At 43.5% G+C, this 52111-nt stretch carries 86 protein-coding genes (2 of these 86 cut by a window edge); 79 read left to right on the forward strand and 7 right to left on the reverse strand.

Going from position 1 to position 52111, the window contains the following annotated elements; genetic code table 11:
- From ACK8P5_RS26120 to ACK8P5_RS26510, 79 genes are all read left to right on the forward strand, one after another.
- Positions 1–86 carry the 3' end of a hypothetical protein gene (locus ACK8P5_RS26120; RefSeq protein WP_422661601.1) on the forward strand. Its footprint begins 277 nt before the window's first position, so the window shows 86 of its 363 coding nt (coding positions 278–363); its start codon lies beyond the left edge, outside the window; the stop codon is at positions 84–86.
- A gap of 50 nt (positions 87–136) precedes the next feature.
- Complete coding sequence (locus tag ACK8P5_RS26125) at positions 137–508, forward strand: hypothetical protein (RefSeq protein WP_422661602.1); 372 nt, start codon at positions 137–139, stop codon at positions 506–508.
- Positions 471–845, forward strand: coding sequence for a hypothetical protein (locus tag ACK8P5_RS26130; RefSeq protein WP_422661603.1), 375 nt, complete (start codon positions 471–473; stop codon positions 843–845). Before ACK8P5_RS26125 ends, ACK8P5_RS26130 begins: the two co-directional genes overlap by 38 nt.
- Positions 842–1573 (forward strand): hypothetical protein, encoded by a 732-nt coding sequence (locus ACK8P5_RS26135; RefSeq protein ID WP_422661604.1) that lies wholly within the window; start codon positions 842–844, stop codon positions 1571–1573. Before ACK8P5_RS26130 ends, ACK8P5_RS26135 begins: the two co-directional genes overlap by 4 nt.
- The gene (locus ACK8P5_RS26140) at positions 1557–2075 is read left to right on the forward strand and encodes a hypothetical protein (RefSeq protein ID WP_422661605.1); all 519 of its coding nucleotides are present in this window, start codon (positions 1557–1559) and stop codon (positions 2073–2075) included. Before ACK8P5_RS26135 ends, ACK8P5_RS26140 begins: the two co-directional genes overlap by 17 nt.
- On the forward strand, positions 2075–2563 hold the full coding sequence (locus ACK8P5_RS26145) for a hypothetical protein (RefSeq protein ID WP_422661606.1): 489 nt from the start codon (positions 2075–2077) through the stop codon (positions 2561–2563). The genes ACK8P5_RS26140 and ACK8P5_RS26145 overlap by 1 nt, the downstream gene beginning before the upstream one ends.
- Positions 2564–2565: 2 nt before the next feature.
- Complete coding sequence (locus tag ACK8P5_RS26150; RefSeq protein ID WP_422661607.1) at positions 2566–3060, forward strand: WYL domain-containing protein; 495 nt, start codon at positions 2566–2568, stop codon at positions 3058–3060.
- A gap of 1 nt (position 3061) precedes the next feature.
- Positions 3062–3493, forward strand: a complete 432-nt coding sequence (locus ACK8P5_RS26155; protein WP_422661608.1) for a hypothetical protein — start codon at positions 3062–3064, stop codon at positions 3491–3493.
- A 2-nt stretch (positions 3494–3495) separates the two neighbouring features.
- Positions 3496–3987 carry a hypothetical protein gene (locus ACK8P5_RS26160; protein ID WP_422661609.1) on the forward strand — a complete coding sequence of 164 codons (492 nt, stop codon included), beginning with the start codon at positions 3496–3498 and terminating at the stop codon, positions 3985–3987.
- Between the two features lie 62 nt (positions 3988–4049).
- Positions 4050–4997, forward strand: coding sequence for a hypothetical protein (locus ACK8P5_RS26165; RefSeq protein WP_422661610.1), 948 nt, complete (start codon positions 4050–4052; stop codon positions 4995–4997).
- A gap of 49 nt (positions 4998–5046) precedes the next feature.
- Positions 5047–5355 carry a hypothetical protein gene (locus ACK8P5_RS26170; protein ID WP_422661611.1) on the forward strand — a complete coding sequence of 103 codons (309 nt, stop codon included), beginning with the start codon at positions 5047–5049 and terminating at the stop codon, positions 5353–5355.
- 208 nt (positions 5356–5563) lie between these two features.
- A complete protein-coding gene (locus ACK8P5_RS26175; RefSeq protein WP_422661612.1) occupies positions 5564–6142 on the forward strand; it encodes a hypothetical protein in 579 nt (192 codons plus the stop codon).
- A 17-nt stretch (positions 6143–6159) separates the two neighbouring features.
- Positions 6160–6507: a hypothetical protein gene (locus tag ACK8P5_RS26180; protein ID WP_422661613.1), complete on the forward strand. Its 348-nt coding sequence runs from the start codon at positions 6160–6162 to the stop codon at positions 6505–6507.
- Positions 6508–6695: 188 nt separating this feature from the next.
- Positions 6696–6908 carry a hypothetical protein gene (locus ACK8P5_RS26185; RefSeq protein WP_422661614.1) on the forward strand — a complete coding sequence of 71 codons (213 nt, stop codon included), beginning with the start codon at positions 6696–6698 and terminating at the stop codon, positions 6906–6908.
- Between the two features lie 52 nt (positions 6909–6960).
- Positions 6961–7911, forward strand: a complete 951-nt coding sequence (locus ACK8P5_RS26190) for a DUF6744 family protein (RefSeq protein ID WP_422661615.1) — start codon at positions 6961–6963, stop codon at positions 7909–7911.
- Between the two features lie 169 nt (positions 7912–8080).
- Positions 8081–9160, forward strand: coding sequence for a hypothetical protein (locus ACK8P5_RS26195; RefSeq protein ID WP_422661616.1), 1080 nt, complete (start codon positions 8081–8083; stop codon positions 9158–9160).
- A gap of 147 nt (positions 9161–9307) precedes the next feature.
- Complete coding sequence (locus tag ACK8P5_RS26200; protein WP_422661617.1) at positions 9308–9835, forward strand: hypothetical protein; 528 nt, start codon at positions 9308–9310, stop codon at positions 9833–9835.
- A gap of 17 nt (positions 9836–9852) precedes the next feature.
- Positions 9853–10176 carry a co-chaperone GroES gene (locus ACK8P5_RS26205; RefSeq protein ID WP_422661618.1) on the forward strand — a complete coding sequence of 108 codons (324 nt, stop codon included), beginning with the start codon at positions 9853–9855 and terminating at the stop codon, positions 10174–10176.
- Entirely contained in the window at positions 10169–10750 is a 582-nt protein-coding gene (locus tag ACK8P5_RS26210; RefSeq protein WP_422661619.1) for a hypothetical protein, read from the forward strand. Before ACK8P5_RS26205 ends, ACK8P5_RS26210 begins: the two co-directional genes overlap by 8 nt.
- Before the next feature lie 141 nt (positions 10751–10891).
- Positions 10892–11137, forward strand: coding sequence for a hypothetical protein (locus ACK8P5_RS26215; protein ID WP_422661620.1), 246 nt, complete (start codon positions 10892–10894; stop codon positions 11135–11137).
- Positions 11121–11696 carry a hypothetical protein gene (locus ACK8P5_RS26220; RefSeq protein WP_422661621.1) on the forward strand — a complete coding sequence of 192 codons (576 nt, stop codon included), beginning with the start codon at positions 11121–11123 and terminating at the stop codon, positions 11694–11696. The genes ACK8P5_RS26215 and ACK8P5_RS26220 overlap by 17 nt, the downstream gene beginning before the upstream one ends.
- Positions 11697–11838: 142 nt before the next feature.
- Positions 11839–12159, forward strand: coding sequence for an HNH endonuclease (locus ACK8P5_RS26225; RefSeq protein WP_422661821.1), 321 nt, complete (start codon positions 11839–11841; stop codon positions 12157–12159).
- Positions 12095–15952 (forward strand): PHP domain-containing protein, encoded by a 3858-nt coding sequence (locus ACK8P5_RS26230; RefSeq protein WP_422661622.1) that lies wholly within the window; start codon positions 12095–12097, stop codon positions 15950–15952. Before ACK8P5_RS26225 ends, ACK8P5_RS26230 begins: the two co-directional genes overlap by 65 nt.
- Before the next feature lie 17 nt (positions 15953–15969).
- On the forward strand, positions 15970–16146 hold the full coding sequence (locus tag ACK8P5_RS26235) for a hypothetical protein (protein WP_422661623.1): 177 nt from the start codon (positions 15970–15972) through the stop codon (positions 16144–16146).
- A 35-nt stretch (positions 16147–16181) separates the two neighbouring features.
- On the forward strand, positions 16182–16541 hold the full coding sequence (locus ACK8P5_RS26240; protein ID WP_422661624.1) for a hypothetical protein: 360 nt from the start codon (positions 16182–16184) through the stop codon (positions 16539–16541).
- Between the two features lie 214 nt (positions 16542–16755).
- Positions 16756–17022, forward strand: coding sequence for an HU family DNA-binding protein (locus ACK8P5_RS26245; RefSeq protein WP_422661625.1), 267 nt, complete (start codon positions 16756–16758; stop codon positions 17020–17022).
- 213 nt (positions 17023–17235) lie between these two features.
- Complete coding sequence (locus ACK8P5_RS26250; protein WP_422661626.1) at positions 17236–17910, forward strand: hypothetical protein; 675 nt, start codon at positions 17236–17238, stop codon at positions 17908–17910.
- 34 nt (positions 17911–17944) lie between these two features.
- Positions 17945–18253, forward strand: coding sequence for a hypothetical protein (locus ACK8P5_RS26255; RefSeq protein ID WP_422661627.1), 309 nt, complete (start codon positions 17945–17947; stop codon positions 18251–18253).
- Positions 18254–18262: 9 nt separating this feature from the next.
- Positions 18263–19516: a hypothetical protein gene (locus ACK8P5_RS26260; RefSeq protein WP_422661628.1), complete on the forward strand. Its 1254-nt coding sequence runs from the start codon at positions 18263–18265 to the stop codon at positions 19514–19516.
- Between the two features lie 31 nt (positions 19517–19547).
- On the forward strand, positions 19548–19676 hold the full coding sequence (locus ACK8P5_RS26265) for a hypothetical protein (RefSeq protein ID WP_422661629.1): 129 nt from the start codon (positions 19548–19550) through the stop codon (positions 19674–19676).
- A 56-nt stretch (positions 19677–19732) separates the two neighbouring features.
- Complete coding sequence (locus ACK8P5_RS26270) at positions 19733–19939, forward strand: hypothetical protein (protein ID WP_422661630.1); 207 nt, start codon at positions 19733–19735, stop codon at positions 19937–19939.
- A complete protein-coding gene (locus ACK8P5_RS26275; RefSeq protein ID WP_422661631.1) occupies positions 19932–20504 on the forward strand; it encodes a hypothetical protein in 573 nt (190 codons plus the stop codon). The genes ACK8P5_RS26270 and ACK8P5_RS26275 overlap by 8 nt, the downstream gene beginning before the upstream one ends.
- Entirely contained in the window at positions 20501–20812 is a 312-nt protein-coding gene (locus ACK8P5_RS26280) for a hypothetical protein (protein WP_422661632.1), read from the forward strand. Before ACK8P5_RS26275 ends, ACK8P5_RS26280 begins: the two co-directional genes overlap by 4 nt.
- 2 nt (positions 20813–20814) lie before the next feature.
- Complete coding sequence (locus tag ACK8P5_RS26285) at positions 20815–21240, forward strand: hypothetical protein (protein ID WP_422661633.1); 426 nt, start codon at positions 20815–20817, stop codon at positions 21238–21240.
- A gap of 13 nt (positions 21241–21253) precedes the next feature.
- On the forward strand, positions 21254–21649 hold the full coding sequence (locus ACK8P5_RS26290; RefSeq protein ID WP_422661634.1) for a hypothetical protein: 396 nt from the start codon (positions 21254–21256) through the stop codon (positions 21647–21649).
- Positions 21630–22001: a hypothetical protein gene (locus ACK8P5_RS26295; RefSeq protein ID WP_422661635.1), complete on the forward strand. Its 372-nt coding sequence runs from the start codon at positions 21630–21632 to the stop codon at positions 21999–22001. Before ACK8P5_RS26290 ends, ACK8P5_RS26295 begins: the two co-directional genes overlap by 20 nt.
- A gap of 18 nt (positions 22002–22019) precedes the next feature.
- Complete coding sequence (locus ACK8P5_RS26300) at positions 22020–24008, forward strand: ATP-dependent helicase (RefSeq protein WP_422661636.1); 1989 nt, start codon at positions 22020–22022, stop codon at positions 24006–24008.
- A 17-nt stretch (positions 24009–24025) separates the two neighbouring features.
- The gene (locus tag ACK8P5_RS26305; protein WP_422661637.1) at positions 24026–24940 is read left to right on the forward strand and encodes a hypothetical protein; all 915 of its coding nucleotides are present in this window, start codon (positions 24026–24028) and stop codon (positions 24938–24940) included.
- A 7-nt stretch (positions 24941–24947) separates the two neighbouring features.
- Positions 24948–25505, forward strand: a complete 558-nt coding sequence (locus ACK8P5_RS26310; protein WP_422661638.1) for a hypothetical protein — start codon at positions 24948–24950, stop codon at positions 25503–25505.
- The gene (locus tag ACK8P5_RS26315) at positions 25502–25759 is read left to right on the forward strand and encodes a hypothetical protein (protein ID WP_422661639.1); all 258 of its coding nucleotides are present in this window, start codon (positions 25502–25504) and stop codon (positions 25757–25759) included. Before ACK8P5_RS26310 ends, ACK8P5_RS26315 begins: the two co-directional genes overlap by 4 nt.
- Before the next feature lie 11 nt (positions 25760–25770).
- Positions 25771–26376 carry a hypothetical protein gene (locus ACK8P5_RS26320; RefSeq protein ID WP_422661640.1) on the forward strand — a complete coding sequence of 202 codons (606 nt, stop codon included), beginning with the start codon at positions 25771–25773 and terminating at the stop codon, positions 26374–26376.
- Positions 26377–26452: 76 nt separating this feature from the next.
- A complete protein-coding gene (locus tag ACK8P5_RS26325) occupies positions 26453–26767 on the forward strand; it encodes a hypothetical protein (protein ID WP_422661641.1) in 315 nt (104 codons plus the stop codon).
- Entirely contained in the window at positions 26764–27243 is a 480-nt protein-coding gene (locus ACK8P5_RS26330; protein ID WP_422661642.1) for a dUTP diphosphatase, read from the forward strand. Before ACK8P5_RS26325 ends, ACK8P5_RS26330 begins: the two co-directional genes overlap by 4 nt.
- 40 nt (positions 27244–27283) lie before the next feature.
- Positions 27284–28039: a metallophosphoesterase gene (locus ACK8P5_RS26335; RefSeq protein WP_422661643.1), complete on the forward strand. Its 756-nt coding sequence runs from the start codon at positions 27284–27286 to the stop codon at positions 28037–28039.
- A gap of 17 nt (positions 28040–28056) precedes the next feature.
- The gene (locus ACK8P5_RS26340) at positions 28057–28266 is read left to right on the forward strand and encodes a hypothetical protein (RefSeq protein WP_422661644.1); all 210 of its coding nucleotides are present in this window, start codon (positions 28057–28059) and stop codon (positions 28264–28266) included.
- The gene (locus ACK8P5_RS26345; RefSeq protein WP_422661645.1) at positions 28266–28499 is read left to right on the forward strand and encodes a hypothetical protein; all 234 of its coding nucleotides are present in this window, start codon (positions 28266–28268) and stop codon (positions 28497–28499) included. The genes ACK8P5_RS26340 and ACK8P5_RS26345 overlap by 1 nt, the downstream gene beginning before the upstream one ends.
- Positions 28456–28752 (forward strand): hypothetical protein, encoded by a 297-nt coding sequence (locus ACK8P5_RS26350; RefSeq protein ID WP_422661646.1) that lies wholly within the window; start codon positions 28456–28458, stop codon positions 28750–28752. The genes ACK8P5_RS26345 and ACK8P5_RS26350 overlap by 44 nt, the downstream gene beginning before the upstream one ends.
- The gene (locus ACK8P5_RS26355; RefSeq protein ID WP_422661647.1) at positions 28736–28969 is read left to right on the forward strand and encodes a hypothetical protein; all 234 of its coding nucleotides are present in this window, start codon (positions 28736–28738) and stop codon (positions 28967–28969) included. Before ACK8P5_RS26350 ends, ACK8P5_RS26355 begins: the two co-directional genes overlap by 17 nt.
- A gap of 68 nt (positions 28970–29037) precedes the next feature.
- A complete protein-coding gene (locus ACK8P5_RS26360; protein ID WP_422661648.1) occupies positions 29038–31356 on the forward strand; it encodes an AAA family ATPase in 2319 nt (772 codons plus the stop codon).
- A 59-nt stretch (positions 31357–31415) separates the two neighbouring features.
- Positions 31416–31757 (forward strand): hypothetical protein, encoded by a 342-nt coding sequence (locus ACK8P5_RS26365; RefSeq protein ID WP_422661649.1) that lies wholly within the window; start codon positions 31416–31418, stop codon positions 31755–31757.
- Positions 31738–32406 (forward strand): hypothetical protein, encoded by a 669-nt coding sequence (locus tag ACK8P5_RS26370; RefSeq protein WP_422661650.1) that lies wholly within the window; start codon positions 31738–31740, stop codon positions 32404–32406. The genes ACK8P5_RS26365 and ACK8P5_RS26370 overlap by 20 nt, the downstream gene beginning before the upstream one ends.
- 14 nt (positions 32407–32420) lie before the next feature.
- Entirely contained in the window at positions 32421–33164 is a 744-nt protein-coding gene (locus ACK8P5_RS26375) for an ATP-binding protein (protein WP_422661651.1), read from the forward strand.
- Positions 33115–33654 carry a hypothetical protein gene (locus ACK8P5_RS26380; RefSeq protein ID WP_422661652.1) on the forward strand — a complete coding sequence of 180 codons (540 nt, stop codon included), beginning with the start codon at positions 33115–33117 and terminating at the stop codon, positions 33652–33654. Before ACK8P5_RS26375 ends, ACK8P5_RS26380 begins: the two co-directional genes overlap by 50 nt.
- A gap of 19 nt (positions 33655–33673) precedes the next feature.
- Positions 33674–34228 (forward strand): hypothetical protein, encoded by a 555-nt coding sequence (locus tag ACK8P5_RS26385; RefSeq protein WP_422661653.1) that lies wholly within the window; start codon positions 33674–33676, stop codon positions 34226–34228.
- Complete coding sequence (locus ACK8P5_RS26390; protein WP_422661654.1) at positions 34229–34549, forward strand: hypothetical protein; 321 nt, start codon at positions 34229–34231, stop codon at positions 34547–34549.
- A 279-nt stretch (positions 34550–34828) separates the two neighbouring features.
- On the forward strand, positions 34829–34990 hold the full coding sequence (locus tag ACK8P5_RS26395) for a hypothetical protein (RefSeq protein WP_422661655.1): 162 nt from the start codon (positions 34829–34831) through the stop codon (positions 34988–34990).
- Positions 34990–35382: a type II toxin-antitoxin system death-on-curing family toxin gene (locus ACK8P5_RS26400; protein ID WP_422661656.1), complete on the forward strand. Its 393-nt coding sequence runs from the start codon at positions 34990–34992 to the stop codon at positions 35380–35382. The genes ACK8P5_RS26395 and ACK8P5_RS26400 overlap by 1 nt, the downstream gene beginning before the upstream one ends.
- A gap of 443 nt (positions 35383–35825) precedes the next feature.
- The gene (locus ACK8P5_RS26405) at positions 35826–36275 is read left to right on the forward strand and encodes a hypothetical protein (RefSeq protein ID WP_422661657.1); all 450 of its coding nucleotides are present in this window, start codon (positions 35826–35828) and stop codon (positions 36273–36275) included.
- Positions 36276–36318: 43 nt separating this feature from the next.
- Entirely contained in the window at positions 36319–37602 is a 1284-nt protein-coding gene (locus ACK8P5_RS26410; RefSeq protein ID WP_422661658.1) for a toprim domain-containing protein, read from the forward strand.
- Positions 37602–37958, forward strand: coding sequence for a hypothetical protein (locus ACK8P5_RS26415; RefSeq protein WP_422661659.1), 357 nt, complete (start codon positions 37602–37604; stop codon positions 37956–37958). The genes ACK8P5_RS26410 and ACK8P5_RS26415 overlap by 1 nt, the downstream gene beginning before the upstream one ends.
- A gap of 97 nt (positions 37959–38055) precedes the next feature.
- Positions 38056–38334: a hypothetical protein gene (locus ACK8P5_RS26420; RefSeq protein WP_422661660.1), complete on the forward strand. Its 279-nt coding sequence runs from the start codon at positions 38056–38058 to the stop codon at positions 38332–38334.
- A 64-nt stretch (positions 38335–38398) separates the two neighbouring features.
- Positions 38399–38758, forward strand: coding sequence for a hypothetical protein (locus tag ACK8P5_RS26425; RefSeq protein ID WP_422661661.1), 360 nt, complete (start codon positions 38399–38401; stop codon positions 38756–38758).
- 30 nt (positions 38759–38788) lie between these two features.
- Positions 38789–39316 carry a hypothetical protein gene (locus tag ACK8P5_RS26430; protein ID WP_422661662.1) on the forward strand — a complete coding sequence of 176 codons (528 nt, stop codon included), beginning with the start codon at positions 38789–38791 and terminating at the stop codon, positions 39314–39316.
- A 24-nt stretch (positions 39317–39340) separates the two neighbouring features.
- On the forward strand, positions 39341–39880 hold the full coding sequence (locus ACK8P5_RS26435) for a hypothetical protein (RefSeq protein WP_422661663.1): 540 nt from the start codon (positions 39341–39343) through the stop codon (positions 39878–39880).
- Positions 39881–40103: 223 nt separating this feature from the next.
- The gene (locus ACK8P5_RS26440) at positions 40104–40631 is read left to right on the forward strand and encodes a hypothetical protein (protein ID WP_422661664.1); all 528 of its coding nucleotides are present in this window, start codon (positions 40104–40106) and stop codon (positions 40629–40631) included.
- Between the two features lie 21 nt (positions 40632–40652).
- Positions 40653–41195, forward strand: a complete 543-nt coding sequence (locus ACK8P5_RS26445; protein WP_422661665.1) for a hypothetical protein — start codon at positions 40653–40655, stop codon at positions 41193–41195.
- Positions 41188–41814, forward strand: a complete 627-nt coding sequence (locus tag ACK8P5_RS26450) for a hypothetical protein (RefSeq protein ID WP_422661666.1) — start codon at positions 41188–41190, stop codon at positions 41812–41814. Before ACK8P5_RS26445 ends, ACK8P5_RS26450 begins: the two co-directional genes overlap by 8 nt.
- A gap of 390 nt (positions 41815–42204) precedes the next feature.
- Positions 42205–42405 carry a hypothetical protein gene (locus tag ACK8P5_RS26455; RefSeq protein WP_422661667.1) on the forward strand — a complete coding sequence of 67 codons (201 nt, stop codon included), beginning with the start codon at positions 42205–42207 and terminating at the stop codon, positions 42403–42405.
- A gap of 118 nt (positions 42406–42523) precedes the next feature.
- Positions 42524–43195, forward strand: a complete 672-nt coding sequence (locus tag ACK8P5_RS26460) for a hypothetical protein (protein ID WP_422661668.1) — start codon at positions 42524–42526, stop codon at positions 43193–43195.
- Between the two features lie 18 nt (positions 43196–43213).
- Positions 43214–44179: a hypothetical protein gene (locus ACK8P5_RS26465; protein WP_422661669.1), complete on the forward strand. Its 966-nt coding sequence runs from the start codon at positions 43214–43216 to the stop codon at positions 44177–44179.
- A gap of 62 nt (positions 44180–44241) precedes the next feature.
- A complete protein-coding gene (locus ACK8P5_RS26470; RefSeq protein ID WP_422661670.1) occupies positions 44242–45255 on the forward strand; it encodes a phosphoadenosine phosphosulfate reductase family protein in 1014 nt (337 codons plus the stop codon).
- Entirely contained in the window at positions 45252–45875 is a 624-nt protein-coding gene (locus ACK8P5_RS26475; protein WP_422661671.1) for an N-6 DNA methylase, read from the forward strand. The genes ACK8P5_RS26470 and ACK8P5_RS26475 overlap by 4 nt, the downstream gene beginning before the upstream one ends.
- A gap of 40 nt (positions 45876–45915) precedes the next feature.
- Entirely contained in the window at positions 45916–46503 is a 588-nt protein-coding gene (locus ACK8P5_RS26480; RefSeq protein ID WP_422661672.1) for a hypothetical protein, read from the forward strand.
- Entirely contained in the window at positions 46500–46847 is a 348-nt protein-coding gene (locus ACK8P5_RS26485) for a DUF5406 family protein (protein ID WP_422661673.1), read from the forward strand. The genes ACK8P5_RS26480 and ACK8P5_RS26485 overlap by 4 nt, the downstream gene beginning before the upstream one ends.
- A 32-nt stretch (positions 46848–46879) precedes the next feature.
- The gene (locus tag ACK8P5_RS26490) at positions 46880–47077 is read left to right on the forward strand and encodes a hypothetical protein (protein ID WP_422661674.1); all 198 of its coding nucleotides are present in this window, start codon (positions 46880–46882) and stop codon (positions 47075–47077) included.
- Between the two features lie 38 nt (positions 47078–47115).
- Positions 47116–47475 (forward strand): hypothetical protein, encoded by a 360-nt coding sequence (locus tag ACK8P5_RS26495; protein ID WP_422661675.1) that lies wholly within the window; start codon positions 47116–47118, stop codon positions 47473–47475.
- Between the two features lie 37 nt (positions 47476–47512).
- Positions 47513–47869, forward strand: coding sequence for a hypothetical protein (locus ACK8P5_RS26500; RefSeq protein ID WP_422661676.1), 357 nt, complete (start codon positions 47513–47515; stop codon positions 47867–47869).
- Positions 47866–48330: a deoxycytidylate deaminase gene (locus tag ACK8P5_RS26505; protein ID WP_422661677.1), complete on the forward strand. Its 465-nt coding sequence runs from the start codon at positions 47866–47868 to the stop codon at positions 48328–48330. The genes ACK8P5_RS26500 and ACK8P5_RS26505 overlap by 4 nt, the downstream gene beginning before the upstream one ends.
- The gene (locus tag ACK8P5_RS26510; protein ID WP_422661678.1) at positions 48308–48634 is read left to right on the forward strand and encodes a hypothetical protein; all 327 of its coding nucleotides are present in this window, start codon (positions 48308–48310) and stop codon (positions 48632–48634) included. Before ACK8P5_RS26505 ends, ACK8P5_RS26510 begins: the two co-directional genes overlap by 23 nt.
- Here the strand turns inward: ACK8P5_RS26510 and ACK8P5_RS26515 are convergent.
- From ACK8P5_RS26515 to ACK8P5_RS26545, 7 genes are all read right to left on the reverse strand, one after another.
- Positions 48631–49074, reverse strand: coding sequence for a PadR family transcriptional regulator (locus ACK8P5_RS26515; protein WP_422661679.1), 444 nt, complete (start codon positions 49072–49074; stop codon positions 48631–48633). The genes ACK8P5_RS26510 and ACK8P5_RS26515 overlap by 4 nt on opposite strands.
- Positions 49075–49296: 222 nt before the next feature.
- Positions 49297–49752 carry a PadR family transcriptional regulator gene (locus ACK8P5_RS26520; protein ID WP_422661680.1) on the reverse strand — a complete coding sequence of 152 codons (456 nt, stop codon included), beginning with the start codon at positions 49750–49752 and terminating at the stop codon, positions 49297–49299.
- A 405-nt stretch (positions 49753–50157) separates the two neighbouring features.
- On the reverse strand, positions 50158–50448 hold the full coding sequence (locus ACK8P5_RS26525; RefSeq protein WP_422661681.1) for a fibronectin type III domain-containing protein: 291 nt from the start codon (positions 50446–50448) through the stop codon (positions 50158–50160).
- 4 nt (positions 50449–50452) lie between these two features.
- Positions 50453–50689 (reverse strand): hypothetical protein, encoded by a 237-nt coding sequence (locus ACK8P5_RS26530; protein ID WP_422661682.1) that lies wholly within the window; start codon positions 50687–50689, stop codon positions 50453–50455.
- A complete protein-coding gene (locus tag ACK8P5_RS26535; RefSeq protein ID WP_422661683.1) occupies positions 50690–51007 on the reverse strand; it encodes a hypothetical protein in 318 nt (105 codons plus the stop codon).
- A gap of 12 nt (positions 51008–51019) precedes the next feature.
- Positions 51020–51532 carry a hypothetical protein gene (locus ACK8P5_RS26540; RefSeq protein ID WP_422661684.1) on the reverse strand — a complete coding sequence of 171 codons (513 nt, stop codon included), beginning with the start codon at positions 51530–51532 and terminating at the stop codon, positions 51020–51022.
- Between the two features lie 34 nt (positions 51533–51566).
- Positions 51567–52111, reverse strand: the 3' portion of a protein-coding gene (locus ACK8P5_RS26545; RefSeq protein WP_422661685.1) for a hypothetical protein. It continues 301 nt past the right edge of the window; only the last 545 of its 846 coding nucleotides appear in the window; the start codon falls outside the window, past its right edge; the stop codon is at positions 51567–51569.

Raw genomic sequence — 52111 nt, forward strand, 5'->3', positions numbered from 1 at the left:
AGGTACCTTCTGCAAAGAAATTCGGAGACAAGAAGATGAAGAAGACGTTGTTTAAATTTATGTTTCGGCAAAACACAGCGGCGTAACCCCGGTGTCCCGGGGTTTATCGTTTAATAATTTCTGCAGGGGGACAGATATGCCTAAACCACTAACAGACGCACTATTGTACTTGATCACAATCGAGGCCAGCACAGATGAATGTAGGGTCGTTGTTCAAGAAAAAGAAGCAAAATATTCAGGCTTGAACTATTTCTGCGAGAGAAAGAAAATCGCTGGAAAAGAAATAGGGGCAATTACTCCTGTCGCTAGTAGTACAGAGAGTATAAATATATATGCATGGGCCGACAATCCTGACGCCATTGACGACACCGTGTGTGAACTTCGTAATTTCGCTACAAGTTATTTTCAGCAAATTTATGATCAAACCAGGCTGGCCTTACAGCATATTTCGATTAGGGAGGACTATGAGTATGAACCTATCCGCAAAGTCTCTGGTAGAGCTGTCTGAGATCGTATTAGATATCACTCCGCTGGAGACGAAGATGACGATTAGTAGGGTTAACGCCCACGAAAGACCGAAGACATATGTGAGCGATACGCCCACAATGCTTGGACTCACCAGGTTCCTTAAAGCCAAGATTGGCGAGATTGGTTTCGATACCCTGTATCAGCATCAAAATGACACGATATATCATGTCCGTCGTAAACTCGTTTGCTTTACGAAGGATGAAGATGTCATGCAGAGAAAGCTAATCGAAGAAGGCTCGCGTATTGTTGAACATATCCTGCAACAAGTTCGCATGTTGAATGATAGCTTCACGAAATTCGAGGCTGACAAACGATGACAAAGCAGTGGGTCGAACTAGCGCAGCCATTTAACTATTTTGGCGATCATGTAATGCCTGCAGGATCGGTTGGATATATACGTGAAGTGAATAGCGGTATCGAAGTGGCATTCCCACAGAGTCATACATCCGTTCCTATAAGCATTTTAAAGCCAGCAAAGCTTCTCACGGTGGAAGAAGCGATTAAGATAATTCAGGCCCATATGGGGCACCACTGTCGTAACGGGAGAGATCTCCAATTTAATATACGCTTTAATCATTTTGACGCACCAGAAATTATCGAAAAACACTGGCTACGTTCAGGCTACGAATGGGATCAAAAATATTGGGATGCGTATGATGAGATTATCGAGAATGAACTAAAGGGTTACATCGGGGAGGACTACGAAGGTGGTCTTAGTAAGCTCGTCCCATGGTTTGAGGATTGGCGTCAGGCTGGAAGATCCGGGGGGTGGCTGATTATCAAGTGTGACTACAACTTCGTTGAAATTATCGATGAAGACATTCCGACTTATAGAGACGAGGGGCACTTAAAGGATCTCGAATATGCCGAGGATAAGATAATCGACCTAGCCATGTGGATTCAGTATATCGAGGCGGATATTAAGGTAGCTCAAGCAGGTTTGCAAAACTGGATAAAGCAAGAAGAGTGTTGGGAGACTCAGATCGAAGAGATTAATGCTAGATTAATTGAAGATGAGGGTGACGAAGATGAAGAAGCAGCATAACCCATTTACTCAAAAAATTGAGACTATCGCAATCTCAGAAGACCAAGCTAAGAAGCTTGTGATGGTCTCAATACTCGATGCGGACGACGACGCAGTTGAAGAACTTGGCCGAACTTTAACAGAAGGTGGGTTCACTGAGAATTATCAATTCCTGATATCCGGTAGTCCGATTCAAACGATAGACCCCATCTCTCTCATCGAACAATTCTCTCATATTTACAACGTTCAACAGGACGGCGACCCCAACAATACGGGTTTGACTAGAACGGAACTGTTTCGCATGTTGTTTCATCACGTGACGCAGATAACAAACTCCATGATTCATTACATGAAAACAAATGAGGATAATGTAAGGTTGCTCGCCACGATGATCAGTAGCTTAAGCGTTGAAAGAGGCAGTTCGCCAATCTTACTCGCGGATCAAGAAACAAACATTGAAAAAATAAAGCATCATCATAATTCTCTTAAGGCCGAAGGGCCCAAAGAAGGAGTGAAATTTTAATGCCATTTACATGGTTGGATCCAGAAATTCTATTAACATATCGTGGTATAAATGTTTACCACACTTATAAAAACGACAATATAAACGATCGTAGTTACCTCTGGTATTCATTGAACGACGATGGGTCGGAAGCATTTGACGTGCGAGACTTAACAACTCCTTCAAATATCGCAACTGAGCGACACGATTTTATCATCATGCGAGCTATTGACGAGGGGGAGCTTAATCAATTTATAGCTGACTCCGAGCAAGCCGGTGATCTTCGACCGTTCGATTGGCCTGAGAACTGGGACAATCTAAGTCATCACATACTTGTTGAGTTTATTACTCAGTATCACAAATACGTGGACGAAGAAAGTAAGGAAGGCCGACGTAGCTCGAAGTGGAAGCCAATATCCTTGTACGACTTCTTTGACGGCCCGTTCCGAATGTATGCATATGAAAGAGAGTGGCTTGAGTCCGAAATAGATGAAGAGGTGAATGATTAAGCATGAGAATTATAGCTGATAACAAAGAAGAATATAAACTGATGGCGAAACTGCAGAAGATGATTAACGGCATGTATCAGCAGGAGGAAAATCACGCGATCAAGAACGTATATAACGTTATTCGTAAAGCCAATATTGAAAAGTCTTATGTTCAGCCTGGTAAGTCCGTGGAAGAAGCTGAATCGGATATCGAAATGTATACCGAGGATAAAGAACTGATCATGGCTTATATCGTAACGGCAGCTGTCAATCGTAAGAAGCTCATAATTGACTACGTTGGCAAAGACGGTAAACAGTCTCAGCGTACGATAGAGCCATTTTCGATCAAAAACGGGATGATTGTGAGCTGGTGTCATGAAGCAGGCAGCTGGCGTCATTTTAAGCCGGCTAACATCCAGCGGATTGCGACAACAACTCAAGATTTCGAACGTGATGAAATTGTAGAGATCGTGCCAACTGACGCGAAGAAATATGCGTTCCTGGCATCAGTGTCCTGATGTGATGAGAACATATAAAGTCGTAAGATCCGGATTGGGCGGGATGTTAAATCCACCAGGACATGCAGAGCATAATTTTAGTGTGAGCGACGGATATGGAAGTCGTATGGCATTAACTTCCGCATTAAATGATGATCGGATTCCGGATGAGTTCAAGGATCAGGTCAGATTACTCTTATTGATGCATGAAGGTACGTTCACCGAGGAATGGGAGCATACTTGCTATAACTATTTCCGGAATTGTTATAGCCCAGACGGCGTCAATCGGGATGTATCATGTTGTTTGATTGATCGATCTAATAAAGCGCCTGCAGACCATCACTTGGCAGTAATGCACATTAGATTGTTCTTTCCTACCTATATACCAAACTATAACTTGATTAAAAATAATGGCGATAAAGGAAGCTGGAGCAGCACTGCCGCGGAGGTGTAGAATTGGCCACAAAACTTGTAAAACAAATTGATGAAGACGTTAAGCTTTACATGGATAATAAAACGGGTATTGCTTGGATAGCGGGCCATAAAACAAGTGAAATATACGCTCCGCACCCTTGTATCTTAAGCCGGACCGACTTGTATAACAGTTGGGACGGCTGCGGGACAGAGCGTATAAAAATAGGCATAAATGACTTAACGTATGACGTAGCGGTAACCTTTAAATCAAACCACCCATATGATCAAATTGCTAAAGAACACTGTTTATGTATCGGCTGCCGTAAGCAAGACTCAATAATGAAACTCTTAAAAATCAATGAACTGCAGCCAGGTAAGATGTACGATATGATTAACAATCCAATGGCTAACTACCTACTGTACTTTGTCGATGACCAGGGAAATTTGTGGCGAAGAGATACGGTCGTCAAGGTAGAAGGGATGGAAAGATTAGAGTACAACGAAGCAATAAAAGCTGATTTTTACGAAGTTTAAGTACTGAGGAAAAAGAGATAAATGGTTGGTGGAGTATTGCAGATTAAAAACAGGAGGCCCATATGGCTAGAGACTATAAATTCGAATTTCGTCTTGATAATGGCCAGGATGGGCTTCTGCTTTCAAGCTATTTGCAGAAGTTCATACGGACTGGGGACCACGACCGCGCATATCGAGTAGCGCAAATGTTCTGGCCACGTTATAGAACCTATATAGCGAAACGATTAAGACAGTGTCTCCCGGAAGAAATAGGGCTCGCTAATCTACCAATCTACAGACCAGTAATGTTTCACTGTAAGCGGATTGGCGATCCTTCGACCGGTGGGACCTTGGACGATGTAAAGAAGGCTATTTGGTTGCTGTCTACTTCTGAGAAGAATAAATGGACGGATCTAGCGTGGATTTGGCACAAGTTCAACCCCATGACGAAAGATTATCCAGTAAAACCTCTGGCACAGCTCGAGGATCTCCAAGACTGGCTGGCTTATTTCCTTTCCGAATTCGGTAATGTCAGACAATGTGCTGAGGTTATAGAGTCCTTTGCAGAACCTGCAGCTTACGATATCCTGAAAATTGCAGCGGAAGCTTTAAGGTTGAATTCAAATTCAAAACAATGCAGGGGGCTTGGGACTTGGATATTCTTAGCTGCTCAGATATGTCATAAGCAGATTAGTCATGTTCACCATGCTCCGTCACCGCATACTACAGATGTTCTGATTAATGAGGATGTTAGAGTACAAGGCGTACCTAGCTACTTCAATGATATGCATACTTCTATTGGTAAAAAGAAGGGGCGCGACCAGATTCATTGGTTTAAGAATTGTATGAAGGTGAACAAGTATAAACCGTTAGCCGGAGACTTTCATTACGATCCATTGAAGACGGGCTTTAATCAATTAGGTCTTATTGATCCGGACGGCATTAAGCTAGAATATCTTCAAATGAGTCTCGACGATCTAAGTCCGATATATAAGACGTGCATTCCGGATACGCATATTAAAAGGATTTAAGACATTCCGGAACGAAAATATAGGATAGCATAGGAGGGATGGGAGAAAGATGGACAAGATAAAAAAGGTAAAAAAGAAACCGAGTTATGAAAGACTGTCTGGTGAGGAGTTGGAAAAAAGATTTAACCTCAAGACACTCACCTGGTACGTTGTTGAAGTCTCTTTCTTTCCAGGGAATAGCGTGCATCGTGTTGTGTGTAAGTATAAACATTCCGGTAGCGTAGAGCTTTTTGGAAGTTACGAAAATATAGAATACAAGCATATTAGCGACCTACATTATTTTAAAGTTATAAAACCATTAGATTTGATGAACGAGAGAAGCGATTATTATCTCGTGGACGAATCAAATACAAAATAAAAGGTGGTTCAGATATGCGCGCTTTATCTGCAGACGAGATCTCCGGGATCGAAGATGAACTTGCGATCGCCGATTTCATTATTAGGAGGATCGGGAGAAATAAGTTTGAAATCGGCAACCACGGGTCTATCGTGGTTACAGGCACGGCCATACAGTGTCACAAGTTTTTTACTGAAATCTACGGCCTTTGATTGGAGGAGATAGTGTAATGAAAAAAGAGAAGTATATTATTACGGATCGCGTTTGCGTAGAGTGTGGAGGACTGAGTCTGCAGGCGGATACAAGAAATCCTGGCGTGCTGATATGCCTTACCTGTACAGCCTCTTATTCGGATAGTTACGCTGTACCTGAATGGTTCTTCCACAATGTGATCTGCGATGAAGACTGGGACGAGGTTAGACTCATCGTTATTAGTGATGCAGATAACGATGCGGTCGCCAGCCTTATGTCAACAGATATTCCATCGCCTAAGTACGATATTGATGGCACACCATATTCCTTCATCGAGAAATTCGAAGGTGGCGCATATTGTATTACTGTGAAGGTTATAAACGGAACTCCTCCGAGGGTCCTAGCCGAACTGCATGATAGTGTTGCTTCTAATAATCCTCGCCTAATTCTCGAAGATGATGAGGGTATACTCAACGGTAATTATGATTTTATATTCCTAGAGGATACGGAGATCGGCAAGGCCGAGAAAAAACTGAGATTGTTGATCATGAGTCACAGTGAAGTGCGTAATCTTCCAAACCGAGTACCTCAAGCCGACGAGGAATTGGCGCACTAAGAACAAGGAGGACTTTCATGCCTAAAGAACAATCGCGGGCTAAGGGAGAGTACGGTCTATCCGGCTTTCTCGCCCCGGATGGGGTGTTCTATCCGTGCAGTTACCTAGAGCATTCAGCTTTAGCCAAGAAACTAATCAAAGAATATGATGTTAATTTATACGACGGTGATTATAATAAATTATTTATCAAATTCGGATGCGATCCGTGGACCGGACCAATGGGTACTGGAATGTGCCATGTGTTTATGTTTGAAGAGCCTACACCAGACCAATTGGAGTGGTTGAATAATAGTATAGACCGAGCTACGGATAAACAGAGGAGGATTATCGAAGAACATCTTGATTCTTATGAATTATTACCGTAAATTAGAAAGGGTTGTGTCAAATGTGTCAATCTCACCATTGTTCGGAAGTTAAAGACTGTTGTGAGGGTGGGGAATGTCGATGTCTAGACTGCGGTTGCCCGAATAGTCTTACTTGGGTCTGCAACAAGTGTCAAAAGAAAAGAGATGGTCAGTCGGTTACGACCAAGAGCGAACGAGGTGCAAATAGCATGAAGAAGCAAGGCAATTGTTTTCGACAAAATGTTGATCAGCATGATCTTGTTGTAGCGGAAACTAGTGAATTCGATTTAACAGAGGACCGAGTTTATTTAGTACTCTACGTCAATTGGTCTTTCTTAACGATTCTTAACGATTTAGGAAAAGAAGAGCAGTATGCAGATGAGCATTTCCGTTTTTATAACGGTGAGAGAGTTGAGCGATAAAATATGAGGGACTGACGTCCCCTGCGCTGAAATTTTAAGGAGGTTATTTAAGATGACAAGCACGGTGGCAGTGGCGAGAAGTCTTGCGGATGTTAAGTCCGAGGAGCTATTGGGATTCTTGGAATTCCATACAGTGTCAGAATTGAGAATACACAAGGATGAGCTGGAAACTTTATTCGTTAATAACAATATGAATACGAAGAAGTTTCTGCCGGGTAAAATCAAGCCGCACGACGCTTATCGTAGGGCGACAAAGAAAGCAGAGTCTACGATCGATATCGACTATTTAGGCGAGAAAAAGAAAGCCAGGTTGTTGGTTCGAGAGGTCAGATCCGATCAGAACATTGTTATCCGTCATTTGGTGCGTGAAATCGTCGACAGTAAAAATGAACAATTAGCGTACAACCCTGTCGGGAAATTTATTTTGAACCGAAAATCGGATACAATGGATATTAGTTGGGATGCATCGTACCTCGACGAGTATCCATACGATCAGCACGTCAAGCAGATCAAGACGCTATTTATTGAGTGGACGGAGTATCATACTCGTGATACGATCAATAATATCGTACGACGCATCATCAGCGCGATGAACCATGTAGCTATCATGCCTAATGGTAAAGCTACGTTCATTCCAAAGACACAGCGTTTTGCGCTCGACTCATTAATCGGACTGTTTGAAGACCTTAAGAGTTTTCATTTAAACAATGGGGAGTCGGTCATCGAGATCATTCCCATCATTGACACGGTTGAACAGCGTGAGATGGTCCAAAAACGTATTGAGGCTGAAATTTCTAATGACGCGAATGAGCTCCTTGCAGATTTCTCAGATCTTCTTGGTGAGGCCTCGTTGACACCGCGTCTGGTGAAGTCGTATGCGACGAAGGTAACGGACCTGCAGATCAAACTTGAAGAGTACGAAGATCTTATCCATAGAAAAATGGGTACTATTCAGAACCAGCTGTCGGATGCGCTCAGCAAGATCAAAACGACAAGAGTTTAATTGGTTCTTAGATGAGGGAGGTGACAGTCTTGAGGATATTCCGATGGCTGTCCCGTTTCTTTGTTCGCAATTCTCGCGGCGAAGAAGGAAGCGTCGAGTATATGGATGCTTATGCAAAAGGTTTTAATATTAAAAAATAGATAACTTACCCCAGGGAGGAAAAATTATTATGTTATTGAAATCAAAATCCGGTGTAACCACTTTTTCTGCTGATGTTGTAACCTCATATTCCGATGTAGAGATTCACTCGATCGAGGGAAAGATCTATGCTGTTAAAAAAGGAAAGACGATTGGTCCAGTTTTCGGCAACTTTGTATCTGATGAATCTGGCGAGATTAAAGTTAGCGATCTTGTTCCTTCTGTAGATTACGCAGCACTTCTTGCAAAGAATCCTGCAGAGATGGATAAAGAAGAGCTTATCCTGTTGGCGGAGCACTTGAAGAACCTTGCTGCAGGTAAACTTGGAACAGACGCTCCGGCTGTAAAAGAAGAAACTAAATCCACGAAAGCTGATAAAGTAGCACAAGCTCCAGTTAGTGCAGCTAAAGCTGAATATACGATTGAACAACTTGAAGCCATGGGCGCAAAAGATCTTTGGAAGAACGTAATCCAGGCTATTGTGGACGAGCTTCCAGGCATTACAAGCCGCTCTAAGAAGCATGAAATGATTGAAGCTTACGCATTGTATGCAGGTCTTGGTGCGGAATCCGAAGAGGAAGATGAAGAGGACGACATCGTCGATAACGATTCATCCCAAACCCCTGATCCTGAAACGGATGAGGAAGAGGACGATGAGGAAGAAGATGACGAGGACGAGGACGAGGACGAAGATGAGGACTCGGAGGAAGATGAAGACGAGGATTCAGAAGAGGACGAAGATGAGGACGATTCCGATGAGGAAGACGAGGATGAAGACGACTCTGATGAGGACGAGGATTCAGAAGAAGACGAAGAGGAAGACGATGATTCCGAAGAAGATGAGGAAGAGGAAGATGACTCCGAAGATGATGAGGACGAAGACTCCGACGAGGACGAAGAAGAAGACGATGAGGACGAGGATTCAGAAGATGAAGATGATGAGGAAGAAGACGATGAGCTGACTCCTGAGTATCTCGATAATCTTAATGATAAAAATGAGCTTCAAGCTATCATCAAGCAATATGGCGTAAAGATTCCTAAAGGTCAGAAGTTGAATGTCCAGACCGTCAAAAAGATAATCAAGAAGCACATCTTTGGTGAAGACAAGTAGTGATGTATAATATGGAAGGTCGAGATCATCTCGACCTTCCATTATTCGTAGAAAAATAGAAACAATTACGCCGATTAACCGGCTTTATATATATGGTTAGCCCCGAGGTTCTCGGGGCGACCAAATAATTATTCTGGAGGACTTCTTATGTTGTTTCGAGATCAGATCGAGGCTGTCATTAATGACAATGCCGGAGAAAGACTACAGTTTGTAGCAGCCACGTATATGCCAATCAATGATCAGCACGACATTATGCACTTCTATGGCATTAAGAAGGAAAATGGAAATATCTCGGCTAGAGTAGAATACCTAGGTATGAGCGTTGACCGACTAGGCATAGAAAACGATAAAGTTGCCTTCGAAAAAGAACTCAGTCCGGGAGACTTTGAACGCCTCATCAATGATATGGCGATGAAAGTAGCCATGGAGCGCAAAGGCAACCGCTTAATTGAGTTAACCTACAAAGCAAAAGGGATCACACACCCAGATGCTGACCGACTGACGCCAGAGAGTAAGCACAAGATGTTTAAGTTATTCCTGATCATTGCTACAGGTAATAAGTCATCGGAGGCAGGATATGACGCCATCTACGACACCCTGAATCACGTCAATAACGGGAATGCAGATAGCGTCTATGAAGATATGCTGAATCGCTACTTAAAACAAATAAACTAATCTTGGAGGGTCATTAGATGGCAGAACGTACTTTTCTAGAAGGTTTTGAAGGCTTGCAGCCAATGGGCGCACGTCTTGGGATTCGACCAGATGCTACAGAAGAATCCACTAATTCCGGCATCATCCTTACCGGATCTCAGGAGCCAAAATTTGAGGGGACTGTGGTCGTAACGGGCCCAGGAGCTAGACTCGAGAACGGGTCACAAATGCCAATGGATACAAAGGCCGGTGATCGCGTTGTATATTCCCGTTTAGCTGGTGTACCAGTCGAATACAACGGTGAACAGATCCTCATCATTAACGAGCGCGATATCATCGCGGTGGTGGGTAGTGTTGAATAAAAGAAGAATTCTCGATCTAGCTATTAATGCTGATGGCCGAATCATTACAACGGCAGAGGATATCGCTCGTTACGGCGAGAAACCTAACATCGTCAATATCGATTGGCGAATAGGGATCGAGTATCATTGGCCAGCTCTTGGCTTAAAGATTACAGCTACTCCAATCCATAAGGATGAAAACTATGGAGCACTTGTCTGGCGTCAAGGCGGATTTTGGAGTACTGATGGAAATCCAGATGCAAACGATCAAATTGACGGTATGACTTATCTGACTACGAATCATAGTGAGGAAGAGCTGTTATTTATTTTTGGCCACGCACGCTTAGATCCGCCTGAGTCTTACGATGAGTTTGTTAACAGGGTACATCAGATGGCCAATTCTATATCTCTTGATGCGGCTGTCGCCGAAGATGAAGAGGATGATGCGATTGAATTACAGCGCATCCACGAAAGCTCCGTATTAAGTGATGATAGTAAAAAAGCGAAGTCTATCGCCATTGCTAAACAAACGACATCCCCAGAAATCTTGGATCTCGTCATTGCTTACTATGGACCCCTACCGAGGGAGAATTGATTATAAAACCATTTTTAGTCAAACCCGTGAAAATTCACGGGTTTTTACTTTATTTACTGGCGCTAATACGGGGTTGATGGTAAACTAAAAGACGTTCATCGTCAGGGTGTGTCTTTTGTGACAATGTATAAACTGAGGATGATGCAAATGTGGCAAAAAGTTCTAATGCAGTTGTTGGAAATCGTCCTGCTTGAAATATCGCAGAAGGATATTCGCAGTGCATTAAGACAGAGGAGGTTCGAATATGAGCAAGAAGGAAAAGAAAACATCCAGTCCTATCGAGAACGTAGAGAAAAAACCATCCGGCGATTCAAAGGTGAAAAAGAAAAAGAAGGCGAAGAAGCCAGAAGCCGCGAAGAAGTTACCAGGGATGGCGGAATTACCTAAAGTAAGTGATAAGCTTCCCGACGAGATTGCCAGCCGAAAGATCATGGCGACATCATCGTTAACCGAAAAATCGTGGCGCATTAGTGCCCGTGATATCGACGGTACAAGCATTTGTCACTACGTTAATGATATTCATGACCAGAATCCAATCATTATGACCTCCATCTACTGGCTGCGGTTGAAAAACAATCCTTACGTGATTGTCCGAGTAACCGAGGAAGATTATAATTGGGTATTAGATACGATGAAGATCCCTGCAGCGAATCATTTGGCAAACATCGTTGACTGCTCAATTAATCCGACTTTGTCCTACGGATTCCGTCTCCACGAATTGAACGGTCATCGTCTGCCGACGCTGGATCTCATTAAGCGATATGAAGACGAAATTCTTAAGGGAAATCCAACTATGTTGCATAACTCAAAGATGGTCATCAAAATCGCCGAAAAAGAAAACCCAACAAAGACGGAGGATTTGGCAGATGACACAAACGAAGAGGTATTCTTCTTCGACGACAACGAAGAAGTCGAACTCGATGAAGGAGAAGAGTGGGTCTCGTAATATCCGAGTATTAAATAAGAATGGAAGCTTTGTGGCGTATATAGAGAAAGATAAAGCTGATTTTTCTGTTAGAAGAAAGAAAAGCCGGTGGGTAACCCCAAATACGATTCAGGTTCTATTTGAAAAACGGGACTTCCAGAAGATGAAGGAACAAAAGTGGGCGGAGCAAAACTATACATGTTATATATGTGCCGAAGAGATGTATGTGGGTCATCCCAATCTCTCAATCGATCACATTATACCGGAATGTAGGGGTGGCGTCGTCCTTCCCAAAAATATAAGCACCTGCTGTAAAGATTGTAATGTAGAGAAGGGATCCCGTACGTTTGACGAGTATTTGCGAGATTTAATCGCTTTTGTTCTGTATGTCAGAATCAGACATCGGGAGGTATGCACTTTTGAAGGACAAACAAAAGACAAAGAAGAAAAAGGTCACCAAACGAAGAATTGTACATATTCATAATCACTCTATCTTCTCTATCGGCGACGCTATGTGTAAACCCGATGAGTTGGCCAAACGTGCCGTAGAGCTTGGAATAGATACAATCGTTTTAACAGACCACGGAAATATATCAGGCGTTATTCAGATGTACGAAGCGTGCAAGAAACAAGGCGTTAAATTTATACCGGCTTGCGAAATGTACGAAGCGAAGGATCGTACGGAGCTAGCACAGGCGGCGTGCCGAGACTGGAATAAAGCCGCACACGTCACTATGCTGCCCGTAAATAATCAGGGTTGGGAAGATATGCAGCAGATGATCGCTGACGCGAATAAATATGTGTATTTTGCCCCAAAACCTATACCGCGTACCGACTTAGACTTTATAGAGTCTAACGGGCTAGGAAAGAATATTATAGCCACAAGCGGCTGCCTAGGTAGCGTTACATCACGAATGATTATGGCAGGCGACATTGATGGCGCTAAAGCGGAAATCCTTCGCCGGCAGAAGATATTCTACGCTTACTATTTAGAGATCCAGGACAACGGATCTGTAGAGCAACAGATGGTTAATATGGAGCTAATGAATATCTCAAAAGAGCTCGATATACCGCTTGTATATGCAAAAGACGTCCACTACATTCGTGCAGAGGATGCTACCGCGCATCATACCCTTGTTGCAATGGACCGAAAGCAGTCTATTTACGAGTGCGCCCCTTATAGCGGTACTAACACGTATCATTTTGCATCTGCAGACGAGGTGTACGCCTGGGCTGACGAAAACAACATCCCACATGAAGCGATCGAGAACACGTGGAAGATTGCAGATATGTGTGATGTAAAGCTCGAACTGGGAAAGCCATTAATGCCAGAATATCAGTTCTGTGAAAATGGATATAATCCGGCCTCATATCTCCGTAAGTTGATCAATGAAAGTCTGATTAAATACACAGAGAAGATGGCCATTAAGAAAAAGAAGATCAACTTGAAAGAGTATATTTATCGTCATGAATACGAGCAGCTTGTCGTTAATGACAAAGGCTTTCCATCATACTTTCTATCCCTTTGGGACATCATCCTGTGGGCTTCAAAGCGTGCGGAATGGGTGGCACTGCCAAAGAACAGGGAATGGCTTGATATCGAGATAAAGAACAAAGATGGATCTATAGACAAGCCAAATGCTAAATATGAGTACTACCCCGAGTTTCTAGTAGGTCCGGGTCGAGGATCTGCAGCCGGATCCATGATCTCATTCTTACTTGGTATCACGAAGCTTGATCCAATTGAATACGGGTTTATGTTTGAGCGTTTCCTTAATCCCTACCGTGATTCACCTCCCGATATTGACGTCGACTTTCCAGGAGACGACCATGATCTATTGCTGGACTTTATAGCACAAAGGAATGGTCGAGATCGTACGGCACAAATCCTAACGTTCACTAAACTCAAGATTCGCTCAGCGACGGATAAGATTTGTAAAGCCATTGAGGTACGCGATCCGGATAATCCCAAGAAGGTGTTGTCCTACGGCTATGCTGTTGCGGATGAGGTAAAAGAGATACTCGAATTAACTGGTGATCAAGGTAAGATGCCAGATCAGTCAGACTGTACGTATGCTTTGATGATGGATATCTCTGTTAATCCACATAAGTACGAGGGGTACGATAATGATCTTCCGAAGTTTATTGAGGCGTCTAAGAAGTTTCGAAAGCTTATGGAAAAGTATCCAGAGCTCAATGAGCGTCTACCCAAGATTGAGGGTTGTATAGAAACTTCCGGAGTCCATCCTGGTGGCGTCATCATATCGAATCGTCCACTCAGCTTAGATTGCCCGACGATTATGCCGACCGAGAAATCTAAAGCTGTTCTTCCGATTACGATGTGGGATTTTCCGGACTGTGAAAAAGTCGGATTGCTCAAGATGGATATGCTACGAACAGCTACGCTTCGAGTGATATCCATGACTATTAACTTAATCAGAGAGACGACTGGTAAGAAAATCGATATTTACGATATTGGTAGAGAGGATCCTGCTACATTTGAAACCATAGCCAAAGGTTTCACTCATGGTCTGTTCCAGATCAACTCTAAAGGGATTACTCAGTATACTCGTCAAGTTGCTCCAAAGAATCAGGCAGAGGTTATCGATATCCTCGCACTCTTCCGTCCAGGACCACTAGACGCCGTTCTAGAGAATGGAAATACGATTGCTCAACAATATGTCCTTAACGGCAAGCGAGAGGCTAAAGAGTACCTGAAAGAGGTGCACCCATCGCTACGAAAGGTGTTTGGAGTATCACGTGGCCAAATGACGTACCAGGAACAAGTCATGCATGCTGTGCAGATTGTTGCAGGGTACAACCTCGGTCACGCGGATAGCTTTCGAAGAGTAATCGGTAAGAAGAAGATATCCGAGGTTAAGAAACTGTACGATGAATTTATGTATGGTCACCAGTATGTTATCGAGAAGTATGAAAAGTTGACCAAAGAGTACGACGACATGCCGAAGTTCAAGGATAAGGACGGCAATGAAGTTGTACGTATTAAGTCCGAGTTTGATGGCACAGATCTTGATCTAACCCGTGGCGACATTAATTCGAAGCTAGCTGAAACAAAAGCAGCTCGCGATGTCTTCGAAGTTCCAGGAGCAGTCAACAAGGGCTATAAAAAGAAATACGCAAGGTCGCTCTTTAAGCAGATGGCCAAATTTGCAGGCTATGCCTTCAACAAACCGCACTCCGGATGTTATGCGGATGAGACCTTCCAGACAGCTTGGCTTAAGACACATTATCCTGTTCAATTCTTAACGGCATTGCTGACGATCAGAGCAGAGGGTGCAGATTCTAAGAATAAGACGCTTGATAATCTGAAAGAAGCTAAGAGATTAGGCATTCGAATTCTGCAGCCGAATATAAACGAATCTCTCGCAGGTTTTTATCCGGAGGCAGACGGCGTCCGTTTCGGACTGCAGTCGATTGCAGGTATAGGAGAAGGGGTTATCACACCAATACTAAAAGAGCGCGATGAAAATGGGCCTTTCAAATCGTTTGAAGACTTTGTCGATCGCACATCCTTTAAAGGGAGTAAGGTCAATCGCGGTGTCTACCGTATTCTGATCCGAGCTGGATGCTTCGATTGTTTCAATCCGAACAGACATGAGCTTCTGAACCATTACAATTTCGATATCAGAAAAGACAAAGAATGGGTAGGTAGCGAAGAGGAGCTAAATAAGGACTCCAAGAAGAGTAATCACTCTTACCGTTACGACACCGCGTCCTTCACTGATAAGCGAGCGCTCGAAATGGAGAGAGAGCTAATTGGTATCTATGTATCCGGATCTCCGTACGATGATCTACCATTCACGTCATTGGTTGAGATGAGCGTGTCGACGAGACGCGATAAGAAGATGTATGAAGTCGGGGGTAGGATTGCTGGCATCAAGGCGATCACGACCAGAGGCGGCAAGAAAATGGCCTTCATTACAATGGAGACACAACTTGAACCGATGGATGTTACGGTCTTCCCAGAACAGTACGAAGATTTCAAACACCACCTGTATCGAGATAATATCGTCGTTATCCGGGGCTATAAAGAAAAGGATTATCGTAATGAGGAGAACGAGAACTTCATTTGCGATAAGGTCCTAATCAAACAAGCCAAAAAGCTCAAGAAAGAACTTGGTGTTAAAGAAGGAAAGATCGAAGAAGAGGATCTGCAGACGCAACCAAAGAAGCCGGTTGAGGATCGCCCGAAACCTAAAGCCGATCCTGTAGCGGACTTATTCGAAAAACCGAAGAAGAAGCGAAAGGCGGGCTAGCGAAGGAGGGGACCAAATTGATAAGCGTACAGCTACCAACATATTATTCTGCTGAGATGAGATTTATCGAAGAAGATGGTCGATATTTTATGGAGATCGCCGAATGGAGTATAAGCCGTACAGAAATCAGTAAGTCGTTTTACTTGGCAGCTACAGCTGAATTCAAGGATACAGTGCCGGAGTTTAAAAGTTAACAATCTCATCTGATGATCTAGCGTAACGAAGGAGGATGGACGAGTTGATGATCGTTGTAAATGTTGTACAGAAGCAAAACCCATTACAAGTTTATATCGATAATTACCTTTTGCCAGACGGTAGGAGAGTCGAGGTTCAAGAGGATACGACGAAGCAAATCGATCTAGAACCTATACGACCGTTTATTGGACAAGTATTCGAGATGCATGTTAATGGTGGCTTTCTTCAATATTGCAGATTAACTGGTTTAAAAGACAGCAATGGGGTAGCGATGATCACCTATGATGAGGTCGGTATGGAAGAAGAAGATATCGAACTAGAGAAAGCGGAAGAAGAGTACTGGCATCGATCTAATCGAGCCGCGGAGGCGATTGACATTGATGAAGATAAATAACCATGGTTGGGGAGCAGGCGACGAATGATCTGTCGCCCTTCTTAAACCCCAAACGTGTCAATCGTGACAGTGCTACAAAATACATGGTTAAAATTTTCAAATCGCGTGAAGTCAATACTTGATTCTGATTTAGACAATGTTATAATTGACACAGTAATCAAGATTGCTATCAAATTTAAGATAATTATAATTAAAATGAAAGAAGGTAATCACTATGAGTAAAACTATTATCGTAAAAAATCTACAAGAAACAGGTCTATCAGAAAAGCAGGCGTCTGCAGCTCTGGAAACAGTATTAAAAACAATTAAGACTGAGACTGCTGAAAAGGGTAAATTCCCGATCAAAGGTTTCGGTACTTTTGAAAAACGTGTACGCGCAGCTCGTAAAGGACGCAATCCCCAAACTGGTGAAGAGATCGACATTGCTGAAAGTAACAACGTCGGCTTCAAGGCTGGTAAGGAATTTAAAGAAGAACTTTAATATCCGCTTAAACTCCGCTCTCGGTCGTTGTCACGACCGGGAGTGATTTATTCTGTATATTTGCTCTATCAGTTGGTAAGATAGAGTCTGTACGAATAAGGAGGTTCTGTCGTTACGACAGAGGTGGCAGAAAGAGAAAAGAGAACAGGGACACGATCCCAACGCGCGGCCCCGCGAAATATGGGTACATAAAATTTATTGGAGGTAACACTCATGTTTAGTGCTACAATCGCAGGAACTATTAAACGTATCATTCATGACAACGGCAAAGACAAAGAAAAAGCTATGCTCAAGATCGTCGTTGAGTGCCGCAAGGCGTTCGTAAGAGATGGTGAAATGCCAAATACTTATCCAGTTGTAACGGTATGGGGGCATGACGCTGCATATCTACGTGATTACGCTGGTGCTGGACACTGGGTAACTGTATTTAATGCAGAGCATGAATCTTATCGGGGCGAGGATGGGGATGAAGAAGAGCGTATCTCCTATCGTGCTGGTCGTATCGAGATCCTTCCTAAGAAAATGGCAGAGGCTGTTGCTGAAACTATTGAGGATGAAGATGACGACGATCGTAAGAAGAAAAAGAAGAAATCTAAGTCCAGCGACAGCAAGAAGAAGTCCAGCGGTAAGTCTCGTTCGGAGCGTCGCGGTAAAGTTCGTGACGATGAGGACGAAGATGAGGATGAAGATGAGGACGAGGAAGAAGAACGCAAGTCCAAGAAGAAGAAATCTAAATCCAAGCCAGAGAAATCCAGCAAGAAGTCTTCTGCTAAGGATAAGAAGAAAAAGTCTCGCGATGAAGACGAGGATGAAGATTACGACGACGATGAGTATTATGACGATGAAGATGAAGAAGATGACTATTTTGATGAAGAGGACGAGGATTAAAACCCCGTCCCTTCATCAAATGGAGGTATGCTAGATGGACGACAATAAACAGCTTGGAGCCAAGGTGATGTTCGACCAATCTATTGTTTATCTCTACAACTCCTATCGCGAACAGGGCCTCTCGCACGATGAGGCCCAACGCAGGGTTGTATCAGATATGGATGAGGTTAGAACAAAACATCAGGGAACCGGTGTTTTATCCTCCGCTGTCGCTACGGATGAGGCGGTACGCTTGATCGGATCTGTCATTTCTGACATTGACAAGATGTACAGAACGCCGCCGTTGGCGATCAGACAAGTCACATCTAAATTAAAACAAGCGGTTAACGCCCTATTGAAGTAGGAGGTCAGCATGGACAAGAAAGCCGTATTGAAGAAAATTATGGATGCACAAAATAAGAAGGCGGGTTCAGTCGTCGTTGGATTTGGCAACGAGGTCGCGAATCCGCTTGAATTTTTGCCCACACCCTCCGAAGAGTTTAATGCGATCGTCGGTGGAGGGATTCCACGCCGTAGAATCAGTGAGATTTTTGGTCCGCAATCGTCCGGTAAGACTTCCTTGATGGAAGAGATGATCGGTGAAGATATGCAGGCTGATCCAGACGCGTTCTGGCTTTGGGGGGAGACGGAAGATACCTTCGACCTCGAATACGCCCAAAAGGTACACGGCATTGATCCTGAAAGGTTGATCCTAATCGAGCAATCGGAGGACGGCGGTGAAGCGCTGATCGACTTAATGGAGCCTTATCTTCGCTCTGGCGTGATTAAAGGTTTTGTGGTTAACTCTGTTGCTGGTCTAGCACCGAAAAAGGAACTAGAAACTGACATGGCCAAAGACAATATCGCGCTCCAAGCCAGAATGATGAGTAAGCTAATGCGTAAGTGGACAGCTATCATCAACAAGAAAGGTTTGTATGCCGTATTTATCAATCAGGTGCGGACGAACGTTGGTCAGATGTTTGGAGACCCTAACGTTACAACTGGTGGTCGGGCACTATCATTCTTCTCATCTCTTCGCGTCGGCTTGAGTAAGCTCCAGTTAAACGAACAGGACCCCATTACTGTAGATGATGGGATGAAAGTCGGTGTACGTGTCGCTAAAAACCGTTGCGTATACGACAACCCATACAAGAAGGGTGAATACTTGGTTATCTACGGTATAGGCGTAGATAAGCTTAGCGAGATTATCGACAAGTCACCAGAGGCAAACATCGGCGTAAGGAAATCCGGCAGCTGGTTTTATATTGAGGATGCAAGTGGTGATGTAATTAGCGCACCAAAGGCTGTCGTCGATGGAGAAGAGGTAACTGACGTACCACTTAAGTTCCAAGGAAAAACGAAATTCCGTGATTTCTTAAATCAGAACGAGTGGCTTGCAAACGATCTTCGCGATAAATTGCGTGACGCCGTTAAGACTGGTGAAATCGTCGCTAAGAGCCAGGATGAAGACGAGATGAAGGAAATCGAGAAGCTTGAGAAATTGCAGGCGAAGATCGACGCTCAAGAGAAAGCCCGCCTTGAGAAAGCGCAGCAGAAGAAGAAGGAAAAGAAGGATAAAAAAGACGTTACTCCGGAGAAAACGAAGAAAAAGAAGGAGACGGCGTAAGTCAGACTTCAAATAGATTGGAGGCAGAAGAATGAGGGAAGCAAATTGCCTATCATGCGGGGAGTCCTTTTCAACAGAGGACGATCGGCTGATCTGTGTACTTAATAAAGATGACCACATTGTGGTTGATGAAGATCATTCCTGTGATGATTTTAACTAATGGGGCCCAGAAGCCCCTTTTTCCACCATTGCGTGATTCGGTAGGAGGATAGATACGTGAATAGTCATATAAAGCAAGTCAGGATTTATTATAAAAATGGCAGGAGAATGTCTGATATAAACGATCTTCCTGCTGCAGAAGTGAAGCGTCTACTCCAGATGATTAGAAAGAAGGGAGAGCAATTTATCGAAATAAATTCTCCCCAGAAAACACTTCTCGTTGCGAAGTCGGACATTTCCCATGTGGAGGTAGATCATGAGTAACCAAGTAAAGCTAGTAGACTTAGAACTCCAGCTTCTAAAACTGTGGTCCGATTCCGGGATTGAAGAGGTATATAAGTACAAAAATAGGATAAAAAAGGCAGCCAGAGAAGGATTAGCAAGCTATGATCTTTTCTGCGACATGACCTGTGGTGAAATGTTCACAGATGTAGAGGACACTGCAAACGGCGATGATCTCTATGCCGAGGACTGCAAAGTTAGTGTTGAGTCACTAATACAGAGTAGGAAAGTACTCACTATTAAGCCCGCAGAAGCATACGCCTGTCCTAAGTGTGGAAATAAGAATTGTTTCAATAAACCGCTAGATGAAACTCAAGTGGACTGGTTAAAATGTTCATTTTGCGACAGTAGACATCCTACGGAGGAATGGAAGGGTATATCCACCATCAAGCCAGGAGACAAAGTCAACTATACCGGCTTTCATGACGAAAAAGAGATGTGGGAATGGCTAAGATCAAATCAATGTGCAAGGTGCGGCATTGTTACAATCCCAGATGATGAGATATGGTGCGACAAGTGCCGACCCAAGTCGGAGGTAATGAAATGAATAGGGATGCTCAAGATCTTGAGACAATTAAAAGATATGATGATTCATTTTGGTTACGATATCTAGCAGAAAACACCGTATTCGACACCGATAATATAAAAGCGCAGAAAGACTGGCTAATTGAGCAGGTCGAGGCAGAGAGAGCACGTGCAGATAGAGCAGAGAGGCGAGAAGGGGAGCTAAAGGATACTGTGGAGAAGTGTTTAAATATACACTGGGAAGTAACTCTAGGCGATACCGAGTCATCCATGGCGATCTGTGACGAGCTGACGAACGTTTTAGTCTCTGTATATTCCAAGGAGGGTTAAACATGAACTCTAGATCTTTTAAAAGTATTAGTGGACGTGACTTAACAATCAGAAGCCGCAGATCTGCTGTGATTTTCGAGAAAAGCCCGGAGGATTTAAGTAGTAGGTTTTCTATGCAATTTTCATTTGAACCAGAGGTTTTCGCAGAGCTCATAGAATATATAGAGGACGTGGCATCCAAGTCTTGGCCTAATCTGCAGCCGGTAGAAGCTCGCAATCTATCGTCAGATTATCACGAATATTACGACAGAGAGTTCGGTAATAACGGATACTTAAGTATCCGAGGTAACGCATTGAATTTTGACAGACCTTCACTGCAAAGCGATAGGCTGTACCAGTTCGATAAAAGAAAGATGGCGTCATTTGTTTACGATTTATTGAAGCTGCAGATCAAAGCCCGCAATAAGGAGCTTATGATGCAAGCTTAAGGAGGTTAAGGTAGTGGCATACCTAGTATCGGCACCAATGACACTCGTATCGGCGAGTGTCAAAATTAATTTAGAGAATGGAAGAGTTGAGCATAGAGTTTATCATAGTATGACCTATGCTCGAGGCGTTTTGGACAGTGAAGGTATACGACAAGCGGCTCAGCGCCTTGCGGACTCGCAAGTCGAAAAAGATTACACCGATAAGGCAGAGTTTTATGAAATACTTGAATACGGAGTAATCGCGCCGGATTTGGTAGAGCTCCCTATGGGAACTTGTGAATCTGGACATAAAGCTATTGCGGCGAATATCCACATGACGATGAGTCCAGAGGGTTGGAAACTCAAAGAAGGTAATCCATACAAAGATATTGTGGAGGTAAGAAACGACGATGAACATAGATTTTCATAATACACGTTATGGCCGTACGTTTTTTGAACATCAGCTACCGGAATTAATAAGAGGTATCAATCGGCTTGCTGATCAGATTGAGCGTTATAACGAATTTGGTGCTGTCGCGGAGGATCCTTCCACGGATGAACCCCAGATCAAAGAACTGAAATCAATGGCGAATGATGGGGATTATTGGGTAGGACAAGAGGTAATCGTTTCAAACAATAAATGCGGAAACCACAATTCGCATGTTGGAGTTATCTGTGAATTGTATGTTGATTACGCGAAAGTCCTATGCACGGCCAAGAGTGTACATGAGAGATTTTGTGGGGTCGTAGAAGTACCGTATTGTGATTTAAGACAAACCTAAGAAGGTGAGGGTGGTCCATTGGCGACAGCAACTCCAATTGTAATTAATAATAAGAAGCTCAAACGCAGAATTAGGGGGCTAAATAAGCCCCAAAAGCAGGCCGTACTAAAGACGCTAAAGAAGCCTGCCCTAGTTATTGCCGGGGCCGGCAGTGGAAAAACAAGCGTGCTTACGACGCGTGTAGCCTTCCTAATGGATCAGGGTGTGAAGCCATGGAATATCCTCACCGTTACATTTACTAATAAGGCTGCCAAGGAAATGAAAGAGAGGATCGGTCAAGCGGTCGGTGAAAAGAAAGCCGCGAGAGTTAATATCGGTACCTTTCATAGTCTTGCTGTAAGGTGGCTCCATCAGTATTATTCGGAAGCCGGATTGGATCAAAATTGGGTTATCTTCGATGATGACGATACCAATAAGGTAATGAAGACCGTCCTAAAAGATCTAAACTTCGAAGCAAGTGCATCAATGATCAGGCTCTATAAGGGGATCATATCCACGCAGAAGAATGCGATGATCACACCAAATAGATTCAGAGACGAGTGCATTGCTACGTCAGACGATCAGCGAACATATAAAGTATACCGAGAATACTGGAGACGGATGCAGCGTCAGAATGCTCTAGATTTCGATGACCTATTAATGAAGATGGTTCGTATGCTGGAACGAGATCCGGAAGTAAGAAGAAAGTTCCAAAAGAAATATCATTACGTCATGGTCGACGAGTATCAAGATACGAATGAATGCCAGTACCGCATGATTAAATTGATCGTGGGTAGAAAGAATAACCTATTCGTTGTGGGTGATGACTATCAGTCTATCTACGGATGGCGAGGAGCTAATATCGAAAAGATCCTAGGCTTCCAAAAAGACTACCCGGACTGCAAGATTATTAAGTTGGAACAAAATTACCGATCAACCAAAACGATAGTTGAATGCGGTAATGCGATCATGAAAGCGAATCCGAATCAGATGCATAAAACGTGCTTCTCGGATCATCAGCAAGGCGAGCTTGTTCGTAAGTTTAGTGGAATTGACGATGAGAGCGAAGCTTCATTCGTCGCAGAAGAAATTAGAAATCTGGTCGATTCCGGACAATACAACTACGGGGATATTGCTATCTTGTATCGTACGAATGTACTGTCAAGACTGCTAGAAGATCGATTCATGACGCACCAAATAAGCTACAAGATGGTTTCCGGATTTAGCTTCTATCAGAGAGCAGAGATTAAAGATGTCCTTTCCTGGATCCAGCTTGCGGTTAATCCCGACAATGATATATCGTGTGAACGTGTCCTGAATACTGTTTCAGGTATAGGAAAGACGACAATTCAAGCGATGATCAAAGAAAAAAGGATCTCCAAGAAAAAAGAGATCCCACTCTATACTGTCCTCGAGACGTACAAAGCAAAAATGACCAAAACGCAAGCAGCAATCGTTTCAGTCACTGATATTATATCCAGACTCCACCATATTTATTCCGTAGGTACATCGGTTACTGAAACACCAGTTTCTGATATGCTAGATTTGGTTCTTAAGAATACGGGATATATAGATCGACTACTGGAGGAAGCGACAGACGAATCTACGGAAAGAGTCGCCAATGTCAGAGAGCTGGTCAAGATCGCAAAGGGGTATGAAGAGGTAGCTGCAGAACCGAACCTGCAGGAATTCCTGGATCAGATCGCGTTAGCCAGTCAGACTGACGGTATCGATGATGGTAATGCCGTAAACTTGATGACGTTACACTCTGCAAAAGGACTTGAGTACCCTGTAGTATTTGTTATTGGCGTCGAAGAAGGCATGCTCCCTCATTCCAACTCTCTAGGTAGAGACGAAGAGCTTGTTTACGAGGAGCGCAGACTCATGTATGTTGGAATCACGAGAGCTAAAGAATTGCTCTATCTGACACATGCGTTTCGTCGGATGCGTTGGGATCGCCGATACGAGAATATGGACGAATCTAGATTCTTTGAGGAGCTCCCAGGTCATCTCATTACAGCCGTATAGGGGAGAGAAGTTATATCATGAATGAAAAAGATAAGAAAAAATTGCTTGAACTCGGTTTAGCAAATCGTATTCATTACAAAGCGGATTTCATAATTGCTCCGCCAAACCCTGATAATCCGAAAGAAAATCTGCAGGGTGTTAAAGTGGGGGAATTAACCATACTCGATAAACTAATCTCGCCAAATGATTTCGATGAGCAATCAATAAAAAACGCTCTCCCCGAATTTAATGAAGATGTTGAGGATGAAGACGACTTCCATTTAGATAGTGATGGGTCACATGAATGGAAAACATTTAGTCTTCCAGATCATACGGTGGGTAAAGTATATAACCCAGATACGAAGGAGGAGGAAGACGAATACGAAGAAGTTAAGATTCCGGTCGTGGGCAAGAGTGGAAGGCTGCTCACGAATCATGATGGATCTATTATTTATCAAAGGGCACTTAAGCCGAAATTCGGGAATTCAAAGGTCCCGTTTCCCTCTAGGATTGTATCAAGCAATACAAATCCAGAGATCCGAATTCATGTTAGTGCCTGCACAAATAGAGTGGCGGCCGAGCAAATTCTTACTAAGCATTTCGATGATTTTTATGTAAAGCATCATGATAGGTGGACTGAATCTGGTGTAACTTGGTGGAGAAATCAGTCGCCCGGCGAATCTGATCTACTGCAAGCATTTATAAACTTTCCTCTTGTTAAGGACGAAAGGCAAAACTTCGCACATTTTGTTGACGATTTTTACATCATGCAAGATTTCTGTGAAGAACTGTCATTACTATTCGAAAAAGGCGGAGTCTTTGCGCCGATTCTATTGTCTAACGGTAGTGATGCGCCCAAGATGTTCATTCAGAAGGGGCAACAAAACGACATTTTAAAAGCGTTCGATAATTATAGCAAAGTTCTTTGTTACCTTAATGAGGATGAGGAGTAGGTTGGAGATGACGAAGATCGATTGGAGTAAATATTCTATTACAGCTGTTGTGGAGGCCATCCAGGAAGTTGACATGAGTGATGATGATCTCTATCTCGAAGGTATACAATCTACCGAGCGAATTATGCAGATCCGAATCAATGTAGCTAGCGATGGATCGCAAGTGGCCATTTTCAATACGAATCATCTTGACGAGAAAGAGATCACCAGGAAGGCAACGGATATCATTCAAGATTACGAGAAGGGTCAAGTCTGTGGGGTTACCGACGACGCTTCGAAGGTCGCCTGGGAATACAATATGTATGTAAATATTGACGGTACGGTTTACGAAGAGCCTATTACAATGCTGCTAATTAAGGAAGGTAGTGTGTTCTACGAGACACTTTGCGCTGGTTGGCAGGTCGTTCCACGCCCGCTGACGCAGGCTGAGGCGGAATTTCACGCCCAAGTAATCGTCGACGATTATAATGCGACGGTACGAAAGCCGGAGCAAACCCCAAGGACGCTAGTCGAAGTCCGACCTATAGTGTCATTAAATAAAGAGAAAATGGAGGTAGACGAATGAGACCACAAACTATAACATCTACGTTCTATTATCGTCTTGAAAAAGAGTTAGGCGCAGGGGTCGACCTCGAGACGGGAGACCCCTGCGAGGCTTACTGTCAGGCGAGCATCGATCACGAGAAAACCATTGATTATGAAGAGATTCACACAGGTCTAATGCGGCGCCAAGTTGCTCTATTCGATGAAGATACGATTAAATACGTTACTCCGATTACGAAAGACGAGTATGAAGCAGCAATGCGTAAAGACGACTAGGGGGCAGTATCATGGCAGCTAAATCAAGAGAGCTCACACCAGAGTTCAGAAAGAAATATGTTCAGAAAATTGGCGGAAATCGAGGGAAGGACGCTGTATTATATAACGGGTTGCTCGCCCTTGCTCACGAGGAATCCGAATACGGACATATTGAAGTGAAAATCACTCAGTATCCCAGTCCCGAGAATAAATTTACGGCATTTGCCAGGGCGGAGATCTTCAATAAAGACGGCCGCCGCGTGGGGATGGAGGAAGCAGACGCCAACGCATCAAACTGCGGTAAGATGACTGCAGCAAGTTTTCCGCGTATGGCCTGTACCCGAGCCAAAGCGAGAGCGTTTCGTGATTATTTGAACGTAGATATGGTTTGCTCCGAGGAAATCGCAGTCTACGAGGTTGAAAAAGCAGATCCAAAAGTCATAGGTAAGATAAAGCGGCACGGTAAGGATGCAAAGATTAAGAAAGAGAAGATGTACAAGCTGCTTTATGAGCAGACGGGTTGCGAATCCTTCAACGATCTATCCACACAGAGTGCGAAAGAGTTCTTAGAATATCTCAAGGAGAATCGACCTGTCTCAAATGACAATGATATTTTTGATATGGAGGATGCCGGATAGGCTAAACCCATTCACACTGCTCTAATCCTGTGATAAACTAAGAGCAGTGTGACAATTCTGACAGGGGGTAATCCTTATGGCGACAGCCATTGCTTCACCCGATAACTTATTGCTCATCGCCAGGCTAATCAAAAATGGTGAACTAAAGACATTGCGCATCGGAGAGAGAAAGTCTGGTAGCCGCAAGGGAGAAACGTGGATCGATTACACGAAGAAGGATAACCAAGGTGACAATCCAAGCCTAGCAACCCGTCTTCAAAGACAGCGTGTGTCCGAGACATTAGAAAAAGCAGCATCGCACATTGCCAATAATAACGATGTCACAATTGAGATCAACAAAGTCTCCGCGACAAAAGACCAGTATAAAATTAAAATGGAGGCTTCCGTATGATGAGAACAGACACGCAGCCACTCACAAGAACCTATTTCTTTCGGCCGGATGTCGATAAGCCAGCCTACAAGAATAATCGTCCGGGAGTCGATGCCGGATATGATTTATACTCCCTAGAAGATAAATGGCTTATGCCGTTTCAAACACACGTCCTTAAGACAAACTCCCATATACATATTCCTAAGGGCTTGTTGGGTCGTGTGACGAGTCGTAGTGGGCACAGCAAGAAAGGGTGGCTTACCCATCCAGGGACGATAGATCACGGTTATACAGGGAATATTGGCGTTATTATGACGAATCTTTCTCTATTCCCACGACGTATTAAAGCTGGAACGAGGATCGCCCAAATCATCTTCATGCCATTTGTAGCTCCGGAGATGGAAGAAGTCGACGATGACCACTTTTATTGCTTAGTTGAAAGACTGAGTGGGTCATCCCGGGGTGAAACCGGTTTTGGAGATTCAGGAGAACATTAAACCCTGCCTTTATGGCGGGGTTTCGCCATGAGGAGGACATATGAATCATCGATATGCAATATCGGACATCCACGGGAACGCAAAGCAGTTTCTTGAGCTACTTGATTATGTGGATCCAGATCCAGAGGAGCTAGTTATCTGTGGAGATTTAGTAAACCGAGGCCTCGACGCCTGGGGTGTGTACGTAGAGTGTCAGGCTCTATTAAAAGAAGGTGCGTCTATCGTTTGGGGCAATCACGATCTAGCCCATAAAGCGAATTACGACAGAGATCCATCCGTTCCTGATATCTCGTTTAGACACGAAGATATAGGAGGGCTACAGACTCAAAAATCTATCGAACTTGCTCAAATGAAGCATGGGCATGCCCATGTACATAAGATACTCAACTACGTGTGGGACCGCATGGAGTTCTTTATTGAGGATGACGACTATATCTTCGTTCATGCCGCCATCAATCCGCGAATTCCCTACATGGAAGACCAGAAGGTCAGCGATCTTTTAACTGGTCATCCGGATTGGAAAAATCCTAACATCGACCATGCCTTTGATCAGACCATTGTGTTTGGTCATACGCCAACCGTTCTGCTGCATAGGGATATCGAGGAAGAGGATATGACCGTATGGTATTCACCCAGACGACGCAAGCTTGGTATCGACACAGGTGCTGGTTTCTACAAAAAACTATCCATGGTCGATTTAGAAGAAGGAAAAGTAATCGAGTATAACATGTTGACAGGGGGTATCGGGGATTACAAGTTTCGATATAAGAGTCCCCGTAAACGAACATATTATTAAGTCAGGGGTGAGTTGTTATGTCCATAGTTTTAACCAACGGTTTCGTCATCTTCTTATTCGGGGTCTATACCTTTATTTGTGCATTCGCCGGATGCGTTTTAGCCAATAGGATCAGCAAAAAGAGTGAAGCAAAAGATGTAGCGAACCAAATCATGACGAAAATGTATGTAACTACTGAGGAAATGATTACTAAAGAAGAAAGAGCAATCAAAAGGACGAACATATAATGTATAGCGTTGGTGATCGAATTATACATAGGGCTTGGAGTACTCCAGGAGAGGTTACATCTGTCCCCGAAGGCGCGACAAACCTATCAAATGTGACGGTGAAATACGATGACGGGCGGGAAGTAGAAGCATGGATTCCATCAATTATGCTTGACTTTGAATACATGGTGTTTGACTGGGAGACGGGGGATGATGAAGAAAGTGGCGAACTTTTGGATACCGACGAATGGTAAGCGTGTAAAAGTTAAATCTCTCGGTATCAAAGGTACCGTAGAATATGTTAATATGAATGATATTGCGCATAGTCATTTCAGCCCAGTGCAGGTCTTCTTGGACAAGCCTTATGATGACTCCGGACACCGCCTTTATCGTACAGGAATCGAGGATCTAGTTAAACTTAAAAAGAAAACAACATCCTCGAAGGAAAAACCGAAGCGCATCAAGAAGAAAAAGGAGATCGAGAACTTCGATGAAATGGCTTGGTAATATTATTTTAACTCGGTTGGGTGTTGAAAAACACTTTCGTCTACTGGTAGACTCACAGAGGAAGGAACAATCGGGGGAAATTTTGTTCCTTCTAAAGGGAAGAGTGCTCTGGCGACGAAAATTGCTTTTCCCGGGTGATGGTACCCACCTTACACTGCCTCACATGGCGACAGCCGGTGCAACACGAGTGGATATTCGCTGGAGTGGCATCCAATAGCGAAACTCGTGCAAGGAGGTTCTTAGACAGTTAGGGACGGGGGATTTAGAAAAAGAGAGGAGTATACCATGAAAATCTTGTATTGGACTGACCCACATATTATGGGTCGAAACCCCGGCGCTCGGATCGATAATTATCCTGAGGCCATCTTTCGCAAAGTGCTTTATTTAGAGCACGTTTGTAAAACAGATCGACCGGACGTCATGGTCATTGGTGGAGACTTGTACGACTCACCACGTATCGCCGATTCGATTAAAACCCGTTACAATCGGGTGTTTCGTCGTATCCGGAAAATGGGGATTAAAATCTACTTAGTACCGGGCAATCATGACTTGTTCGGCTACACCTTGGACACCGTAGATCAGACGGCCATTGGTGTAATGGCATCTAGCGGCGTCATTAACTTACTTACAAGAGAGATTAGCGAAAAGACAGAAGGCATTCTTATAAAGGGATCGGACGGAACAACCGTAGCTATTCACGGTCAAGAATTCCACAAGGATATTGATAAGGATCCGCAACGCGATTATGAGATCAACCGTAATCGTAATGCGGACTGGAATATCCTATTTTCGCACGGCATGCTATTGAAGGACAGCTTCCATCCGGATGTACGTTTCACATTGACCAAAGATGTGAAAACCAAAGCAGATATGGTCGTAAATGGACACTATCATCCAGGGTACGAAGTTCACGAATTTAATGATGTTATATTCGCAAACCCGGGTTCAACTGGGCGTGACGAATACAGCAAGCGCGACGAGGTATTCTTCGCAATGATTACGGCAGGGCAAGAGCTCGAGATTGAGTACATGCCTTACATTGTTGCTCAACCAAGTGCGGATATTTTTGATCACTCTGCGCGTTTATTGAAGAAATCACACGAGCGTTATCTCGAAGCTTTCGAGCAGACAGTTGAAGACGCGATAGCCTTCGATGCTTTCGATCCCAAAGACACAATTCAGCAGCTGGTTGATTCTGGCGCTGTTGAAGATGCGATCGCGAAACTCGCCTTCGACTCTATCGTTAATGCGGAGAGCACAGAGAAAGCTAATAAACTCGATGGTTTCGTAGAGAGTCAAAATCCAATCTCGATCCTATCCATTGAGTTAGAGAACTTCCAGAGTCATGGTCGTACGGTCGTCGAACTGAACCCCCGCGGTTTGAACGCCCTCACTGGACCGAGTGACAGCGGTAAGTCCGCAATCATCCGTGCATTGAGATGGGTTTGCTACAACGAACCTAAAGGCGCAGACTTCATTCGAGAGGGAGAGAATCGTGCTACAGTAACTGTGAATTTCAGCAACGGCATGTCCCTTACTAGAAGTCGTACAAATTCCTCATCTGGAGATTACGTTGTTAAAGATTCTTCTGGCAATGTAAAGGAGTTCAAAGGGTTCGGTAACGACATTCCAATCGATATAGCTAATGTTCACCAAATGCCTCGTGTTGAATTGGCACAAGGGTATGAGCGTAGCTTGAACTTCTCTAATCAGCTTGATGGTCATTTTATGTTGTCAGAATCCCCACAAACAAGAGCGGCAACTATTGGACGCCTTACAGGAGTTCATCTTGTTGATGCTGCAATTAAGGCAAAGCAAAGCGAACTACGTGCAGCGTCTAAGGATATGACAGCATCGCAACAAACGATTGATAATTTGAATCAAAAGCTAGGCACCTTCTCCGATCTTGAGTCTTTCAAGGATACAGTTTCCCTATCAAAAGCACTTCTTATGGGAGCTGAATATCTGGAGCGTGAGATTGACGAGCTGACATCACTAGATCGTGTTGTCGATGCCTCGGATATTGAAATTCAAACGCTTGAGACAATGCAGGATAGTATGAAGTATCTAGATGAAGCTGAGAATGCAATCCTCTCTGCAGATATTCAAATTCGTGAGATCGACGAGCTAACTAAGTTGCGTTCACAGTGGCGCAGATCGATCGAAGAAGTGGATGCTCTAACACAAGAACTCGACCAGTACGCTAGTATCGATTCAGCACTTGATCTACTGGATGATGCTGCAGAACTGCGTAGCGAAATTAACTCTTTAGAGTCCCTGAGAAGAGAATATCGTGAGTCTAAGGATCTTGTAGAACAGCTCTCCGATGCTGCTGCAAATTATGACACATTAAGTGAGGCCGAAGCTGCTATAGCTAAGGCGGACGAGCTTATGAAGGAAATTGCAGAGCTAGAAGTGCTCCGTAAACAATATAATGCCCACAAAAAAGAAGTGACTGGACTTGAGAAGGATCTAGAGGATCAGGATAATGCGATTGCTAGATTGTCTGAGGAAATGACAGAACTGATTAAGGATATGGGTAACAAGTGCCCTACATGTAACCAGTCTGTTGATGCGGATCACATTCTTGAGCATATTGGTTAATCAAAGAATCGATCATTCGTTATTATAAAAATTATTCGATATTTTAGGAGGATATAACCATGGCCGTTGATCAAGAGAAGCGTTTTAAAGATTTGAAGAAGCACCTTGCTGAGTCCAAACAGGAACAAACAAGAATTCAAACTCGTTTAGAGATTGCAAAGAAAAACCGTAAAGAAGCTGTGAGCGATATTAAAGCACGAGGTTATGAGCCTAAAGAACTTAAGACCGTTATCGCAGAAAAGAAAGCGGAGCTCGATAGCGTTTATTCAGAAATCGAAAGCTACCTGCCAGGTGCGGATCAAGTAGCTGCTTCCGTTGAGGAAGACGATGATTTTGATACAGAAGAGTCATCAGAAGAAGATGATGACTTCGATTACGAAGATGACGACGTACGAGATTGAGTATAACGACTTAACCTCGCGGTACGATATTATTCAGATCTACGAAACCTCTCAGGGACCAGTTAGGTCCCTGATTCAAACTTATGATGATAGATTTATGGCCGAGGGTCATATTGCCGCAATGAGAAATAGCCAGGCAATAAAAGGACGTACGGTTGCTCAAGATGTGGATTTTGATAATAACGTGCGAGATCGCCTTATTCGGGATCACGTACTGCATAGTCTAACTCCGCAGACAGTTGCCAAGCTATTTAGTATTGATCAGATAGCCCAATCCTTCTTTTATAAGATCGGCGGTATGCCAAGTGAGGATTCCGTCGAGCGCTTACTTGAAAAAGTTTATGAAGAAGAGAAGAAGCTACATGCTCAAAGAACCATCCGCATGTCGAATGGACCAAAGGGTATTACGCATACAAACTATCTCGATATGATCGAGGATTCCGTTAAGCGATTGCCTGGGGTAACTGACGTCATAGTCTTAGCCGATGATTATCCAAGGTCGGCCTCAATGATCATTAAGTTGAGAATGGGGCATTTAACGCCCGATGAGTCCGTACAGACGATGGAAGCTATTGGCGCAACGATCGAGCAGCATAAGTCATCAAGATTGAAATTAGAAGTTATCTATCATACCACTGAGGTATACTGAAAGGAGAGATGAGCGTGTCCAAGTCAAGTCTCTACATCGATCGTTTGCGTGAGATGGAAGATCAGTATTCACAGCGTTTCGGTGAGTACAAGATTCTGGAACGGCAGCGTGACGACGAGCAGGCGAAGCTAATCAAGCTGATGAAGGAAAAAGAGCAACTCGAAATGGTAACAAGCCTTCTCGTAAAAACTGCGGATGCGGCTAGAGAAGCTGGCCGTAAGCGCATGGAGAAAGTTGTAACCAAGGCTCTTCAATCTGTGTTCGGTCACGATTTCACTTTTGAGATCGAGCTAGATGAGCACGGTGGTAAGCCTGTAGCAAACTTTTATGTTACTACAGTTGACCCTACAACCGGCGTAATGGTTCGTAATGAGCCTCAGAGCTCTCGTGGTGGCGGTATCAATGACATCATCGCATTCGCGCTGCAGGTGGCTGTCCTGGTTGTTTACAACGAGCCTAAGATTCAGGGACCGGTTATCCTCGACGAGCCAGGTAAGCACGTCTCTGAGGAATATGTAATTAAATTCGGTGAGTTCCTTGATTTCATATCTAAGACGTTCAATCGTCAGATTCTGATGATTACTCACCAGCCACACTTGGCGGCAACTGCAGATCGGACTCTCGTGAGCCAACTGATCAGCGGTAAAACTTCGATCAAGAGCTATGATATGTCAACATTGACCTTGAGCGATGAGGATGAATTCTATTATGAGCAAAGTGAAGATCAATCAAACGATGGACCGGAGGAGAGACTATAAGTCTCCCACCGAATCCGATCGTATCTGTCCGTATTTTAAAGAAAGATTCTTTCAGTGGGGTGACGTTGATAAAGTAGCGTGCTGTGAGCTTGCAGATAGTAATCTTGCTAAATGTGATTATCGACATAACCTAGATGATGGAACGAAAATATGCGCACGGTATGATTATTTTCCTAAGTTCGAAATTATAGAGGATGGCGAGGCCGACACCGGCCTCGATCCCATTCCTTATATAGAATCGGAAAAGCTAATCTACCAGAAGATTGACCAGGCGACCGGCCTGGGATTATACCTGGATACCACCGTTGATCCTGCAATAGAGACAACTACCTCAAGTGGGGTCGATCATTTGGGCAATGTTGTCACATTTGACCCTGTCATGATTGAAGAGTATCCTAAAAGACAATGGTTCTCAAAAGCGTACGTAGATACCCACCAAAAAGTATGGGGGATCAATGATCGTACTTTAGGTTGGCATCACGGTATATAAGATCCCAGGAGGAGATAGCTTGAATATTTTCAGATTAATCAAGAGAAAGTTTCGCGTTAAATTCGGTAAAGATATCGGCGTACTAATTCCAGATGTTGAGGAGTTAAAAGAAGAGGTACCGTATGTGGAGCCAGTGACCTGGCATTTTCGGTGTCCTTGCTGTGGCTATGCCCACAAGATGTTCCTTACAGCCGATATAAAATTAAAGCAGGATGAGACTCTAAATAACTTGTATATCGAAGTCACCAATTTGGCTGGTCTTCATATCGTTCCCTACGGGCCTATGTTCCACCAGCTCATCGAGGGCAAATCTAGTGAATATCCACCGGAAATAGAGATCCCCTGTATGCATTGTGGAGAAGAAAGTCCAAGGTGGAAGTGGCATGACGCATACAAAAATGCATATCGTCATCTAGATATGGATGGTGATCAGCTTTGCCATTGTGGCGGAGAGTTGTATATGGAACAAATACCCGGGACACCGAAGTATGGTATGGTGTGTGAAAGGTGTAGTTGGGTTAAACCAAGAGCTATAATCAGCGGAACCGCTGTTGATAATGGGGAGGGTAATTAGATGGATGCATTGACGGGAAATGAGACTCAGATCGGCCAATTCCAGATCATCGTACATGATGATGCCGATATAGAGGATGTAAGTCTTGAATTGAAGCAAAAACTAGATGAAGCCTTTGGGAACGAACCTGGCCATCGACTTGTCCGGATCTCTTATCAACGCGGTCATAAACTTGCTGCAGCGAACGCCACGCACGAACACCTGCTTTATGCGGATCTAGAGCAATACATTAAAGCCAGGATGAATGATGACTACTTTCCATTGATATTCCAGGCGCACTGCTTTGTATCATTCAGTCCTCTGAAACTAGTAAAGGAATAAAAGCACTACGAACAGCCGAAGACTCGTCAGTCTTCGGCTTTATATTTGTCTCCATCCGGTGAAGCGCAAGACAAACATAATTGAGGTACCCCAAAATCGTATGAGCGTATAAAGGTGATGGCCGGCCGGCGATCTAACGCATGATTGTTAGTTTATCCAACTATTAATCTTTCATACGCCCTATATACAAAATAGGGCGTATGCTGGTATAATTTACCCAATCCCGAAGTATACTGAGTAGCATATAATATATGATTATATGATACGGAGGGAATTTTAATGGGTAATGAGTTTAAGAAGGGAGATGAAAACATGGCAGTACGTAAAGAGGATCTTAAAGATGTTCAAGCAACTCTCGATCGCAAAAAGCGTATTCTTGAAATGACAGCGCGCGCTTGTGATAAAAACGATGCTGGCTTGAGGAGGCTTTCCAAGAGCTAATGGAGCGATTATCACCTGACGACATTCGAAACATTCACGATTATATGATTCACAGATACAATGGAATACTTGGAGAAAACGAACCGGGGTTAATAGACTTCATGGCAGACAAGCCTTTCAGCGGCTTTGGCGATGAGGAATATTACCCCGGTTTATTCATGAAGGCAGCCGTTTATATGGAGTCCTTCGCGACACACCAATTATTCTGTGATGGAAATAAACGAACCGGATATATGTGTGCAAAGGTATTCCTGGAGTTAAACAACTATATGCTCGATGTTACTGATGATGAGCTCTATGACACAACGATGGCCGTCGCTAACAAAGAAATGGATATCGACGAACTAGCGGTATTTATTAGATGTAATTCACATCTTCATTATTCAATCTAGCGCTGCAGACGGCAGCGCTATTTTATTGTGCGGTCGAAAGGAGTCATGCAATTGGATCTTAAATATGATGTACATACTGTTAGTTTTTCAAAAGGACGCATTACGGTGTCAACGGAAGTCAGTCCTCTGAGGATGGATGAAGCTATCAGCATAGCTAAGGCCGACCTTATGGGTGTTGTTGATGTTGAATTTCTCAACGAAGCGCACGCGACTGTGTCCTTTAACAGGGTTGAGCGAATATAATAAGCAAACTACAAAAGGGGTAAAAGAATTCTATGAAAAAATTATGTATGAGCTGTTTAAGTATCTTGCTCGTATTTATGATCGCAGGATGTGGGAGTTCGGGTAAACGTCAGTCAAACCCTTGTCGTGACGCCGGGTTTTCGGTAAAAGATTGTGCCGCAGGAGAAAATATACTCCGACAGATTAAATAATGAGAAAAGATGAGAGAGCAGCCGGTCATCCGCGCTGCTCTTATTTTATTAAGGAGCGATATTATGATCGTTAAACAACGAGAGCCTCAAATCGGTGAGAGAGTTGAGGTTTATGTCAACTTAAACAAACAGGGTCTGTTCTCTATATTGGACCGGGAGCCTAAAAGTAAGAGCCCTACTAGTGGAAAGGTAATTGCCTATGCTGAGTCTGTAGAGCTTGAAGACGCTGTATTTAAGATATCAAACAGTAAATACAATGGAATTCTGAAAAAACAACAAAGAGCAGTCTGTGCTGTCGTCGTCGGAAAGCTTTTATCTATCGACGGATCCCATCCTGCGGATCTTACGACCCGAGTATCTTATAATCCGTATCGACAGAGAGAGTTTCATACGGATGCAGGAGAGAGCGTACATGTGGCTGTGCGAGCTCATTTCAGAAACAAAAAAGTATACATCTGATGCGTTGTCACGCATCTCTGTGATTTAATAAGGAGGGTAAGGCATGTCGAAGATCGGCACGATTTCAGAAGAAACTATCGAGCGCATAAAACAAGAGAACAACATCCGGGAAGTAGCTGCAGAGTACGGCATCCGGATCGGACATAATAATAAGGCACGTTGTCCATTCCATAGCGAGGGACGTACGCCGAATCTGCACTTCTATGAAGATAGCTATCACTGCTATACATGTAAGGCGGGGACAAAGTGGGAAAATAAAGAGAAGAAGACACCACACTCGCTGAAACTACCGGACGGTAAAACCATTGAGGATGGCGGACCGAGCGTCATTGGATTCGTTATGAATCTGGAGCGCTGTTCTTACGTCGAAGCTTGCGTTATTCTAATGGAACGTGCTGGCATCCCTGTACCAAAAGCGAAAATAGATCATAAGCTTGAGAAACAGAAAAGAAAGACTCACGCTATGAATATTGAATTTTGTAAGGCACTCATATCTAACCCAGAGATGAGGGTTTACCTTTCTAAACGCGGAATTAAAGAAGAGTCTATCAAGACGTTTAGACTGGGATGGGTGCCTGACGGCTTTCGCCACCCGATCTTCAAGGGGCGTGTCGAGGGTCGACTTGTGTTTGGATTACCCGAGGATTCATGGGATGCCAAAAAAGCAAGGACTACCGCTATGGCGTATCGGGCGATGGATGAAGAGCAGGAGGCGGATGGAAAGTACCTAAACGATCCGACCTCAGAAGTATATAGTAAGAGCGGTTTCCTGTACGCGTTTAACGAAGCTAGGAAGGCGATTCGGGAGAACGGTTATGCGATTGTCATGGAAGGTTATGTGGACGTCATCTTGGCGCACCAGGCGCACGTACAGAACGCCGTAGGAACATGCGGAACCGCATTTACAGACGAGCAAATGGACAAGCTGAGAAAGCTTACAGATAAGATTGTGTTCTGGTACGATGGAGACCCAGCAGGCATGAACGCCATGCTCTCTGATATTGAGCGCTTAATGGCCAAAGGCTTTAGAGTATTTGTCATCGACTCTACGCCAAATGACCCTGCAGAGATTATCAATCTTCTTAATCAAGACCGGGATCGTGTATTAAAATACATTGCCGATAAGTCAGTACCAGCCCTTCAAATGATACTCCGTGGAGTCGTCGATGATTTTGAGAGAGATACAGCTGCAGCGAATAATCTAATTATTCGAAAGAAGACAGAGGCACTGGATCAATTAATGCCGGTATTTGAGTCCATTACGGATCCGTCAGAGAAAGTAATGTTTAAGACGATGATTTCAGAGAAGATTGGAGTGAGTATCTGATGAGCGAAAAGGGCAAGAAGAGGAATCCCGAAGATCTTATAATCAACGGAGTCCGCATGTTAAGAGATGCTAATGGTAATGTTGTTACAATCAATCGGATCTCGGAGGGTCTGCCGACAGAGTCTGCTCACGATGAAGGGTTTCTAAATAAAACCGTTGGAGATTACGTACTAGAAGGTATCCCTTGTATATTCAAAAATAAAGTATACGCCGTAATGTACTCAATATCAGAGGGTCGGTTAATGCTACATGCAGAAAATAGTAATCCCAATAAACCCTCACAACATATCATGCTTCCAGAGGATGAAGCCGTTAAATTAGCAAAAGAGATATTGAAAAAATGGGGCAAAGAGTAATAGTTTTAATATATCATTGTCACAAATGACAACGCATGATATTATTGATAAAGTTGCTAATAACCGTTAGCCATTTCCCTGTTTGGAGTGATGCTTTATGGCAATTACCCACTATGCAGTTGTGAAAATGAAAAACGGAGAGAGCCTGTACTATCGCCGCGACACCGCGGAATCGTACGCAACTCTCGCTGATGACTACAGAATGCAGCGTTCGGCGTATATCGGATTGCATCGCGATCTCGATTCTATGATGAAAGGCTGTCCAGAGTCTCATTTTGTAACGAACTTCCTGAATGTCGATTACCTCGAATTTATTGGAGTATTCGTGAACAGACAGAGTGAAGGACAACCGCATTTTGCTGAGTTTCGGCTATAGCGACAGGAGGGAGCCAAGCGCTCCCTTTTTCTATGTTTAAATTCTGAGAAGAGGTGCTAACCCCATGGGTGTTGATATAAGTCCGGATAAAAGGCAGAAGATCTTTAAGACTCAACTTGGGATGTGGGCTCTTTGTGGCCTCAATTTCTTTAAGGTAACTGGTACCTATGCGATCGGTTATAAGTTTAATACGACAACGAAGCAGCATGTTGTCTTTACGGAAGTATCTGTGAAGAAAGACGGGAGGGTACAAACTGATTCGATTGCGGTTAATCTGGATGCCATCCTATCCATAGCTGACGAAATCCGCGAAGGTATCGATTTCGAAACAATCATTGAACGCGAGAATACACTGAAAACTGAATCCGAAAAAGATAGATCAATAACAGATACATTGAAGCTACAGATAGGATCGGAACAATAATAATCTTGATTGAAAGGAAATGATATAATTATGTCAATCGCGAAAACTAAGCAACCTTTTGTAAATATGGCGGTACAAAGAGGGCCACAAAATAAGACCATGGAGACGACTGTAAGGCAGTTTGAGGCTTATTCCAAAGCACATGCGTCGATGCTAGCCGCCGCCATGCTGATGATCTCGGAGAAGATGATTATAAACGTAACTGTAGCAGCGGCTCCAATTGGCAAAGGTGATAAGCCGGCGACACAATGTGATTCTGTTGATTACCCACAACGAGGTACTAGGAAGTGGGTAACGGAATATCAGATATTCACATATGCAGAACGCATAGCCGTAGGCTTAACTAAATTCGACTACCTAGGAATGGATCTGGTGAAGGGTGGCATCGAAAGTAAGACCGAGGCTGTAAAGGAAGCGAAACGACTGGCTATAAAGCACGGCGTTCCTATGATGGTTCAAATTCATAAGATGTCTGTAGATGATGACAACGTAGCGCTTATCTGTGAGCCTAAGATGAAGAAGAAAGTTTATCTCGTTGAATACATCTCTAAACTATAGCAAACAACAAGAGGGGGTACGATGATGTATCGCTCAAAGGATAAGGAGTATATGGACGGTATTAAGGAATCCGCCCTTAAGGTCACTCGGGGCCAAGATCGTGACGATCGGAAATTTGCCGTAGATTACATGCGGACAAGTATAAAGATTGAAGACCTGCACGCATCAGCCGTCCAGCAATTCCCGGGGAAGATAATCGACTTTGGTAGCGGATCTCTAGCACCAACAGTCGTTGTCGTTACAAAGGATCCGATAGGACGAGCGGAAAAGGAGCGTTTAATCGGAGTATTTAAAAAGATGCAGATTGAAAACGAAGTATTCTTTACTCATTTACGCTTCGTTAAAACTAAGAAAAAACAAGATGAAAGGCTCGATATCTTTCAGAAGTTAATTAACATCTTGGCTCCAAAAACGGTGCTGATCTTCGATAAAGTAAAAGTCGAAGTAAAGCCCGATGTATTGAAGACTGGTGAAGACGTCAGCGTACTAACCGATCCAGATAAACGATCGGAGCGAAAAGCGCTTAATGTGATCTTTAAAAAGATTGTCAGAAAAGACACATAACGATTGATTTGCCGATACTCCTTTTGCTATACTGTGTTTACAGTCATCAGATCGACTATATATTGTTAATTCGATCATCAGATCGGTGATGTAAATACAACATATCCGAACTGACTTACATAGGAGACATCAAGGGTTTGCGTCATTCATCTGACGCAAACCCATTATTTAGCCCTAATGAGTCAATTCTGACAATGTAAATTTGTAGAGAGAAGGTTTATTGATGCCAGTACAAATCGTGTGTCTAGTAGGCGAAGGCGGATCGGGGAAATCGGCAATCGCTAAACGAGCTTTGGAATACGGATTTACCCAGATAAAAAGTCTCACGACAAGGGCTCCCAGAAATGCAGCTGACTTCGATACGCATGTGTTCGTGAACGATGAGCGATTTGAGGAGTTGCGGTCTCAGCTGGCTGCGTACACTTTATTTCATGGTTATAAATATGGAGCGACCTTCGATCAGATAAGAGACAACCACATTTACGTCGTTGATTCCAAAGGGGTAAGAGATCTATCCAAGTCTCTTGGTCGTAAAAACTTTATGGTCATTAAGATCGATACATCAAGAGATGAGCGACTGCTCCGGATGATTGCGGAAAGAGGTGCTAAGGCAGCCTACGATCGCGCTGAATTCGACGATGTCGATATGGCCAACTTCACAGATTATGATCTACTTCTGACTAATGAGGTTCCAGAAGATTTAGACAATTGCGTGAAGGAGCTCGTATCTCATCTGAAACGGTTGTTCTAAACAATAGGAGGATCCGCGACAGTGAAGAAAAGAAGACGGGATTACCCGCAAGAGATCAAGGACTTGCTTAAATACAAGAATGATATCAGGCTGGTTGAGGATGATGAGTGGGAAGAGTTTGAAGACCTATATACAAGGGCCGTCAATTCCGTTGTCATCCCCATTGACTTGACGCCACGCGGCATCACTAGGATAAATGCAGAGGTGGATCAGATATACTCACTGGCGCGTTTTGATCAGGCTTACGCTAAAAGGATGCTCGATAAGTACAAAGGTAGATTGGCTAACGCTCACAAGCAGGCTAAGTTAGGCTTCAAGAGAACGCCAGGATCGACTATAGAGGATAGAGACGCCCTTGTGACGATGTATTTAGAGACTAGCCCACTTAAGGGCGATAGCGAGCCTCTGTACGTGCTTGTAGAGCGTTGGCAGGACCGACAACTCTTCATGAGCGCTGTAATCGATACGCTGACGCGAAAATCCGACCGTATGATTACCGGAAATGGCGCACTTAAGCTTGACGCCCAAGGACGGGGTAATGGTGGTGACTTCGGCGATGACTGATGTTTGGGATTGTGAGTACTACAATCGATGTGAAAACAATGATAAGTGTCTTAGATGCGGGCCGGATCAGAGGTTGCTTAAAACAGCCGAAGAAAAAGCCCGCAAAAAATTTGCCAGCAAGACGAAGTTTAATGAGTCAACGTCAGTTACGGATAACTCCGGTGAAACCTTGGAGGAGTATGTCAGGGACAAGCTAAACGGTCTTCCCACTGTTAAAGAATACTTCGCTTCCAGACAACTCGGATCCGGCAACATATGGTTTATGCCTGGCGATGTCGCTGATCCGGTTATTCTAGCAGAGTGCAAGGAGCGTCTGCTCGTTAATGCTAAAGGCGAGAAGACGATGACGATCCCGAAAGATATGATCGAAAAGATCATGGAAGAGGCCAAGATGCTTAATAGGTATCCAACATTGATCTTTAGATACAAGGGTGACGAGAATGGGAAGACTTATGTCGTTAATGATTTTGATGTCCTTGTTGAAATGATTCATGAGATTAAAATCTTACGACATGAGATGAAGGTTGTCACAAATGAGAGGGATATGTATAAAGCTGCAGCCGAAGAGCTTCACAAAGAAAAAATGCGACTTGAGAAAAGGCTTAGCAGATTAACATAATACAAAAACCATTATGAAGGGAGGAAAAACATGTCTAATATCATGTACGACGATTATGAGCGTTGCACATCTTGTGGAGGTACAGATTTTCTAGAAGTTACAATCTGTTCATTCAATAAAGCCATCCGGCCTCGCGAGGAACATCTAATGCATGAAAAATTACAACCGACCGAAAAAGAAATCAAGTATCAGTGTACGACCTGTAAACAAATCCTCGATAAATAATTAAAAAGGATTTGGATTTACAAAACCTTGGATTTCATCCAGAATATCAAAGCTATACATGGTGTTAACTGTGTTGGAACGCGGTTTCCAGTTGAAATCACTCCAACATAGCTGAACACTGACAGTTCAGTACGATTTAATATAAACTTAGGAGGTTACACAATTATGATTATACCAGCCTATATCGAGGTTAAAGGAAGTTTAACGAAGGACGTTAGGAACGATATCGCAAGCCAACTCGAAGCTCTTGCGCGACACTTTAGGGAGAAAGATGCGTATATAGGTACTGTCGGTATCAAATCTGCATCGTCCGCCGTCAAGATTCGCTTTAGCCAAGCAAAAGAAGAAGAGACCATATCCGTTTAATTCGCCATTTCTCTTTCGCGTTCTTCCTTTTCTAAAATTATGCTTGAAAAAGACGGGAGAGCGGTTAAAATTGTAATAAGAAACACGAACGTAAGTTCTTATTTTAGGAGAGTGAATAATGGAAGACCTAGTGAAGAAGTCGCTGAGTAGGCAGACAAGTGAATACGTAGGCCGAATAGAAAGAGAATTGTTCGATACATTTTCTTCCATTGTCAAAACTGACAACGACCAACTCAAAACGGAGGTGAGCGCAGTTGAGGGTGGGGTGATGGTGCCGGAGGATTTACTGGATTTAGTTAAATCTCTTTCGTCCCGAAACCCTAGTCCACAAAGTGGAGTTACGAAAGGGAATTGGGGTCTGTATGGACGCATACCACTTGACACGACACTTCACGAAGACGAGGTTATTCTTCTCCATAGAGTAAATAAGAGCATCACGTTTACGGATGATCAACTGCTGTCCTTTCTAGGGGATTCCAAATTACAAATATTCGAAATCGATCGGTTAGCTACAACTGTGGGAAACCCCTGTCTTGAAAAGCATATAGGTTTAGATCGGGTAGGAATGCCAAAGCGGATATGGATTAGCGAAAAAGGTCTAGTGGCGAACCTATCAATCATTGATAGAAGAGATATAGGGCAGGGGAAGAATCAGGAGGAAATCAAAATTATGTTCGGCATCTCTGAAACCAAAGTTGGCAAAAAACGTGACTTGTCGTATGACTTATTACCCACGTCTCAATCAGTCTTACCAAGTAGCAAATTCTTTCACTTAAGTACGTCAATATAACACAAGGGGGAACAAAACATGGATCCATTCATACTGAATCGAGACGCAATCCTTCAACACAAGAGGCTTACTTTTGTTGGGGAGGAGTTTGTGCCGATCGAGAAACACCTCGACAGCATAGAAAATTACATCAACGTCTGCTTTGTAGACGAGGGAATTGAGGTCATACAGCATGGACGTGTTGTAGCCCTAAGATCAACAGATCGTAATCGTCTATCATCCGCGTTTAAGGCGGCGCTATATCTTGGAAAGTACGATGATATGGACAATAAGAAGAGATTCCTTACGAAGATGATGGCTTCTAGTCACAGTTACGAACCCATCCGTGGAGAGTCGATTCTGTTCTTATATATTGGCGTAGGAAAGCCAGTTTACGATCATCTCATTACTCATTCGGTTGGACGCTATACCAGAATAGCTGGTGGGCAACGCGCTAACCTACCGTGGGGATATGAGGTGCCTACAGAGGCACGAAACAAGCAATACTTCGTTGATCTAAATCTACCCCGTATTGAGGAAGTTATTCAGACAACCAAGGGTTTAAATGAAGATACGGAGAGAGAGCAGATCCAGGCTATGAGATCCTCATTACCAGTGGGGTATATTATGCCACCATATCTTCTAGAGTTTTCCGAGGAATCGCTGGTACATCTGTTTGAGAAGCGAATCTTTGAAAAAGGTGCGCAAGGTGCTACCGTCGACATCGTCGATGACATGTGGAGATGCTGTATCTCTATTGATTCCGAAAAGTGGCAATATGTATATGATTACCACGGGCCTCACGTCAAGGGCTGGTCACAAGCGATGAGAAAGCTTCGTGATAAAGACTATTCAGTTGGCGAATTGATGGACATCGGTATGGAAGCCGGAGTGCTGGATATTCAAGTTGATGGAGAGTACAGTCTCAATGATATTAAATTATACGATCTTATTATGAATACTGTTGGCAAACCACCAAAATCCATGTGGGAGAAAACGGTATAGAAACAAGGCCCTGGGTCAATCCCCAGGGCCCATATTGTTAATATAAAAGGAGGTAACAGGGGGTGACAGCATGCAATAACTATGAGGGTGGTGAGAGATATTATATTTTTCAAAAACCCAGAGGTTATAAAGCTAGTAAGTCCATGCCGGAAAAGAGCTGCTCCGAATGGATATGTAAGATTAGTCACGCTGCCGCAGAAGGCAGGATACGACAAGATCTTGCAGATAAAGTCGTGCAATCCCTCGAGCGCATGCCTGATCTGCCTAATGGGAGAACGGCCTCTGTTAGTTTTTCTGGAGGCAAGGACTCGATCGCTATCTTCATACTTGCCAGGATGCGGTATTCTAAGGATCAAATTATATCGTTATTTTGCGATACGGGCGACGAGTGGCCAGAGACGTACCAGACTGTTGATGAATTCCAAGACTGGGTCGGTGTACCCGTTGAAAGACTCACATCGATGGGCATCCATACGTTATTGCGTGAGATTATACCGGTATGGCCCAAAAAGGGTGTTAGACATTGTACAAAGAATCTTAAAATGGTTCCACAAAGAGATTGGTTTGATTCCAATGGATATGGACAAGTTCGATATCGAGGAAAGGTTTCATTCCGAACCGGAGAAACGTATCAGGTACTCCATGAAGATCCGTTAACCTTCGCCGGTGAGCGGTGGTATGAGAGTTCTAATCGGGCCAAGCTGCCTTTCGATTCAAGGGACGAGACGATGCTTAGATGGACTCACCGACCGGTCCTGGATTGGAGGATCGAGGATATATGGGACTTCATTTTCTTTATGAGATCTCCGTATAACCCAATATATGAAATGGGCGTTAATAGAGCCGCATGCGCCGGCTGCATCTTCGCCAACACAGAAGAATTATATATGCTCGGAGAATATCACCCCCATCTTCTTGAGGAGTGGGTAACGACTGAGGCTGCTATCGGTGTCCCCTATCCAGGGCGAAAAGAGACATTCGAGGTCATTTATGAGAAGCTCAGGATTGAGAAGAGATTGGGGTGTCGTCAGTTCTTTGAGTGGGATGGCGATAATCTTAAGGAGGTTCCAGCATGATGGAAGTCAAAATGTTAAGTGGTTTATTAGATATCGTAAAAGATGGCCAAGAGGTTTCAGAGAAAGAAGCCTACGACTTACTACTTCAATTCGTCGGGTACAAGATTGGTGCAGAAGAAGGTATGCCGTCGCCAACACTGCGATACAAAGTATGGCAGGACTTAGAGGATCGCTTGGATCTTGGGGTCTTGCTCACGGATCCATGGGATTGGTTTGGCGAGTTGTATAAAGAGAGAGTCTTCAATAAGTTTCAACCCTTTATGGGAACGAGAAGTGCAGCTGCGCATCTGATTACAAAATTAAGTGCAGATACATCCAGGCCAAAAGGCGAGATTGTCACGATGTATGACCCTATTGTAGGATCTGGGCGGATGTTCATTGCAACTCACGCTGCTGTAGGTGATCATTTCTTGTACTATGGATGCGAGCCAGAGCTGACGGCGTATCGTACTTGTTTAGTGAATATGAAGCTATATAAAATCAATGCAAAAATACTTCATGCCGACGAGCGTATCTACAGCTCGGATATTAAATCGAAGAACTGGAAGTACGCTAACTGGTGGACTCCACCGGACTCGAAGAAGCATTTTGAAAGACGTACAACTACGGCCGCTAATTGAGCGGCCTTCATTATTAACTATGATAAGGGAGAGATTGAGAATGAAGATCGAAGGAAGCTTGAGAGAGATATTGGACTTTATCGAAAAAGAAAATCCAGAGTTTTCTGCAAAACTGCGTGAGAAGATGTCGGGCGCGATGTTGTCACTGGTTAGCTCGGACGAAATGAAACAAGGTGTAGAAACTATGATCATGAATGTCGTGGAGACTCGAATTCATGACGTGTTAGACCGGGCATTAAAGCTGGATAAGGTAATCGGGGGCTATGGTCAACCAAATACCTACAGAATCAGCGGATTTATGGCCGAGACTGTAGAAGGGCGTTTCAGGGATATTATTATGGGAGATAAAGAGTATCTCGTCAGAACGGCTGTTAGGAAGGATGTTCAACAAATAGCGGATGAGGTTCTCGGATCGTATAAGAATACGGCTGACAATATAGTCGAATCACTAGTACGTCAAATCGTACCAGGAGTGGTAAGCGAGACTTACAGTGAACGGGTCGCTGATCGATTCGATCGTCTCGGAGTTAGTCCGATGATTGATGAGAGAATCCAGAGCTCTATTGGTAGGATGGTTGCGTCCGGAGTGATAAAGTTTAATGTAGATGTAAGTGGTGGAAAAGAATGACGATAGCCAAAATGAAGGCCTACAATCCTCCAATGTGGAATCGACATCTTACAGAGGTTACTTTAATGGATGGCGAAGGTTATTCGGCGAAGGTTACGATAGAGTGCGGCGGAAATATCACCGCACTTAGTGTCCTTCAATCAGCTGCAGATTCTATCTGCGATGGAGATTATGAGCCGATTCAAACTGAAAATAATACCAAACACATTAAGCTCGACGATGAGGGCTACCCAAAAGCATATATCCTCTACAATGATAACAATGACGAGTCTTATGTGGATGTCGAAGATATAGAAAACTATATCATCGGTATTAATATCGTGTCGTACGATATAGCAGATTAATAGGGTTACATAGAAGGTGGGAAAAGCTTATTATGGAAGAGTTGCTAAACAAATTGATCGAAAGAGATATGGTTCTCGGATCAAAAGAAAATGCGAAAGCACTGGTTGAATATGCTAATAGTAGGGGATATATTGCAAGATATTTTGAGGATCGGAAAAGACCGCATGTTGAACTAAAAAGAGAAGGTAATTGCACCACAGATAAACCTATTAGACACCAGATCCAATAGCAATTATATCGGCTAAATTAAAGGAGAGTAATGACATCATGACACAGGATAATGAAGTATTGTGCAAGAGTGACTTTGAAGTTCAATCGCCATTGCTGCAGCGACGTTATGTTCAGAAACTAAAAATCAATCTGCAGATGACGCTATCGATGGCGAGGATGACGAGTATGGCCGAGGACGATCTAGAGACGATCCGACAGTCCATCAACATGTGCGACGCAATAATTAAGGATGACTTAGTTCAGATGTATGAGCTTCTGCCGACTAAGTATTACGAAATTATTGGGCCTGCAGGTCTGCGCGTTGGAAAGACAACCGATCCAGACGATGTCTGGGATGAAGAAAAACACTATCGCTGCCGTGAGATATCTAAAGAGGAATTTGACGCAGAGGATTAATATATATAGACAACTACGACAGAGGAGAATTTGAACTATGAATAAAACTGCCGACAAGCTATTAAACGAATATGTTGAGACGGGTACGCAAATCGAGGTTCTAAAGTCAAAAAGATCGGCCATAAAAGAGCGATTGATAAAGGAGTGCGGATGCACCCCTGGCGAGATTCTACTCAGAAGTTGTCGAATAAAAGAAACCGGGGTCGAAAGTGCTAGTGAGCCTAAAGAACCATCGGATGAGGTTTTAAACGCACTTGAACTATCAAATATCCTAGAAACCGACATAGAATTATTGATCCAAGGAAATAAAATCCCTGAGAGTTTAGGAGAAAACATTGTCAAAAGAATCATTGCCGTCAGAGAAACACTAAAGAAAGTCGGTGGATCCGAATGAAAAGACCGAGTTGGCAAGAATACTGCAGTAATCTCGTCCAGCAGGTGGCCTTAAGATCCACCTGCAGAAGACTCGCCGTAGGTGCATTGATTGTAAAAAACAATGTCATTATTGGGACCGGATATAACGGAAGTCTTCCAGGGGATGAACATTGTATCGATCCAGGAGTCGGTTGTCTGATAGGGGCACATGGGGGTTGTATTAGGACACAACACGCCGAAAGAAGTGCATTGGCGCAGTGTACAAGATTAGGGATCGCCACACAGGATGCTGAGATCTATGTCACACATTTCCCATGTCTGGATTGTACTAAGCAAATTATTCATTCGGGTATTAAGAGAGTATATTACATGCAGGATTACAAGAACGATCCTTACGCAGAGCAGCTACTTAGTGTACATGAGATTGAATGTATTAAAATTAAGGAGGGTGCCGAGGATGAGAGATGCGTTAACGGTTGATATTAAGGGAATTAAGTGCGACAACGCTTCTTGCGATTATAACGACGAGAGCGTGAAGGTCGAGGATTATTACACCTGGCTGAACAAGCCGTGCCCAAAATGCGGTGACAACTTGCTAACTGAGGCAGATTACAAAGGAGTGCAGGCGCTAATAGCGTTTACGAGTAAACTGAACGGTTACGTAATGAAAAACATGATCCCACTGAACCAAGAGGAGCGTGTTGCCGCTACATTGGGGATGAACGGGTCAGGGGAGGTTGAGTTTAAATCCATCGAGATAGTAAAAGAAGAAACTCCGGATTAAATCGCCGGAGTTTCTTCTTCTGTAAACCATTCAATTGGTTGATAGTCTTCGTAAAGGTCAGTCATTACGGTTTCGATAACGTTATGAGCGCTAGCAAATGCGGCTTTGTGAGTTTCTTTTTCTTGATTGAAAGCACGGACACCTTTAGGGGTGATCTCGTATACACGAATCGTTTTCTTAGTGCTATCCCCGATCCATTCCCCACGAACGAGACCTTCTTTTTCAAGATCTCTTAGAAGTGGGTACATCAATCCATGCGATGGCTTCCAGTTACCGTCAAAGCGCTCCTCGATCTCGTTGATAATTTCTTTACCGTATTTCTTACCTTTTTGCAGTACGTTCAAAATGTATATAGTCATCAAGCTATTCGTAGATACCTTGACTGGAAATAACCGGCTATAAGCTCCAACATAACGTTCTTTCTTTTGAGCAGCTTCCATCTTAATTATTCACTCCTTAATTAGTTAGGCGTTTGTTACGCCCCTCTTGGTTTATTTACCCAAAACCTATTTCGATGAAACATATCATTTGAGACATTGTTAATTTGTATCACTGCGATTCGATATATCGAGTTTATAATCATTGTCACGATTTAACAATGATGCGTTAGGACTAAATTGTTTTTCACAACTTAAGCAGTGTGCGGCTATATTTCGACAATATTATTCGCCACTTTCCCAGTCGTCGAAGAGAGCGAACTCATCTTCGTAAAGATCTCCCATGAGGGTTTCCATGATCATATATGATTGAGTAAAGACTTCTTTATGAGTCTCTTTTTCTTCTTCAAATGCTTTCAGTCCACGATGCGTAATCTCATAGACGCGGATCGTCTTCTTCGAATTGTCGCCCAACCATTCACCTGTAACAAGGCCTTCTTTTTCTAACTCTCTCAGAATCGGATATACCAATCCGTGAGAAGGTTTCCAACTTCCTTGGAAGCGATCTTCAATCTCTTTTATAATCTCCTTACCATAGAGACGACCCTTCTTCTTCAATAGATGGAGGATGTAGATCGTAAGAAACGTATTGGTAGATACCTTTACAGGGAATAGACGATTGTATGCACCGGTGTACCTTGCTTTTTCTTCTTTCTTTTCCGATTGCGTTGCATTGCTCATAATATCTCTAACCTCCTATGTCACTTTTGAGATGATCCGCGTAACGAGTCATCATACGATACCATCTTACGCAGCTTCATCTAAATATATACATTAACGCTCGACGATGGAGTTCAGTATCCTCTTTATTGTATCACCATGAGTTTGTATAAACCATAGAATAACCGTGGTAGTATATGCCACTGTTATAAACGACACAAGTGAGAGCCGACTGCAGATCTTGTTGTGAAGCGTTTTACGCTCGAAGAATCTGTTTATCATCATAGCACATGAGAATGGTCCGAGAAAGGGGCTATTCGGAAGTTGGGTCTATATACACAGAAGAAATGTGAACGAAAACGAAATTTTTAATTGCGTCATAGGTACGATGCGGATAAAAAGAAAAGAGGACGCCTAATGGCATCCTCAAATGGAGTAGTCTGGGAGACTGTATTCTACGACCGGCGACCGCGGAGATTCGTTTCCGCTGCTGTCGATCGCACTAACTTGGAAGTAATATCTTGTATCTGGTCTCAAGAGTGGGGAGACAAAGACGGGTTCCGGAAGCGGCACCGGAGTGACCCGTTCGAAATGCTTTTCATCTGCAATACTCATGTAAACGATGTATCCGGCAAGATCAGACTCAAGGTTACGATTCCACCGAAGCTCAACGGAGCGATCATTAATAGAGATAAGGCTTTGCGCTAAGTAAATCATACGATCACCACAATTTCTGGTGCTGGACGACGACGGTATCGTCAGGCATAAGATCGAATGAAAACTGTAAGGACCAAGGGCCGGACTCTGTGTAATCTGCATTTTTTACCGCCAGAGATCCATTAACGAATACCATAATATCTCCGCTCCCAGGATCATATTTTTGATTTAGGGTGATTAGAGATTTTTGGGACAGTATCTTAATGGTGTCCTGTTCGGAGTAGGGCTCATTCCATTTCATTTAAACACCACCTAATATCGTTCCTTTGAACGTCTGAGCGTCAGTAGCGTCTTCGTGTACGACTTTGAGTGAGACTTTCGTGCCGGCTGGTAATTTCGAGCCGCGATCTGCAATGTAAGCAGTCCGATTACCCGGGCTTGTCATATAAACATAAACAGGATTAGGATCTTGAACACCGACGTAGAGACGGAATTCGCCGGAGAATGAACCGGTACCCGTAAACCCTATAAGATAGGAAAGTCCGTCGGCAGTCCAGCTCGTGATCTCTGTTTCGTGACCCGGATCGACTTTGACGCCGGCAGTGTTATGTGCTAACAATAGAATCGCCTCCTACGGCATTTTAATGTGCTGACGAATGATGCTCATTACGCCAGCCTCTTTAAGACGGGTGAGGATGTAATCTCTCGTAATAATCTTGTTGTACTTAATTGTAATTAAGGTAACACCACGCTTGTCGCAACCCTTTTGCTTACGACGATCACAAGACTGCAGATAGTCGAAGGCGGCACGATCTTTATGCATATACGGATTGAACTCATAGTGTTGCCTGCCATTAAATTCGAATCCGATCTTAAAAGTAGGATAGTATCGATCTAGTTGAAGAGGAGAGCCCTTAGGGGATATCAACCATGAATAGTATCCATTGTCGATATATTCAGCTGCAGGTAGAAGGTCGTTTAAAACTTCCTGCAGCTTAGCTTCCTTCTTCGACCGTTGCGGCTTCCGCTTTTTGTGTTGAAAAGATGATTCCTTAATATCTCTACATCTGTCGCACCGTTTTGGGCGGTTCGTTTTATAAGTTACCGACTCACCGCACTCGATGCATATCGTAGTCTTCTTCATGATGACCACATCCGTTATGCGAAGGTAAGGGCGGCTACCCTTTTATAAGCCGCAGTCTTTGAGCAATCTCCCTGACTTTCTCCTTGGCTTCGTTGCGCTTCACATTTACGGTTTTCCTGCTGCATCCGAGACGACTAGCGATGTCGGTTTCAGTCATACGCAGTGTTGCTTTTAAATGGTTGTAATCCTCTGGCGATAGATCATCACGACTCAGTGCTTTTTGCTCGTAATACCATTTAATAATACGACGTTCATAAGTTGTGAGATGAGAGAAGACTTCACCGCAATCAAGGCCATTTACCCAGTTTTCATCGAACATCGTATCCTCAGTAGATCGGATACGGTATGCGTGATCCATATCATCCTCAATATCAATCTCCATTTCATATTGAGGCTCGTAATGCGACTCATCAAATGGAACGATAGATACGATTCGTGGATCCGGGCTCCAAGTTTTGATTGATCTAGAGAACTCAACAGGGAACCATCGTGCGATATATTTTTGAAAAGGAGCCTTCCAGTTATGGTTTTTGGCCATGGATAGGAAGACTACATGCATTTCATTGATCAATTCTTCTC

Origin of the sequence: Paenibacillus sp. EC2-1 (assembly GCF_049311625.1) — a bacterium.
Lineage (GTDB): Bacteria > Bacillota > Bacilli > Paenibacillales > Paenibacillaceae > Paenibacillus_AQ.

Coding starts and splice junctions, on each gene's coding strand:
- ACK8P5_RS26125 (WP_422661602.1), top strand. CDS start 137: ATGCCTAAACCACTAACAGACGCACTATTGTACTTGATCACAATCGAG.
- ACK8P5_RS26130 (WP_422661603.1), top strand. CDS start 471: ATGAACCTATCCGCAAAGTCTCTGGTAGAGCTGTCTGAGATCGTATTA.
- ACK8P5_RS26135 (WP_422661604.1), top strand. CDS start 842: ATGACAAAGCAGTGGGTCGAACTAGCGCAGCCATTTAACTATTTTGGC.
- ACK8P5_RS26140 (WP_422661605.1), top strand. CDS start 1,557: ATGAAGAAGCAGCATAACCCATTTACTCAAAAAATTGAGACTATCGCA.
- ACK8P5_RS26145 (WP_422661606.1), top strand. CDS start 2,075: ATGCCATTTACATGGTTGGATCCAGAAATTCTATTAACATATCGTGGT.
- ACK8P5_RS26150 (WP_422661607.1), top strand. CDS start 2,566: ATGAGAATTATAGCTGATAACAAAGAAGAATATAAACTGATGGCGAAA.
- ACK8P5_RS26165 (WP_422661610.1), top strand. CDS start 4,050: ATGGCTAGAGACTATAAATTCGAATTTCGTCTTGATAATGGCCAGGAT.
- ACK8P5_RS26170 (WP_422661611.1), top strand. CDS start 5,047: ATGGACAAGATAAAAAAGGTAAAAAAGAAACCGAGTTATGAAAGACTG.
- ACK8P5_RS26175 (WP_422661612.1), top strand. CDS start 5,564: ATGAAAAAAGAGAAGTATATTATTACGGATCGCGTTTGCGTAGAGTGT.
- ACK8P5_RS26180 (WP_422661613.1), top strand. CDS start 6,160: ATGCCTAAAGAACAATCGCGGGCTAAGGGAGAGTACGGTCTATCCGGC.
- ACK8P5_RS26185 (WP_422661614.1), top strand. CDS start 6,696: ATGAAGAAGCAAGGCAATTGTTTTCGACAAAATGTTGATCAGCATGAT.
- ACK8P5_RS26190 (WP_422661615.1), top strand. CDS start 6,961: ATGACAAGCACGGTGGCAGTGGCGAGAAGTCTTGCGGATGTTAAGTCC.
- ACK8P5_RS26195 (WP_422661616.1), top strand. CDS start 8,081: ATGTTATTGAAATCAAAATCCGGTGTAACCACTTTTTCTGCTGATGTT.
- ACK8P5_RS26200 (WP_422661617.1), top strand. CDS start 9,308: ATGTTGTTTCGAGATCAGATCGAGGCTGTCATTAATGACAATGCCGGA.
- ACK8P5_RS26205 (WP_422661618.1), top strand. CDS start 9,853: ATGGCAGAACGTACTTTTCTAGAAGGTTTTGAAGGCTTGCAGCCAATG.
- ACK8P5_RS26215 (WP_422661620.1), top strand. CDS start 10,892: ATGCAAATGTGGCAAAAAGTTCTAATGCAGTTGTTGGAAATCGTCCTG.
- ACK8P5_RS26220 (WP_422661621.1), top strand. CDS start 11,121: ATGGCGGAATTACCTAAAGTAAGTGATAAGCTTCCCGACGAGATTGCC.
- ACK8P5_RS26225 (WP_422661821.1), top strand. CDS start 11,839: ATGAAGGAACAAAAGTGGGCGGAGCAAAACTATACATGTTATATATGT.
- ACK8P5_RS26240 (WP_422661624.1), top strand. CDS start 16,182: ATGGACGAGTTGATGATCGTTGTAAATGTTGTACAGAAGCAAAACCCA.
- ACK8P5_RS26245 (WP_422661625.1), top strand. CDS start 16,756: ATGAGTAAAACTATTATCGTAAAAAATCTACAAGAAACAGGTCTATCA.
- ACK8P5_RS26250 (WP_422661626.1), top strand. CDS start 17,236: ATGTTTAGTGCTACAATCGCAGGAACTATTAAACGTATCATTCATGAC.
- ACK8P5_RS26255 (WP_422661627.1), top strand. CDS start 17,945: ATGGACGACAATAAACAGCTTGGAGCCAAGGTGATGTTCGACCAATCT.
- ACK8P5_RS26260 (WP_422661628.1), top strand. CDS start 18,263: ATGGACAAGAAAGCCGTATTGAAGAAAATTATGGATGCACAAAATAAG.
- ACK8P5_RS26265 (WP_422661629.1), top strand. CDS start 19,548: ATGAGGGAAGCAAATTGCCTATCATGCGGGGAGTCCTTTTCAACAGAG.
- ACK8P5_RS26275 (WP_422661631.1), top strand. CDS start 19,932: ATGAGTAACCAAGTAAAGCTAGTAGACTTAGAACTCCAGCTTCTAAAA.
- ACK8P5_RS26280 (WP_422661632.1), top strand. CDS start 20,501: ATGAATAGGGATGCTCAAGATCTTGAGACAATTAAAAGATATGATGAT.
- ACK8P5_RS26285 (WP_422661633.1), top strand. CDS start 20,815: ATGAACTCTAGATCTTTTAAAAGTATTAGTGGACGTGACTTAACAATC.
- ACK8P5_RS26295 (WP_422661635.1), top strand. CDS start 21,630: ATGAACATAGATTTTCATAATACACGTTATGGCCGTACGTTTTTTGAA.
- ACK8P5_RS26305 (WP_422661637.1), top strand. CDS start 24,026: ATGAATGAAAAAGATAAGAAAAAATTGCTTGAACTCGGTTTAGCAAAT.
- ACK8P5_RS26310 (WP_422661638.1), top strand. CDS start 24,948: ATGACGAAGATCGATTGGAGTAAATATTCTATTACAGCTGTTGTGGAG.
- ACK8P5_RS26315 (WP_422661639.1), top strand. CDS start 25,502: ATGAGACCACAAACTATAACATCTACGTTCTATTATCGTCTTGAAAAA.
- ACK8P5_RS26320 (WP_422661640.1), top strand. CDS start 25,771: ATGGCAGCTAAATCAAGAGAGCTCACACCAGAGTTCAGAAAGAAATAT.
- ACK8P5_RS26325 (WP_422661641.1), top strand. CDS start 26,453: ATGGCGACAGCCATTGCTTCACCCGATAACTTATTGCTCATCGCCAGG.
- ACK8P5_RS26330 (WP_422661642.1), top strand. CDS start 26,764: ATGATGAGAACAGACACGCAGCCACTCACAAGAACCTATTTCTTTCGG.
- ACK8P5_RS26335 (WP_422661643.1), top strand. CDS start 27,284: ATGAATCATCGATATGCAATATCGGACATCCACGGGAACGCAAAGCAG.
- ACK8P5_RS26340 (WP_422661644.1), top strand. CDS start 28,057: ATGTCCATAGTTTTAACCAACGGTTTCGTCATCTTCTTATTCGGGGTC.
- ACK8P5_RS26345 (WP_422661645.1), top strand. CDS start 28,266: ATGTATAGCGTTGGTGATCGAATTATACATAGGGCTTGGAGTACTCCA.
- ACK8P5_RS26350 (WP_422661646.1), top strand. CDS start 28,456: ATGATGAAGAAAGTGGCGAACTTTTGGATACCGACGAATGGTAAGCGT.
- ACK8P5_RS26355 (WP_422661647.1), top strand. CDS start 28,736: ATGAAATGGCTTGGTAATATTATTTTAACTCGGTTGGGTGTTGAAAAA.
- ACK8P5_RS26360 (WP_422661648.1), top strand. CDS start 29,038: ATGAAAATCTTGTATTGGACTGACCCACATATTATGGGTCGAAACCCC.
- ACK8P5_RS26365 (WP_422661649.1), top strand. CDS start 31,416: ATGGCCGTTGATCAAGAGAAGCGTTTTAAAGATTTGAAGAAGCACCTT.
- ACK8P5_RS26370 (WP_422661650.1), top strand. CDS start 31,738: ATGACGACGTACGAGATTGAGTATAACGACTTAACCTCGCGGTACGAT.
- ACK8P5_RS26380 (WP_422661652.1), top strand. CDS start 33,115: ATGAGCAAAGTGAAGATCAATCAAACGATGGACCGGAGGAGAGACTAT.
- ACK8P5_RS26390 (WP_422661654.1), top strand. CDS start 34,229: ATGGATGCATTGACGGGAAATGAGACTCAGATCGGCCAATTCCAGATC.
- ACK8P5_RS26395 (WP_422661655.1), top strand. CDS start 34,829: ATGGGTAATGAGTTTAAGAAGGGAGATGAAAACATGGCAGTACGTAAA.
- ACK8P5_RS26400 (WP_422661656.1), top strand. CDS start 34,990: ATGGAGCGATTATCACCTGACGACATTCGAAACATTCACGATTATATG.
- ACK8P5_RS26405 (WP_422661657.1), top strand. CDS start 35,826: ATGAGAGAGCAGCCGGTCATCCGCGCTGCTCTTATTTTATTAAGGAGC.
- ACK8P5_RS26410 (WP_422661658.1), top strand. CDS start 36,319: ATGTCGAAGATCGGCACGATTTCAGAAGAAACTATCGAGCGCATAAAA.
- ACK8P5_RS26415 (WP_422661659.1), top strand. CDS start 37,602: ATGAGCGAAAAGGGCAAGAAGAGGAATCCCGAAGATCTTATAATCAAC.
- ACK8P5_RS26420 (WP_422661660.1), top strand. CDS start 38,056: ATGGCAATTACCCACTATGCAGTTGTGAAAATGAAAAACGGAGAGAGC.
- ACK8P5_RS26425 (WP_422661661.1), top strand. CDS start 38,399: ATGGGTGTTGATATAAGTCCGGATAAAAGGCAGAAGATCTTTAAGACT.
- ACK8P5_RS26430 (WP_422661662.1), top strand. CDS start 38,789: ATGTCAATCGCGAAAACTAAGCAACCTTTTGTAAATATGGCGGTACAA.
- ACK8P5_RS26435 (WP_422661663.1), top strand. CDS start 39,341: ATGTATCGCTCAAAGGATAAGGAGTATATGGACGGTATTAAGGAATCC.
- ACK8P5_RS26440 (WP_422661664.1), top strand. CDS start 40,104: ATGCCAGTACAAATCGTGTGTCTAGTAGGCGAAGGCGGATCGGGGAAA.
- ACK8P5_RS26450 (WP_422661666.1), top strand. CDS start 41,188: ATGACTGATGTTTGGGATTGTGAGTACTACAATCGATGTGAAAACAAT.
- ACK8P5_RS26455 (WP_422661667.1), top strand. CDS start 42,205: ATGATTATACCAGCCTATATCGAGGTTAAAGGAAGTTTAACGAAGGAC.
- ACK8P5_RS26460 (WP_422661668.1), top strand. CDS start 42,524: ATGGAAGACCTAGTGAAGAAGTCGCTGAGTAGGCAGACAAGTGAATAC.
- ACK8P5_RS26465 (WP_422661669.1), top strand. CDS start 43,214: ATGGATCCATTCATACTGAATCGAGACGCAATCCTTCAACACAAGAGG.
- ACK8P5_RS26475 (WP_422661671.1), top strand. CDS start 45,252: ATGATGGAAGTCAAAATGTTAAGTGGTTTATTAGATATCGTAAAAGAT.
- ACK8P5_RS26480 (WP_422661672.1), top strand. CDS start 45,916: ATGAAGATCGAAGGAAGCTTGAGAGAGATATTGGACTTTATCGAAAAA.
- ACK8P5_RS26485 (WP_422661673.1), top strand. CDS start 46,500: ATGACGATAGCCAAAATGAAGGCCTACAATCCTCCAATGTGGAATCGA.
- ACK8P5_RS26490 (WP_422661674.1), top strand. CDS start 46,880: ATGGAAGAGTTGCTAAACAAATTGATCGAAAGAGATATGGTTCTCGGA.
- ACK8P5_RS26495 (WP_422661675.1), top strand. CDS start 47,116: ATGACACAGGATAATGAAGTATTGTGCAAGAGTGACTTTGAAGTTCAA.
- ACK8P5_RS26500 (WP_422661676.1), top strand. CDS start 47,513: ATGAATAAAACTGCCGACAAGCTATTAAACGAATATGTTGAGACGGGT.
- ACK8P5_RS26505 (WP_422661677.1), top strand. CDS start 47,866: ATGAAAAGACCGAGTTGGCAAGAATACTGCAGTAATCTCGTCCAGCAG.
- ACK8P5_RS26510 (WP_422661678.1), top strand. CDS start 48,308: ATGAGAGATGCGTTAACGGTTGATATTAAGGGAATTAAGTGCGACAAC.
- ACK8P5_RS26515 (WP_422661679.1), bottom strand. CDS start 49,074: ATGGAAGCTGCTCAAAAGAAAGAACGTTATGTTGGAGCTTATAGCCGG.
- ACK8P5_RS26520 (WP_422661680.1), bottom strand. CDS start 49,752: ATGAGCAATGCAACGCAATCGGAAAAGAAAGAAGAAAAAGCAAGGTAC.
- ACK8P5_RS26525 (WP_422661681.1), bottom strand. CDS start 50,448: ATGATTTACTTAGCGCAAAGCCTTATCTCTATTAATGATCGCTCCGTT.
- ACK8P5_RS26530 (WP_422661682.1), bottom strand. CDS start 50,689: ATGAAATGGAATGAGCCCTACTCCGAACAGGACACCATTAAGATACTG.
- ACK8P5_RS26540 (WP_422661684.1), bottom strand. CDS start 51,532: ATGAAGAAGACTACGATATGCATCGAGTGCGGTGAGTCGGTAACTTAT.